The 56,123-nt window shown below is 57.7% G+C and carries 54 protein-coding genes, 1 other RNA gene and 1 riboswitch (1 of these 56 running past the window's edge); of the genes, 33 read left to right on the forward strand and 22 right to left on the reverse strand.

The features are described from left to right. Positions 1 to 216: 216 nt before the first annotated feature. Complete coding sequence (gene pdxR, locus ACR0IY_RS20875; RefSeq protein ID WP_480676780.1) at positions 217 to 1,677, reverse strand: MocR-like pyridoxine biosynthesis transcription factor PdxR; 1,461 nt, start codon at positions 1,675 to 1,677, stop codon at positions 217 to 219. Between the two features lie 136 nt (positions 1,678 to 1,813). On the opposite strand from pdxR, the gene ACR0IY_RS20880 reads away from it, so the two are divergent. Together ACR0IY_RS20880 and ACR0IY_RS20885 are read left to right on the forward strand one after the other, a co-directional pair. Continuing rightward, positions 1,814 to 2,122 (forward strand): ArsR/SmtB family transcription factor, encoded by a 309-nt coding sequence (locus tag ACR0IY_RS20880; protein ID WP_480676782.1) that lies wholly within the window; start codon positions 1,814 to 1,816, stop codon positions 2,120 to 2,122. After that, positions 2,115 to 3,143 (forward strand): permease, encoded by a 1,029-nt coding sequence (locus ACR0IY_RS20885; RefSeq protein WP_480676784.1) that lies wholly within the window; start codon positions 2,115 to 2,117, stop codon positions 3,141 to 3,143. The genes ACR0IY_RS20880 and ACR0IY_RS20885 overlap by 8 nt, the downstream gene beginning before the upstream one ends. Before the next feature lie 41 nt (positions 3,144 to 3,184). Here ACR0IY_RS20885 and ACR0IY_RS20890 read toward each other — a convergent pair whose 3' ends face one another. After that, complete coding sequence (locus ACR0IY_RS20890; protein ID WP_480676786.1) at positions 3,185 to 3,574, reverse strand: hypothetical protein; 390 nt, start codon at positions 3,572 to 3,574, stop codon at positions 3,185 to 3,187. A gap of 51 nt (positions 3,575 to 3,625) precedes the next feature. After that, the gene (locus ACR0IY_RS20895) at positions 3,626 to 4,387 is read right to left on the reverse strand and encodes a DUF1013 domain-containing protein (RefSeq protein ID WP_480676788.1); all 762 of its coding nucleotides are present in this window, start codon (positions 4,385 to 4,387) and stop codon (positions 3,626 to 3,628) included. Between the two features lie 130 nt (positions 4,388 to 4,517). Between ACR0IY_RS20895 and ACR0IY_RS20900 the strand changes: the two genes are divergently transcribed. Then, entirely contained in the window at positions 4,518 to 5,147 is a 630-nt protein-coding gene (locus tag ACR0IY_RS20900) for a ribonuclease T2 family protein (protein ID WP_480676790.1), read from the forward strand. Here the strand turns inward: ACR0IY_RS20900 and ACR0IY_RS20905 are convergent. From ACR0IY_RS20905 to ACR0IY_RS20925, 5 genes are all read right to left on the reverse strand, one after another. Further along, positions 5,144 to 5,632: a hypothetical protein gene (locus tag ACR0IY_RS20905; protein ID WP_480676792.1), complete on the reverse strand. Its 489-nt coding sequence runs from the start codon at positions 5,630 to 5,632 to the stop codon at positions 5,144 to 5,146. The genes ACR0IY_RS20900 and ACR0IY_RS20905 overlap by 4 nt on opposite strands. Before the next feature lie 46 nt (positions 5,633 to 5,678). Then, positions 5,679 to 6,461 carry a hypothetical protein gene (locus ACR0IY_RS20910; protein ID WP_480676794.1) on the reverse strand — a complete coding sequence of 261 codons (783 nt, stop codon included), beginning with the start codon at positions 6,459 to 6,461 and terminating at the stop codon, positions 5,679 to 5,681. 70 nt (positions 6,462 to 6,531) lie between these two features. Further along, positions 6,532 to 7,125, reverse strand: a complete 594-nt coding sequence (gene recR, locus ACR0IY_RS20915) for a recombination mediator RecR (protein WP_480676796.1) — start codon at positions 7,123 to 7,125, stop codon at positions 6,532 to 6,534. A gap of 64 nt (positions 7,126 to 7,189) precedes the next feature. Beyond that, the gene (locus ACR0IY_RS20920; protein WP_170328851.1) at positions 7,190 to 7,534 is read right to left on the reverse strand and encodes a YbaB/EbfC family nucleoid-associated protein; all 345 of its coding nucleotides are present in this window, start codon (positions 7,532 to 7,534) and stop codon (positions 7,190 to 7,192) included. A gap of 151 nt (positions 7,535 to 7,685) precedes the next feature. Continuing rightward, positions 7,686 to 9,437 carry a DNA polymerase III subunit gamma/tau gene (locus ACR0IY_RS20925; RefSeq protein ID WP_480676798.1) on the reverse strand — a complete coding sequence of 584 codons (1,752 nt, stop codon included), beginning with the start codon at positions 9,435 to 9,437 and terminating at the stop codon, positions 7,686 to 7,688. 131 nt (positions 9,438 to 9,568) lie between these two features. On the opposite strand from ACR0IY_RS20925, the gene ACR0IY_RS20930 reads away from it, so the two are divergent. Beyond that, positions 9,569 to 10,063 (forward strand): protein-tyrosine phosphatase family protein, encoded by a 495-nt coding sequence (locus ACR0IY_RS20930; protein ID WP_480676800.1) that lies wholly within the window; start codon positions 9,569 to 9,571, stop codon positions 10,061 to 10,063. A 1-nt stretch (position 10,064) separates the two neighbouring features. On the opposite strand, the gene ACR0IY_RS20935 is transcribed toward ACR0IY_RS20930, so the two are convergent. After that, a complete protein-coding gene (locus tag ACR0IY_RS20935; protein ID WP_480676802.1) occupies positions 10,065 to 10,598 on the reverse strand; it encodes a hypothetical protein in 534 nt (177 codons plus the stop codon). After that, positions 10,556 to 10,776, reverse strand: a riboswitch (cobalamin riboswitch). It overlaps the preceding gene by 43 nt. A 137-nt stretch (positions 10,777 to 10,913) precedes the next feature. Here ACR0IY_RS20935 and ACR0IY_RS20940 point away from each other — a divergent pair. Continuing rightward, complete coding sequence (locus ACR0IY_RS20940) at positions 10,914 to 11,771, forward strand: alpha/beta hydrolase family protein (RefSeq protein ID WP_480676804.1); 858 nt, start codon at positions 10,914 to 10,916, stop codon at positions 11,769 to 11,771. A gap of 10 nt (positions 11,772 to 11,781) precedes the next feature. On the opposite strand, the gene rsgA is transcribed toward ACR0IY_RS20940, so the two are convergent. From rsgA to ACR0IY_RS20955, 3 genes are all read right to left on the reverse strand, one after another. Then, positions 11,782 to 12,810 (reverse strand): ribosome small subunit-dependent GTPase A, encoded by a 1,029-nt coding sequence (gene rsgA / locus ACR0IY_RS20945; RefSeq protein ID WP_480676806.1) that lies wholly within the window; start codon positions 12,808 to 12,810, stop codon positions 11,782 to 11,784. A gap of 160 nt (positions 12,811 to 12,970) precedes the next feature. Continuing rightward, positions 12,971 to 13,069: signal recognition particle sRNA small type (ffs, locus tag ACR0IY_RS20950), an RNA gene on the reverse strand. A gap of 39 nt (positions 13,070 to 13,108) precedes the next feature. Next, the gene (locus ACR0IY_RS20955) at positions 13,109 to 14,989 is read right to left on the reverse strand and encodes a bifunctional 2',3'-cyclic-nucleotide 2'-phosphodiesterase/3'-nucleotidase (RefSeq protein WP_480676808.1); all 1,881 of its coding nucleotides are present in this window, start codon (positions 14,987 to 14,989) and stop codon (positions 13,109 to 13,111) included. 178 nt (positions 14,990 to 15,167) lie between these two features. Here ACR0IY_RS20955 and nudC point away from each other — a divergent pair, with 178 nt between their 5' ends. The 3 genes from nudC to ACR0IY_RS20970 are packed head-to-tail and all read left to right on the forward strand — an operon-like array spanning position 15,168 to position 17,134. After that, entirely contained in the window at positions 15,168 to 16,148 is a 981-nt protein-coding gene (nudC, locus tag ACR0IY_RS20960) for an NAD(+) diphosphatase (protein WP_480676810.1), read from the forward strand. A 39-nt stretch (positions 16,149 to 16,187) separates the two neighbouring features. Beyond that, positions 16,188 to 16,655: an SRPBCC family protein gene (locus tag ACR0IY_RS20965; protein WP_480676812.1), complete on the forward strand. Its 468-nt coding sequence runs from the start codon at positions 16,188 to 16,190 to the stop codon at positions 16,653 to 16,655. Positions 16,656 to 16,666: 11 nt separating this feature from the next. Further along, positions 16,667 to 17,134: an N-acetyltransferase family protein gene (locus ACR0IY_RS20970; RefSeq protein WP_480676814.1), complete on the forward strand. Its 468-nt coding sequence runs from the start codon at positions 16,667 to 16,669 to the stop codon at positions 17,132 to 17,134. Positions 17,135 to 17,143: 9 nt separating this feature from the next. On the opposite strand, the gene ACR0IY_RS20975 is transcribed toward ACR0IY_RS20970, so the two are convergent. Continuing rightward, positions 17,144 to 17,977, reverse strand: a complete 834-nt coding sequence (locus ACR0IY_RS20975; protein WP_480676816.1) for a prephenate dehydratase — start codon at positions 17,975 to 17,977, stop codon at positions 17,144 to 17,146. Between the two features lie 119 nt (positions 17,978 to 18,096). On the opposite strand from ACR0IY_RS20975, the gene ACR0IY_RS20980 reads away from it, so the two are divergent. From ACR0IY_RS20980 to ACR0IY_RS21000, 5 genes are all read left to right on the forward strand, one after another. Beyond that, entirely contained in the window at positions 18,097 to 18,603 is a 507-nt protein-coding gene (locus tag ACR0IY_RS20980; RefSeq protein ID WP_480676880.1) for a c-type cytochrome, read from the forward strand. A gap of 174 nt (positions 18,604 to 18,777) precedes the next feature. Continuing rightward, positions 18,778 to 20,682, forward strand: a complete 1,905-nt coding sequence (locus tag ACR0IY_RS20985) for an extracellular solute-binding protein (RefSeq protein WP_480676818.1) — start codon at positions 18,778 to 18,780, stop codon at positions 20,680 to 20,682. Positions 20,683 to 20,691: 9 nt separating this feature from the next. Continuing rightward, positions 20,692 to 21,777 (forward strand): microcin C ABC transporter permease YejB, encoded by a 1,086-nt coding sequence (locus ACR0IY_RS20990; RefSeq protein WP_480676820.1) that lies wholly within the window; start codon positions 20,692 to 20,694, stop codon positions 21,775 to 21,777. Further along, the gene (locus ACR0IY_RS20995; protein ID WP_480676822.1) at positions 21,778 to 22,884 is read left to right on the forward strand and encodes an ABC transporter permease; all 1,107 of its coding nucleotides are present in this window, start codon (positions 21,778 to 21,780) and stop codon (positions 22,882 to 22,884) included. It abuts the gene before it with no gap. After that, the gene (locus tag ACR0IY_RS21000; protein WP_480676824.1) at positions 22,881 to 24,458 is read left to right on the forward strand and encodes an ABC transporter ATP-binding protein; all 1,578 of its coding nucleotides are present in this window, start codon (positions 22,881 to 22,883) and stop codon (positions 24,456 to 24,458) included. Before ACR0IY_RS20995 ends, ACR0IY_RS21000 begins: the two co-directional genes overlap by 4 nt. Positions 24,459 to 24,478: 20 nt before the next feature. On the opposite strand, the gene ACR0IY_RS21005 is transcribed toward ACR0IY_RS21000, so the two are convergent. Then, on the reverse strand, positions 24,479 to 26,407 hold the full coding sequence (locus ACR0IY_RS21005) for an elongation factor G (protein ID WP_480676826.1): 1,929 nt from the start codon (positions 26,405 to 26,407) through the stop codon (positions 24,479 to 24,481). Between the two features lie 176 nt (positions 26,408 to 26,583). After that, positions 26,584 to 27,939 (reverse strand): oxygen-independent coproporphyrinogen III oxidase, encoded by a 1,356-nt coding sequence (gene hemN / locus ACR0IY_RS21010; protein ID WP_480676828.1) that lies wholly within the window; start codon positions 27,937 to 27,939, stop codon positions 26,584 to 26,586. Positions 27,940 to 28,000: 61 nt separating this feature from the next. Between hemN and fnrL the strand changes: the two genes are divergently transcribed. Both fnrL and ACR0IY_RS21020 read left to right on the forward strand, forming a co-directional pair. Continuing rightward, positions 28,001 to 28,744 carry a transcriptional regulator FnrL gene (fnrL, locus tag ACR0IY_RS21015; RefSeq protein ID WP_480676830.1) on the forward strand — a complete coding sequence of 248 codons (744 nt, stop codon included), beginning with the start codon at positions 28,001 to 28,003 and terminating at the stop codon, positions 28,742 to 28,744. A 73-nt stretch (positions 28,745 to 28,817) separates the two neighbouring features. Beyond that, positions 28,818 to 29,069, forward strand: a complete 252-nt coding sequence (locus ACR0IY_RS21020) for a GlsB/YeaQ/YmgE family stress response membrane protein (RefSeq protein ID WP_480676832.1) — start codon at positions 28,818 to 28,820, stop codon at positions 29,067 to 29,069. A 43-nt stretch (positions 29,070 to 29,112) separates the two neighbouring features. On the opposite strand, the gene ACR0IY_RS21025 is transcribed toward ACR0IY_RS21020, so the two are convergent. Next, complete coding sequence (locus ACR0IY_RS21025) at positions 29,113 to 29,952, reverse strand: universal stress protein (protein ID WP_480676834.1); 840 nt, start codon at positions 29,950 to 29,952, stop codon at positions 29,113 to 29,115. 197 nt (positions 29,953 to 30,149) lie between these two features. Between ACR0IY_RS21025 and ccoN the strand changes: the two genes are divergently transcribed. From ccoN to ccoP, 4 genes are read left to right on the forward strand one after another with little or no spacing between them, the layout of a single operon-like run. Continuing rightward, positions 30,150 to 31,757 carry a cytochrome-c oxidase, cbb3-type subunit I gene (gene ccoN, locus ACR0IY_RS21030; protein ID WP_480676835.1) on the forward strand — a complete coding sequence of 536 codons (1,608 nt, stop codon included), beginning with the start codon at positions 30,150 to 30,152 and terminating at the stop codon, positions 31,755 to 31,757. Between the two features lie 14 nt (positions 31,758 to 31,771). After that, the gene (gene ccoO, locus ACR0IY_RS21035) at positions 31,772 to 32,500 is read left to right on the forward strand and encodes a cytochrome-c oxidase, cbb3-type subunit II (protein WP_480676837.1); all 729 of its coding nucleotides are present in this window, start codon (positions 31,772 to 31,774) and stop codon (positions 32,498 to 32,500) included. 11 nt (positions 32,501 to 32,511) lie between these two features. Further along, a complete protein-coding gene (locus tag ACR0IY_RS21040; protein ID WP_480676838.1) occupies positions 32,512 to 32,718 on the forward strand; it encodes a cbb3-type cytochrome c oxidase subunit 3 in 207 nt (68 codons plus the stop codon). Then, entirely contained in the window at positions 32,715 to 33,578 is an 864-nt protein-coding gene (gene ccoP / locus ACR0IY_RS21045) for a cytochrome-c oxidase, cbb3-type subunit III (RefSeq protein ID WP_480676840.1), read from the forward strand. The genes ACR0IY_RS21040 and ccoP overlap by 4 nt, the downstream gene beginning before the upstream one ends. A gap of 137 nt (positions 33,579 to 33,715) precedes the next feature. Here the strand turns inward: ccoP and ACR0IY_RS21050 are convergent, their stop codons facing one another. Further along, a complete protein-coding gene (locus ACR0IY_RS21050) occupies positions 33,716 to 33,853 on the reverse strand; it encodes a hypothetical protein (protein WP_480676842.1) in 138 nt (45 codons plus the stop codon). Positions 33,854 to 33,953: 100 nt separating this feature from the next. Here ACR0IY_RS21050 and ACR0IY_RS21055 point away from each other — a divergent pair, with 100 nt between their 5' ends. The 7 genes from ACR0IY_RS21055 (at position 33,954) to nusG (ending at position 40,179) form a co-directional block, all read left to right on the forward strand. After that, entirely contained in the window at positions 33,954 to 34,829 is an 876-nt protein-coding gene (locus ACR0IY_RS21055) for a LysR family transcriptional regulator (RefSeq protein ID WP_480676844.1), read from the forward strand. A 101-nt stretch (positions 34,830 to 34,930) separates the two neighbouring features. After that, positions 34,931 to 36,358, forward strand: coding sequence for a cytochrome c oxidase accessory protein CcoG (gene ccoG / locus ACR0IY_RS21060; RefSeq protein ID WP_480676846.1), 1,428 nt, complete (start codon positions 34,931 to 34,933; stop codon positions 36,356 to 36,358). A gap of 1 nt (position 36,359) precedes the next feature. After that, a complete protein-coding gene (locus tag ACR0IY_RS21065) occupies positions 36,360 to 36,818 on the forward strand; it encodes a FixH family protein (RefSeq protein WP_480676848.1) in 459 nt (152 codons plus the stop codon). A gap of 4 nt (positions 36,819 to 36,822) precedes the next feature. Beyond that, a complete protein-coding gene (locus ACR0IY_RS21070) occupies positions 36,823 to 39,000 on the forward strand; it encodes a heavy metal translocating P-type ATPase (protein WP_480676851.1) in 2,178 nt (725 codons plus the stop codon). Positions 39,001 to 39,005: 5 nt separating this feature from the next. Next, on the forward strand, positions 39,006 to 39,164 hold the full coding sequence (gene ccoS, locus ACR0IY_RS21075; protein ID WP_170355309.1) for a cbb3-type cytochrome oxidase assembly protein CcoS: 159 nt from the start codon (positions 39,006 to 39,008) through the stop codon (positions 39,162 to 39,164). Positions 39,165 to 39,246: 82 nt separating this feature from the next. Continuing rightward, positions 39,247 to 39,444, forward strand: coding sequence for a preprotein translocase subunit SecE (gene secE / locus ACR0IY_RS21080; RefSeq protein ID WP_058272489.1), 198 nt, complete (start codon positions 39,247 to 39,249; stop codon positions 39,442 to 39,444). Between the two features lie 201 nt (positions 39,445 to 39,645). Beyond that, a complete protein-coding gene (gene nusG, locus ACR0IY_RS21085; protein ID WP_170415591.1) occupies positions 39,646 to 40,179 on the forward strand; it encodes a transcription termination/antitermination protein NusG in 534 nt (177 codons plus the stop codon). 525 nt (positions 40,180 to 40,704) lie between these two features. On the opposite strand, the gene ACR0IY_RS21090 is transcribed toward nusG, so the two are convergent. The 3 genes from ACR0IY_RS21090 to ACR0IY_RS21100 form a co-directional block, all read right to left on the reverse strand. Then, positions 40,705 to 41,469 carry a hypothetical protein gene (locus tag ACR0IY_RS21090; protein WP_480676854.1) on the reverse strand — a complete coding sequence of 255 codons (765 nt, stop codon included), beginning with the start codon at positions 41,467 to 41,469 and terminating at the stop codon, positions 40,705 to 40,707. Further along, entirely contained in the window at positions 41,466 to 42,326 is an 861-nt protein-coding gene (locus tag ACR0IY_RS21095) for a hypothetical protein (RefSeq protein ID WP_480676857.1), read from the reverse strand. The genes ACR0IY_RS21090 and ACR0IY_RS21095 overlap by 4 nt, the downstream gene beginning before the upstream one ends. Positions 42,327 to 42,682: 356 nt before the next feature. Next, positions 42,683 to 43,924, reverse strand: coding sequence for a peptidoglycan-binding domain-containing protein (locus ACR0IY_RS21100; RefSeq protein WP_480676859.1), 1,242 nt, complete (start codon positions 43,922 to 43,924; stop codon positions 42,683 to 42,685). Between the two features lie 388 nt (positions 43,925 to 44,312). Here ACR0IY_RS21100 and rplK point away from each other — a divergent pair, with 388 nt between their 5' ends. The 3 genes from rplK to ACR0IY_RS21115 all read left to right on the forward strand — a co-directional run bounded on the left by rplK (position 44,313) and on the right by ACR0IY_RS21115 (position 46,389). Beyond that, positions 44,313 to 44,762: a 50S ribosomal protein L11 gene (gene rplK, locus ACR0IY_RS21105; protein ID WP_010440985.1), complete on the forward strand. Its 450-nt coding sequence runs from the start codon at positions 44,313 to 44,315 to the stop codon at positions 44,760 to 44,762. Between the two features lies 1 nt (position 44,763). Continuing rightward, positions 44,764 to 45,462 carry a 50S ribosomal protein L1 gene (gene rplA, locus ACR0IY_RS21110; protein ID WP_170407486.1) on the forward strand — a complete coding sequence of 233 codons (699 nt, stop codon included), beginning with the start codon at positions 44,764 to 44,766 and terminating at the stop codon, positions 45,460 to 45,462. A 141-nt stretch (positions 45,463 to 45,603) separates the two neighbouring features. Beyond that, a complete protein-coding gene (locus tag ACR0IY_RS21115) occupies positions 45,604 to 46,389 on the forward strand; it encodes a hypothetical protein (RefSeq protein WP_480676861.1) in 786 nt (261 codons plus the stop codon). Positions 46,390 to 46,476: 87 nt separating this feature from the next. On the opposite strand, the gene ACR0IY_RS21120 is transcribed toward ACR0IY_RS21115, so the two are convergent. Continuing rightward, on the reverse strand, positions 46,477 to 47,502 hold the full coding sequence (locus ACR0IY_RS21120) for a Hint domain-containing protein (protein WP_480676863.1): 1,026 nt from the start codon (positions 47,500 to 47,502) through the stop codon (positions 46,477 to 46,479). A gap of 156 nt (positions 47,503 to 47,658) precedes the next feature. Further along, the gene (locus tag ACR0IY_RS21125; protein ID WP_480676865.1) at positions 47,659 to 48,624 is read right to left on the reverse strand and encodes an aminoglycoside phosphotransferase family protein; all 966 of its coding nucleotides are present in this window, start codon (positions 48,622 to 48,624) and stop codon (positions 47,659 to 47,661) included. A 397-nt stretch (positions 48,625 to 49,021) separates the two neighbouring features. Between ACR0IY_RS21125 and rplJ the strand changes: the two genes are divergently transcribed. From rplJ to rpoC, 4 genes are all read left to right on the forward strand, one after another. Then, complete coding sequence (gene rplJ, locus ACR0IY_RS21130; protein ID WP_480676867.1) at positions 49,022 to 49,540, forward strand: 50S ribosomal protein L10; 519 nt, start codon at positions 49,022 to 49,024, stop codon at positions 49,538 to 49,540. 80 nt (positions 49,541 to 49,620) lie between these two features. After that, positions 49,621 to 49,995: a 50S ribosomal protein L7/L12 gene (gene rplL / locus ACR0IY_RS21135; RefSeq protein WP_170385945.1), complete on the forward strand. Its 375-nt coding sequence runs from the start codon at positions 49,621 to 49,623 to the stop codon at positions 49,993 to 49,995. 250 nt (positions 49,996 to 50,245) lie between these two features. Next, positions 50,246 to 54,382, forward strand: coding sequence for a DNA-directed RNA polymerase subunit beta (rpoB, locus tag ACR0IY_RS21140; RefSeq protein ID WP_480676870.1), 4,137 nt, complete (start codon positions 50,246 to 50,248; stop codon positions 54,380 to 54,382). Between the two features lie 50 nt (positions 54,383 to 54,432). Beyond that, positions 54,433 to 56,123 carry the beginning of a DNA-directed RNA polymerase subunit beta' gene (rpoC, locus tag ACR0IY_RS21145; RefSeq protein ID WP_480676872.1) on the forward strand. The gene runs 2,551 nt beyond the window's last position, so only the first 1,691 of its 4,242 coding nucleotides appear in the window; its start codon is at positions 54,433 to 54,435; its stop codon lies off the right edge, out of view.

Raw genomic sequence — 56,123 nt, forward strand, 5'->3', positions numbered from 1 at the left:
GCATCATCGCCGAACCAATGATACCAAACGCATGTTCAATACCGTGCATCTGCAGAACCTTAACAAAGGCCTCTTCAGTCGTCATTTTCATCTGAGTAATCTCCGCGCATTTGTGGAAAGGCCGAGCCTGCTGCCCCGCCGTTGTATACGGTTGTGGCCCATGGTGCGGAGTGGCGTTAGGGCCAGAACAGTTCGCGGAATAAGTCCAGTATTGCGTCAGCTGGCCCGGATGGCGTCAGCAATCAGTTTGACGCCCGGCTCGATGCGACTTTGCCGTATCGAGGAATATCCCAGGCGGTAGTAATTCTGGGGCTGATTGGCCCCCGAAAAGAATGACGCCCCGGGTTCGATATGAACGCTCTCGCCTTGGAGTGTTCGTGCCAGTTTTGACGTATCGATGTGATCGGGGGCAGACATCCACAGAGAAGACCCACCCATGATACCACGACCTGCGACGGTCAACCCGTGCTGCTCGATCGCTTTATCCAGTGCCTCGCGCCGTTGCGCCAGCGCTTTGGACATACGTCTAATCTGCGCATCGTAGTGACCTAAAGACAGAAAATACGCAGCCGTGCGCTGGATATGGCCCGGCGGATGCCTCAGCACCAGCGAACGCAGCGCGCGCGCCTCTCGGATAAAGGGTTCCGACCCAACCATGTAGCCAAGCCGCAGGCCGGGGAATAGTGACTTGGAAAAACTGCCCACATAGATCACGCGGCCGTCCCGATCCATCGACTTCAATGCTGGTGAGGGCGCGCCCAGAAAGGCCATCTCGAACTCGTAATCATCTTCGACCACCATCGCGTTCAGGTCGCGCGCGCGCTCCAAAAGCTTTTTGCGGCGTTCGACAGGCATCGTCGAAGTAGTCGGGCATTGGTGGCTGGGCGTGGTGAAAATGACGTCAGTTTCTTCCGGTAGTGCATCCGGTGGCAACCCGTGACGATCGACAGATAGTGGGGTGACGTCGCAGTCCCAATGTTCCAACAAACTGCGCAGGGCGTAATAGCAGGGATCTTCGATCACAGCGGTACGGTTATGTGTCAGCAGTATGCGCGAAGCCAGCCACAGTGCATTCTGCGCACCCATCGTGATCAGAATTTCTTCGGGGCGCGCAGCGATACCCCGGCGGGGCAGGGTGTGGCGGGCGATGAACTCGATCAGCAGGGGGTCATCCTGATCCACATAGTCATCCGTCAGGGATGCAAAATCCTTGTGCCCAAGCGCTCGTACAGCGCACAGGCGCCAGTTGGCGTGATCGAACAGAGTCCGGTCGGCCTGCCCGTAAATGAAAGGATATCGGTAATCGCGCCAGTCGCTGGGTTTGGTTAGGAAATCACCGCCCGAGAATTTGCGCGCGAGGGCCGCGTCCCAGTCTATGATCTCGGTGCCGCGCTGAAGTGGTGTATATTTCGGAGGCACGGGAGCGTTTTGCGAAACGTAGTAACCGGACCGGCCTTTTGCGGTCAGGTAGTCGTTGGCCAGCAATTCGGTATAGGCCAGTGTTACCGTGATCCGGCTAACGCCCAAGTGCGCAGCCAGTTTGCGTGACGAGGGCAGTTTCTCTCCGACATGAAATCTGCCGGACAGGATGCCTTCGGCGATCATTTGCTGGATCTGCGCCTGAAGAGTTCCTTGCCCGTTTAGCTCAAGAAAGAAAGTGTCAACCGATATTGCCATAGGGTCTTATAGGGTGGACTTATGGCGCGGGCAATCTGGACTTACGAGTCGATCAAAAAAATCTGAACAGTTTCGATTGACGTTGGGATCGCATTAAACTAAATAACTAGAAATCTAGTTTAATGGAGTAGACGAAATGTGGGAAACAGCTGCAGCAGGGTTTTCTGCAATGGGGTCGGAAGCCCGGTTGAAAGTCCTGAAAACTCTGGTTCGCGCGGGCGAGGCTGGTTTGACGGTTGGGGAAATCCAGACCCGAACGGGAATTGCACCGTCGACACTGGCGCATCACTTGCGGTTTCTGGCTGCCGGTGGCGTTGTCGAGCAAGAGAAAATCGGGCGCAGCACGATCAACCGCGCACGCTATGACGAACTAAGAAACCTGGCGCATTTCATTCTTTCCGAATGCTGCGCAGACGAATTGGGAAAGGCCGCGAACGATGGCTGAGTTGACGCAAAACCCAAAGGCTCCGGCGAAGGTTGCCTTGGACTTCATAAAAACTCCTTGGGCGTTGATTGTGGCGATCCTTGCGGCGGTTGCAATCCTTGATCCCGGTAACTGGAATGAGGTTGTGACCTTTGCCGGAAAGGCGCTGATACATACCGGCCAGTACATCCTGTTTGCCGTTCTTTTGCTGTCCTACCTTAAGGCAACCGGAGCCGAGGTCATGGTCGCGCGTGCCTTTGAAGGCCGCGAAACCCGGATGATCCTGTTGGCAGCCTTGTTTGGCGGCTTGGCTCCGTTCTGTTCTTGCGAAGTCATTCCGTTCATTGCCGGGTTGCTGGCATTGGGGGCTCCGTTGTCGGCGGTGATGGCGTTCTGGTTGAGTTCTCCGCTAATCGACCCACCAACCCTGCTGATCACGGCGGGCGCGTTGGGCTGGCCCTTTGCGATCGGCAAGGCCATTGCCGCTGTAGCGTTGGGTCTGCTCGGGGGCTTTGTCGTCCGGGGGCTGATGCGCAGCGGTGCCTTTGCGCAGCCCTTGCGGGAATACACGCCGGTCGGATGTGGGTGTGGCCCGAAACTGGACGAAAAACCCGTCTGGCGGTTCTGGCAAGAGCCCGAGCGTCGCGTGCGCTTTCGGTCGGAATTTGTCCATAACGGGTTATTCTTGTTGAAATGGCTGGCGCTGGCCTATGTGCTCGAGGCGCTGTTGGTCAGCTATGTACCGGCCGACCTGATTGCCCGCGTTGTGGGTGGCGAAGGGATCGTGCCTATCGTGATCGCTGCGCTGGTCGGGATGCCTGCTTACCTGAACTCCTATGTCGCGCCGCCGCTGCTGGCAGGGTTGACGGAACAAGGAATGAGTGCGGGTGCCGCGATGTCATTCATGGTAGCAGGTGCGGTCAGCTCCATCCCGGCCATGGCTGCCGTCTGGTCGCTCGTCAAGCCAAGGGTCTTTGCCACCTATCTGGGGCTGGGGATCACAGGCGCCATCATCGCTGGGGTCCTGTTCCAGATGATCTGAAGGAAAAACCGCCCGGTGTTGCCACCTGGCGGTTTTGCTTATCAGCTGGCCCCGCAATAGCGAGGTAGTTTGAAGCGATACCTAGCTTCGCCGCTATTCACGTAAACCCGTTTTTCGACGCAAGCACTGGTGCTGACGGTTTGTGAAATGACGCCATCGGTCGAGGTTATCGAAGTTGCTGAGCCATCGGGCAACTGAACTGAAGCGATGACGCCGTTCTTGAGATCACCGTTCATCGGGGTGGCCGACAGGACTGTGACTGTCAAGAACGCCTCGTGTTCGTGTTCGCCACTATCGTTGAGCAACAACAAGGACGCTGCAACGACGATGACCCCGACGCCGCCCGCAACAGGTAGACCCCAGGTTTTCAAAAACGCGTAGATCGAAACGGCGCGGTGTGGGCCAAAGATTTTGGACAGAACTGTTAGCATTGGGATCCCGTAAAAAAGCCCCGGCCTGTTCGGACCGGGGCCAAGAGCGCTTTAGGGGCGCAGATCTTCGTCGTCTTCGTCCTCGGCCCCGCCTTTGGGCAAGTTGAAGAAGCTGTCCGCGTCGATGACCGGCTCGTCCTCTTTCTCTTCCACAGGTTCGTCAGACAGAGAGAAGGTTTCCAGACCCTCGATAGCCGTCGGGATTTTCGGCGCGGCGTCCATTTCAAGCGACTGCTCGGTCGATACCAGCTTGCGGCGCTCGTCATCGCTCATGACGCCACCTTCGGCGGCTTTCTTGGCTGCAGCCTTCTGAACAATGGCGTCCAGTTCGGACTGTTTGCACAGGCCCAGCGCGACCGGGTCGATCGGCTGCATGTTGGCGATGTTCCAGTGGGTGCGTTCGCGGATCGACTGGATGGTTGGTTTGGTGGTTCCGACCAGCTTGGCGATCTGACCGTCGCTGAGTTCGGGGTGGAACTTGACCAGCCACAGGATCGAGTTCGGACGGTCCTGACGCTTGGACAGCGGCGTATAGCGCGGACCGCGGCGTTTTTCCTCGCCCGAAGCGGCCGGGTTGAACTTGAGCTTCAACTTGTGCAGCGGGTTGTTCTGCGCCGTATCGATCTCTTCCTGAGTCAGCTGGTTGTTGGCGATGGGGTCGAACCCTTTGACACCAGCGGCCACATCGCCGTCGGCGATGCCCTGCACCTCAAGCTCGTGCATGCCCACGAAATCCGCGATCTGCTTGAAGCTGATCGTGGTGTTGTCCACCAGCCATACGGCTGTTGCCTTGGCCATAAGCGGTTTTGCCATCAGCCCGTCTCCTATAAATACATCTGTCCCGTCGCCGGGATTCGGCGGCCCCGTGGTCTTGGGGCAGGTTTCCGTTGTCGGGGAACTTGGGGCCTATATAGTCGCCACACGGCAAGAAGGGAAGAGGCGAATGCGCTGGGTGGTACTGTGGGCGTTCAGCGCGATGGCGGCGCTAGCCGATGGCGAAAAAGCCGGTGAGTTTGATTATTACGTCCTGTCGCTCAGCTGGTCGCCGAACTGGTGCGCGCGTGAAGGCGATGCGCGTGGCTCGGACCAATGTGACGCGCGGCACGATCACGGTTGGATCCTTCACGGGCTCTGGCCACAATACCATCAGGGGTGGCCGTCCTATTGCCGCACGCCCGAGGCCCCACCTTCACGAGCCATGACCCGCGAAATGGAAGATATTCAGGGCAGTTCCGGTCTGGCCTGGCATCAATGGAAGAAGCACGGCACCTGTTCGGGCCTCAGCGCGCCTGACTATTTCGCCCTATCGCGGCTGGCCTATGAGAGTGTTGAGCGCCCCGAGGTGTTTCGCAAACTGGACGCGGCGGTCAAATTACCGGCCTCGGTAGTTGAACAAGCATTCCTGAAAGCAAATCCCGGCCTCAAACGCGACATGATCACGGTCACTTGCCGGGATGGTTATATCGAAGAAGTCCGCCTGTGCCTGTCGCGTGATCTTGAGCCCGTCCCCTGCGGTCGAGATGTGATCCGCGACTGTACGGCTAAAGATGCGGTTTTCGATCCGATTCGCTAAAGCTTTTTGTTCTGGCAGTCGCGCGCATAGTCCAGCGCCTTGGCGGTGCCCTTGAGGTCAATCGCCATGACGGTTTGGCCCTCGGGATTGTAAACCGTCATCGTCTTGTTCTGCGCAATTGCGTTGACGAAATTACGGTCGGTGAAAAACACCGTCGCGCCCGGCACCCGGTCCTGTTTGAAGCCGATTGCGGTGGCGTCAAAGCTCTGGCCGTCCAGTTCAAAGCGGATCGGATAACTCTGGCCCGGCTCGATGTCACCCCAGGCCTTGTTGTAGACGGTGAAGTACCCGCGATTGTCCAGTGCGTCATAACCCAGACGCACCACCGAGAGGTCCTGATAGATCGTCTGGATCAGACACCCATTGCCAAGCGCGGGGTCCATCATGATGTTCCAGCCTTCGACGAAGCCTTTGTCGATGAGTTCTTGGGACCAAGCGGCGGTCGCAGTGAAGGCAGCGAATGTGAGGGCGAGAAGGTGGCGCATGGGGCGTCTCCTAAATGTCAACTTGTAAGTCCAGATAACTGTTATCTTAGCTTCCAGAGTTGGTTTCAAAAACATCTTCGCCGAGTATAGCTTCGGTTCGACCTGATAGCTGCAGTTTCCTACCTTCTTCGACCCACGTAAACGCCATTGAAAATATAGACGCGGTAAGGGCTGTGTTGAAGATTCCTATAAACCCAGCCACCGTATGGTACGCGGCGTTTGAAATTGTGATACCAGTGAAGGTTTCTGGAACAGATGGGTCAAGACCTACCTGGGTAATCGTAAGGGTAACGCCTATGAAAAATAAAGAAAAAACCGTGGGACCAGTGAAAAGCCTCCAAAGAATAAACCAGAAACTTCTGCGCGCTCGCTTCAAAGCGGCGCGAACGCCCGTTGAAGTCTGGATTGCTGCAGCTGGTATCATTGTGCCTATGGCAGCGAGTAGCACGCCAAACAACGGAAGCGAAACGAGCATGGCGTAACCCAGTGCCGCGTCTCCGGGAAGCGCCTCATCTGGCAGCTTAGCTTTGACGATGAAAAAGGCGGTACCCATCGCCAGCAGAAAGCCAAAAATAGGAAGAAGAAACGCGCCCCAGAAGCTCCAACTCGGAGACGGATTTTGAGGAAAAAATCGAAAAACCGAAACAGTGACACCGGTGAGCAACGTTACATGAAATGCGAACGCCAGATACCCGAAAACCATTAATGTTGGCACAAGGGATCGGCCGATTCCTCCTTGCCCCCAAATATCCAATAAAAACAAGATTACAGACGCAAACAATATTGGCAGCCAGTATATTCGAAAAACGTGGAAAGCGAGTTTGTACAAGGAAATAGCCTTAGGTCTTGGTAGTATTGCTCGGATTGGGGTTAATTGAATGAAATGAATGTGTAAACGCTCACAACTCCTTCCGCGCCCTCAACGCAGCCGTAATCGTCCCATCGTCCAGATAATCCAACTCCCCCCCAATCGGCACGCCTTGTGCCAATGAAGTCAGGCGGACCTGACCCTCCAACTGATCGGCGATGTAATGGGCGGTGGTCTGGCCGTCGACGGTGGCGTTCAGGGCGAGGATGATCTCGGTGATCCCCTCAGCCATCACCCGGTCCTTGAGGCGGGGAATGCGCAGCTCGTCCGGGCCGACCCCGTCCAGTGCCGACAAAGTGCCGCCCAGAACGTGATAGCGGCCTTTGAACACGCCCGCGCGTTCCATCGCCCAGAGGTCGGCTACGTCCTCGACCACGCACAACTCTCCGGTCGCGCGGCCCTCGCTGTCGCAGATGTCACAGATGTCGGTGGTGCCCACGTTACCGCAGTTCAGACACTCGCGGGCGGTGGCAGCGACCTGCTGCATAGCATCCGAAAGGGGCGTGAGCAGAAGGGCGCGTTTGCGGATCAGATGCAGCACCGCGCGGCGGGCTGAGCGCGGGCCAAGCCCCGGCAGTTTCGCCATCAGGTCGATCAGATTGTCGATATCGCTGTTCGAACTCACGGCACGTGCTCCTGCAAATGGGCCGGGCAAGGGTGCCCGGCCTTGGGGTCGTCAGGAGTGTCTATCAGAACGGCAGCTTGATGTCTGCGGGCAGGCCCATGCTTTCGGTCAGCTTTGCCATTTCAGCCTGAGAGCGTTCGGCCGCCTTGGTCTGAGCGTCTTTGATTGCAGCCAGGATCAGGTCCTCGACCACCTCCTTGTCATCTCCGTTGAAGATCGACGGATCGATGTCGAGACCTTTTAATTCTCCCTTGGCAGTGGCGGTGGCCTTAACAAGGCCAGCACCGGATTCGCCGACAACCATAAGGTTGTTCAGTTCTTCCTGCATTTCGGTCATCTTGGTCTGCAAATCCTGTGCGGATTTCATCATCTTGGCCATGTCGCCCAGACCGCCGAGTCCTTTGAGCATCGTATTCTCCTATAAACTGGTTTGCCGCCTAAATACGGGCGGTGCCGGTGTGGCACAAGGGGCGCAATCCCTCCCGCCCGTCGTCAAGGTCTTTGCAAGACCTTCACTCCCGTTGGGTCCGGTAGCGATGGGTACTTCACGGATGACCTTATTAGTCTTCCTCGAACGGGTCCCATTCGTCTTCGACTTCGGGCAGGGCTTCGGTTTCCACCTTGGCCGCGCGTTGTTCCGGGGTTTCGATCCGTTTGATGCGCGCCTTGGGAAACTGCATCAGCACAGCCTGCACCAGCGGGTGCTGTTCAGCCTGCGCCTTCAACGCAAGGTCGGCGGCGTCGCGAACTTCGGCAATTGTTGCGGCATCGCCGTCTGCGACGATCGACACTGCCCATCGGTTTCCTGTCCACCGTTGCAGAGCAGAGCCCAACCGTTGCGCCAGATCCGTCGGCGCGTTGCCTGCCGGCGTGAATTCGATCCGCCCCGGTTGGTACGAGACCAGACGCACGCCGTTTTCGACTTCGACCAGCAGTTTGACGTCTCGGTTGGTTCGGATCAGTTCGACCACGTGGTCAAAGGTCGGATAGCGGGCCAGAGCAGCCTGCACATCTTGCGCCAGGACTGCGGTCGGGGCACCGGCCGGCCCGCGCGAGGCTGAAGCATATGCAGGTGGAGCCGTCTGCGCCGGAGCGTGGGTCGGCACAGCAACACCTCCTCCGGGGCCGCCATTCGGGGGCGGCGGCGGTGCGTCCTGCAACCGCTTGATCAACTCCTCCGGGCTTGGCAGATCGGCTACGTGGGTCAGACGGATAACGGCCATTTCTGCGGCCATCATCGCATTTGGTGCGGCGGACACTTCTTCAAGCGCTTTCAGCAGCATCTGCCACATCCGGGTCAGCACCCGCATCGGCAGGGCTTCGGCCATTTGCTGCCCGCGTGCTCGCTCATCAGGTGAAACGGTCGGGTCTTCAGCGGCGTCTGGGGTGATCTTTACGACCGACACCCAATGTGTGATCTCGGCCAGGTCGCGCAATACAGCCAGAGGATCGGCGCCTTCAGCGTATTGGCCGCTTAGCTCGGTTAGGGCACCTGCAGCGTCACCGCGCAGGATCATGTCCATCAGGTCCAGAACCCGTCCGCGGTCGGCCAGGCCCAGCATCGCGCGCACCTGATCGGCACTTGTTTCCCCGGCGCCGTGTGAGATCGCCTGATCCAGCAACGAAGTCGCATCCCGCGCGGACCCTTCGGCTGCACGGGTTATCAGCGCCAACGCATCATCTGCGATCTGGGCGTTTTCTGCGGCAGCAATCTTGTTGAGCAGGCCGATCATGTCCTCGGGCTCGATCCGGCGCAGGTCGAACCGCTGACACCGCGACAGGACCGTCACTGGTACCTTGCGGATTTCCGTTGTGGCGAAGATAAACTTCACATGTTCCGGAGGCTCTTCAAGCGTCTTGAGCAGCGCGTTGAACGCACTGGTCGAGAGCATGTGAACCTCGTCGATGATGTAGATCTTGTACCGCGCGCTGGCGGCGCGATAGCGGACACTGTCGATGATTTCGCGGATATCGTTCACACCGGTCCGGCTGGCGGCGTCCATCTCCATCACATCGACATGGCGGCCTTCCATGATGGCCACGCAGTGTTCGCATTGACCGCAGGGTTCCGTGGTCGGCTTGCCCTCGCCATCCGGGCCGATGCAGTTCATGCCTTTGGCGATGATCCGTGCGGTGGTGGTTTTGCCGGTGCCGCGAATGCCGGTCATGATGAAGGCTTGCGCGATCCGGTCAGCCTCGAACGCGTTTTTCAGCGTGCGCACCATGGCATCCTGGCCGACGAGGTCGGCAAAAGTTTCCGGGCGGTATTTGCGGGCAAGAACCTGATAGGCGGGGCTGGGCGTGTCGTTCATGTCTGCTCTGTCGGATTCGGTTCAGGAATGCAGCGTAGAGGCCCCCGCGGCCCGCGTCCACAGCCGCCTTGGGTGAATTTCGGTTTGCATGGCACGTTGCCCGCCATAAAACCACCTGAGGAGGACCCGAAGTGAGCCAGTTTGCAATTCATGCGGTGCAGGTGGGCAAGGGCACCGTCGCACTGGCGCCAATGCCAGGGCGCGGCGGCGGGTATGCGCAGGACTTGCGTGTTATACAAGACTGGTGGCCGGATCTTGTGGTCTCGATGACCACCGGCTTTGAAATGCTACAAGACGGCGCTGGGGGGCTTGGCGACGATTTGCAGGCAAGCGCTATCGGTTGGTCCCATTTGCCGATTGCAGATTTTGGCGCGCCGACACCCGAGATTGAAGCGGCCTGGGCCGACGTCAGCGTGGCGGCGGCGCACATCCTGTCCCGAGGAGGCAGGGTGCTGGTGCATTGTCGCGGTGGCTGTGGGCGGTCGGGGATGATCGTACTGCGCCTGATGGTCGAACAAGGTGAACCCCCTGAATCGGCGATAGGACGCCTGCGCGCAGTAAGGCCCTGCGCGGTCGAGACGGACGGTCAGTTGGAATGGGCTGCCGGTCACCAGCAGCCCCGCTAGATCACAGCGCCAGATTGTGGTCCGTCTGCCTGGTCGGGGCCTGCGCCAGTGTCGAGACCTCTAGCATCGCGCAGGGCGGGGTCGCCAGCTGACCAGCGGGGCGCGTGGTAAACTCGAGGCCGAACATCATATCGGCGTAGTCGTCCAGTCTTTCAATCGAGTCATCAGCACCTGAGCCGCAAAAGACCCGAATCTGGTCCATTTGCGCCCGAAACCTTGCGGTGCAGCCTTGTGCGCAATGGTTCAACTCACAGCTTCCGTCGATCTCAAAGTCAGGGGTTGTCGCAGACCCCGCGGCGTCCATGGCCTGTACGACCGTGCGCGCCATTTGAGCCAAGGCAGGGCAGGTCTTGCCGGTCCGCTGGCAAACGGTTGCTGAAAATTGATGTGTCTTTGTCTTCCAGTTCATCATGCGCCCTCCGCGCGTGGGGCGGGGGACGTGGAACAGGTGTAACAGCGCGCTGACGACCTGCCCGGACACCCCGCCCGAGTTTCGGTTTTGGTTCGATGGCAGGTCTCCTGACTTGCGGGTCAACGCGCTGCCGACCTTCCCAGCCTTGCGGCCAGTGGTGTTTCGGCATGGCTCACCGCTTACAGTTGCGGGGGCAGTCGCGGCTTTGGTTCGTTCCGGTTATCCGGGCAGAACCGCACCGTGTTCCCTTTTCATCCCGCCCCGAGGACCGGGGACGAGAACCATCACACAATCGCTAGCGGGTGCAGGTGGCCCGAGTCAAGCGCGTCATCGCCTTGACCAAGTGGACGCGTGGTCATCTTGAAACCGGATTGACTTGGGGGCGTGAACCGTGCCGATAAAGAACGAGTGAACTGAACGGTTCAGATTGAGGGTGACATGCTGGACACTGCACAAGCCGTACTGACAGAAGAAATTCTGTTTCCGTCCGGTCCGACCCAATTGTCGGCACGGTTGTACCTGCCGATGGCAGAACCTGAGACCGCTGTTGTCATTCACAGCGCAACCGGGGTGCCGCGGGACTATTACCAGCATTTCGCCCGCTGGCTGGCCGCCGAACGGGGCATGGCCTGCCTGACCTACGACTACCGAGACTTCGGCCATTCATTGAACGGCCCTTTGAAAGACGCGCAGACGACCATGGCCGATTGGGCGTTGGTCGATATGCCCGCCGCCCGCGCCGAGATGCGGCGGCGGTTCCCTGACGCGCAGCACTGGAGCATAGGCCATTCCGTTGGTGGGATGCTGGGACCGGTTCAGCCGGATATTGATCAGATCGACCGGATGATTTGTGTCTGTTCAGGTCCTGTGACGGTGTCGGATCATCCCTGGCCGTACCGGGCGCTGGCGTTGCTGTTCTGGTACGGGCATGCGCCGTTAGCCGTGAAGGCCCTTGGGTATCTGCCGGGCAAGGCGCTGGGGTTTGGATCGGATCTACCCGCACGCGTTTATTGGCAGTGGCGCGGCTGGTGCACCGCGCCTCGTAACTACCTGCCCGAGATCGGCGTGACTCTGCCTGCGGCTCGATGGGCGCAATCCAAAACCCCCGTGGACCTGTTCGCCTTCGAAGACGACGATTTGGTGCCGCCAAAGGCTGTCTGGCGGCTTGCTGATCTGTACGGTCCAAAGGCGCGCCGAAATTTGCTATCTCCGAAAGAGTTCGGATTGCCCGAGATCGGTCACATAGGCGCCTTTTCCCGTCGGAACGCAGCGGTCTGGCCCCGTTTGATCGCCTGACCTACGGCACTTAAGACCGGTTGCGCGACTTCTTCTCGTGCATCACAGTTCGCACCATTTTGCCAAAGGCTTTGTCGCGCGCGCGTGATTGCGCCACGGTTTCCGAGTTTCTCTGATCCTCGCGCCGCAGTTTGCGCCAGCGCTCCAGCCGATCTGCGTCAAGTGCTTCGTTTGCTATCGCCTCCTGCACCGCGCAACCGGGTTCGGACTGGTGCTGACAGTCGGAAAACCGGCAGGCGTGGGCCAGCTTTAGAATGTCCGAAAACACCTCATCCACGCCGTCCTGTGCATCCAGCAGGCGCAAGGCGCGCATTCCGGGCGTGTCGACAAGCCAGCCTCTGTTTCGCATCGGGTGCAGCGCGCGGGCCGTCGTTGTATGTCGCCCCCGGGCATCGTCATCGCGAATACCGGCCGTTGCTTCGGACAGACCGGTCATGGCGTTTGCCAGTGTCGTCTTTCCGACACCGGACGATCCGACCAGAGCTGCGGTTTGTCCGGCAGGGCACCACGACAGAACCTGCTCAACGTCCGCAGGCTCCAACGCATTGATCGTCAGGACGGTCAAAAACGGAGCCAGCGATTCCGCAGATTTGGCATAGTCGCCCGGATCGGCGCAGGTATCAGCCTTGGTCAAAACGACAACCGGATAACAGCCCGCCTGATGCGCCAGTGCCAAATAGCGTTCGAGCCGCGCCAGATTGAAATCTGCGTTGCACGAGCTGACAATAAAAAGCACATCGACATTGGCCGCGATCAACTGAACTTCGGCATTGGTGCCTGCGGCACGGCGCTTTAACAGGCTGCGTCGGTCCAGCAGGTGCTGAACCCGGTTCTGATCGTTCGTCAGCACCCAGTCGCCAACCGCAAAGTCTCCGGTGGGCCGGTCAGGGCTGAACAGGGGCGTTTCGCCAGCTGTATTCAGACCGATCAGGCGATCTCGGTGAACGGCGGTGATGCGATAGGGCGCGCAGGAAGGATTGGCCGCATGTTGTGCGGCAAAGTGAGAGGACCATCCCAGGTCCGAAAGTGTATGAGACATTGTTCTGCCTGTGTTCAGGTACAGCAAACCGGCCGGATGGCAGGCGCGCACCCGTCGGCGATGTGTTCAGGCAGTTGCGAGTATTGGGTTCAGAAACGCTCTGCCCGAAGGGTCATTTCTACAATCATAAAAAGCCCTCCTGCGGCTGATGATCTGAGTTAAGTGAGAGGTTGGACATCGACCCAAGCGGGGCTCGTTGTGGCTGCTTCCTTCCGGACCTGACCAGGTTGGCGAGGCGCTCGCCCGCGCCAACCTCTCAATTGCCGATATAGGCAAGGGGCGCAGGAAAGACAACCCGTCAGAGTGTCAATCGGATTTGAAGAAATCCTTTTTCATCCTCTCCGAACACTTCCGGCTTGTATTCGCTGATCTCTGCGAGGTGAACCAGCGCCTTTGGCCCGGTTCTCAGAACTGTTGTTGCCCCGTTCATGGGGGAGAAACCAAAGGTGCATGGTGCGTGTTCCAGCGGGTCACGGGGCAGAGCGCCAGACACATAGTCCCGCAGGATGCGCTGGACGGGCAGTGCCGGTAACGCAATGGGCTCGGCCTGATCGACAAACGGGAAATTGCCGCCGCCACTGGCGCGGTAATTGTTGAGCGCAACGACAAAACGTTGATCCACGGGAATTGGTTGGTCGTTGAAACGTATGTCCTGAATGCGCCGGTTCTGCGGGTTGATCAGATTGCCCAAGGTGTCAAATCTGGGTGGTTGCGAGAGGTCAATCTGATAGGTGAGTCCTTGTAATATATCGAAATTATGACCAGCACGGCTTGCGTCGACCAGGTCGACCCGACGATCTGGCGTGATCTGATTAAAGATACCTGCGGACATTTCCAGCCAGTCTTTGATCTGCGCACCCGTAACCACTACTGCCTGCAACTCGTTCGGAAATACATACAGATCGGTCACATGGTGCATGCAAAGCGTGCCAGGGGGTACATCGGTAAAAAACCTTGGTCCTGCGCGACCTCCGAATTTAGAGGGTGCAATTGCCGACAGAACCGGAAACTCGGCAAATTGCGTTCTGGCCAGATATGGGCGCAGTGCCGCCGCCTGAGCCGCTGCCGCCAGCCTCAGGCCCCTGTCAGGTGCACAGAAACTGAAATAGCTGTGCAAATGGTGCGTGGTCTGCCCCACCGGTTGCATGGCGTGGCGGCGGGTTTCCGCGTGCCCCTTGGCGAATAGGCGCATCAGGTCAGGGTCTTCCGGAACCGGGGCAAGCATTCCTCCAACGGTCGCAGGGTAAACTGAACGCAGTTCCGTGTGGTGATCAGACACGGTCCATTTACCGTCAGCGACCCGGTCCAGCGCAAGATCAAGCACCCCAAGATACGAGCCCGCCGATCCGGGCATCACCACTGGCTTGCCGTGGACACGCCCCAGATCAGCATCGACATGTTCAATCCCTGCGTGCGATTGCCCAGGCAACGTCAGATGCGAATGGCCGGCAATCAGCGCGTCGATGCCGTCAATGGCTGCCAGAGGGATGATTGCGTTTTCCAGATCGGGCTCTGGGTCCGGCGACCCCAATCCAGTGTGCGCCAGAGCAACGATCAGATCGCAGCCATCAGCCTGTAATTCCCGCACCTTTTTCTGCGCACAGGTCAGGATGTCGTTCACAAAAACCTTTTGCAACAGCCGGTGCGCCTCCCACTTGGCGGTTTGGGGTGGCAGAACCGAGAAGACGCCGATTTTCAACTGGACCTGCAGACCTTGATGGCAGATCGTACGGTTCAGGGTCGCATCGCTTTGCCAGGCAGGCTTGGTATCTCGCCGGTGCACGTTGCTACAGATGACCGGGCAAGGGGCACTGGCCAGAATATCATCCAGAACGCCCAGACCATACCCGAAATCGTGGTTGCCCAATCCGATAGCGTCATAGTTGAGATCGGCAAACGCCTGCATCAGGATATGGGGTGTATTCTCTGGCTCGACGGCCCAATCCCCTATCGGTGTGCCCTGTAGCGCGTCGCCGTTGTCGAACAGCAGCACGAGCGCTCCGTCTTTTTCGGCCTCGCCCCGGGCCGCACGGATCAGGCTGGCTGTACGGGTAAAGCCGATCGATGGCTCGGGAGTGTTGGAGTAATAGTCGAACCCGTTCAGATTCATGTGCAGATCGGATGTTGCAAGTAACCGAATACGCAACGTGCTGCGCGTCAAGGGAGGGGATGGTGTCAAGTCTCTACTTTTGGCAGTTATATCTTAACGTTTTTCGCGAAAAAGTTTAGTAAATGCAACTTGCGAGACATGTCTGCACTATTTTTTGAAGGCATCAGGGTTCGGGGCAAGGCGTAATTCTCATTGCAACACTTGGGCAGTCGTGGCAGCCCTGTGCCCACGAGCCAGAGGGATTTCGATGAAACACGCAGAACTTGTGACGTTTGGCAGCTCGGGCTTGGATCGTGCAGCGCATATCCGGGGTGATGCCGCGCAGATCGCGCTAGTTCGTGCACATCCGAAGGCCCGATGTATGTTGCTTTGGCGTGGCAAACCGCTGGTCCGGGGCGAGGCGTTGGACCAGTTGGGGTTGGTGTCGATGTCGCATGGTTTGGTTGAATACGGACCGGGCGGTAATGTTGAGGAACCCGTATTCCTTGGCCTTTCAAACGGTGATCCCGTTTTTGCGTTCGATGTTTCGGGTTGGTCCCCTGAGGGGCTGGATATGTCGCAACTCGGCGGGTTTGTCGACAGGTCGGAGCAACAGCACCCGGACTTGCCTCATGGCTATGTCTTTGCGGAACTGCGCCGCGTCATGACCCGGTTATCCGCACGCGATGCTGAGCTGGCCGCTGCGGCCAAGGCTGTGATCGGATGGCACGAAACTCACCGATATTGCGCGCGCTGCGGAGCCGCCAGCGAGTTGGCGCAGGCCGGATGGCAGCGCAGTTGTCCATCCTGCGGTGGGCAACATTTCCCGCGTACTGATCCGGTGGTCATCATGTTGATCACCCACGGGGATTCGGTGCTTATGGGTCGATCTCCGGGTTGGCCCGAGGGGATGTATTCCCTGCTGGCTGGATTTGTCGAGCCGGGCGAAACGCTTGAGGCCGCTGTCCGGCGTGAGGTGATGGAAGAGGCGGGCGTGCCGGTTGGCGCTGTTAGCTATCTGTCCAGCCAGCCGTGGCCGTTTCCGGCGTCGCTGATGTTTGGCTGTGCCGGTAAGGCGCTGTCGCGGGACATCACCATTGACCCGGTTGAGATCGAAGATGCCATGTGGGTCAGCAAGGCGGACATGATGCAGGCCTTTGCCGGAGAGCACCCGGTCCTGCTGCCCGCGCGCAAGGGCGCGATTGCACATTTCCTGTTGCAAAATTGGCTTGCGGACACTCTGGACTGACAAAATACTAAGACAACAGGTACGAGACGACGATCCGTTATGCAGTTTACCGCACGCGAAGATATCGATGCCCCCATCAATGCCGTGTTCGAGATGGTCGCCGATTTTGAGCGATTCGAGCGTATGGCGATGCGCCGTGGGATTGAAGTGCGCCGAATGTCAGGGCATTTGGGCGTTGTACCGGGCACAGAATGGCAAACCGAATTCAAGTTACGTGGAAAACCCCGTAATGTCGCGATTCAGATGGCCGCGTGCGATCCGCCGTCCCTCATGCGGTTCGAAGCGGCCAGCAAGGGCATGAACGGGATAACAACCGTTGAGTTTCTGGCCCTGTCCCAGCGCCGCACGCGCCTGAGTGTCGAGATGTCTCTGGCCGCCAAGTCCTTGCCAGCGCGCCTGTTGCTGCAATCGCTTCGTCTGGGTCAGTCTAGGTTTCGCCGACAGTTTCAACTACGCCTGAGCGAGTTTGCCCGTGAAATGGAAGAACGGCATCAGCACGGAGCCTGATGAGATGGTCAATGTGGGATCTTTTTATCAGAAAAGCCTGTTTGGATGATGCTGAGAGCATCTCTGAGGTTCTTCAGGAGATTGCAGCCGCTGGTAAACGACGTAAGTCAAGCGATCCGGCATTTGTGATCGCGCACTATTTAATCGACAGGGATCAAATACAATGCACGGTGGCCTTGTCCGGCACGCATGTGCTGGGGTTTCAATCCTTGAAACGTGCGGTTGAGGGCAATCCTTACGGCGCGCCGGTTGGTTGGGGAGTCATCGGAACTCACATCCGCCCCTTGGCCGCGCGCAAAGGGGTGGGCAGGGCTTTGTTTCAAACCAGCTTGGCAATAGCGAAAGGACAGGCGATACCTGCAATCGACGCCACCATAGCACCGACAAATGCCGAAGGTCTGGCCTATTACAGCGCTATGGGCTTCATCGATTACAGGTCGCAGAACGGGGCTGTGTGCAAATTCTTCTCGGTTGAATGACCCAAGACCTTACCCGCGCGGTTGCGCCGCTGGGTAGACGCCCAGAACTTCTACATTGGTGGTAAAATGCTCCAGTTCATCCATCGCCAGCTGCACGTTGCGGTCGTCAGGGTGGCCCACGATGTCGGCATAGAACTGGGTCGCGGTAAAGGACCCGTCGACCATATAGCTTTCCAACTTGGTCATGTTGATGCCGTTGGTGGCAAAGCCGCCCATCGCCTTGTACAGCGCGGCCGGGATGTTGCGCACCTGAAACACGAAACTGGTGATCATGCCGTGTTCACCCCGCCGCGACAAGTCCGCCTGCCGTGACATGACCAGAAAGCGCGTGGTGTTGTTGTCGCGGTCTTCGATATGGCGCGCCAGCACGTTCAGACCATAAATCTCGCCCGCGAGCTCGCTGGCCAATGCCGCCGAATGCACCTCACCCTGTTCAGAGACCTCGCGCGCGGCGCGGGCGTTGTCGGGGCTGACCCGACCGCGGATGTTGTGTTCTTTCAGAAAGCCCGCGCATTGCGGTAGCAGGACCAGATGCGAGTGGGCCTCGGTGATATCTTCCAGTGTCGCACCGGGTATGGCCAACAAGTTGATATGTACGCGGACAAAGGCTTCGTCGATGATTTGCAGCCCGCTATGGGGCAGCAGACGGTGAATGTCGGCCACCCGGCCATAGGTGGTGTTTTCGACTGGCAGCATCGCCAGATCGGCGTCACCCGCCCGAACCGATTCGATCACGTCTTCGAAAGTGCGGCAGGGCAGGGCCTCCATGTCGGGGCGAGCATTGCGGCAGGCCTCGTGGCTATAAGCGCCGGGTTCCCCCTGAAATGCGATACGATTGGTCATTTGGTCGATTCCGTGCAACAAGTTCTTGAATTGGGCGTTTAGTCGCGGTGTCTATACCTTGCCTCTTGTCAGGGGAAGCCTTAGACACCCCGCAGACAGCTGAAATGGACTCGCGATCAATGTTCGACACGATGACAGTTACCAAGGCCGCCGCAGGCCTGTTTGGCACCTTCCTGGTGCTGCTTCTGGCCAAATGGGGTGCTGAAACGCTTTACCATGCAGATGGGCATGGTGAGACGGCCTCGTATATTATCGAAACCGAAAGCTCTGGTGAAAGCGCTGACGGGGAAGAAGTGGTATTCGAAGATCTGCTGGCCGCAGCCGACCCGGACAAGGGTGCCAAGGTATTCCGTAAGTGTACCGCCTGCCACAAGCTGGAAGACGGCGCGAACGGTACTGGTCCTTACCTTTACGCGATTGTTGACCGTCCTGTGGCATCGGCCAAAGGCTTCACCGGTTACTCGGCCTCGATGCAGGCACATGGCGGCAACTGGACACCCGAAGCACTGGATGCGTTCCTGACGCGCCCCAGCGCTTATATTTCGGGCACGTCGATGAGCTTTGCCGGTTTGAAAAAACCGCAAGAGCGCGCTGATCTGATTGCCTACCTGCAGACAATCAAATAGAATCCGCCCGGTTCCGACAAGTTTCAAAGCCGTTGCCCCGTGCAGCGGCTTTATTTTTTTCCTAAGTAAATCTTCACAAAGCGTTCACGCATTCTAAACTTGCACCTGACAGTGCTGGTCATTTAGCTGGCGCGTATAAGATTAAAGAAGAAGGCGAAGCAGGGGATGAGCAATATGAGATCCGACAGAATTTCCGTACAGGCGCGCGTATTGGATTTCAGGGGCTCGATGCTTGCTTTGCTGATGGGGCTCTTGCTGGTCTTATTGGCAGCAACCCAGCTGTTTGCTGAAGAGAAAATCATCAAAAGCCACGGATTTTCGGAATTCGGTGATCTGAAATACCCTGAAGGCTTTACCCATTTCGACTATGTGAATCCGGATGCCCCACGCGGCGGTGAACTGTCTTATGCCGCGCAAGGCACGTATGACAGTTTCAACCCGTTCACGCGGAAGGGCCGTGCCGGTGCACGGTCGGCGGACCAGTACGAATCTCTGCTGGTTCCCTCCTACGATGAGCCCGCTGCCTATTACGGCCTGCTGGCGGAAAGTCTGGAATACCCGGAGAGTCAGGATTGGGTGATTTTCAACATGCGACCCGAGGCGCGGTTTTCTGATGGTACCCCGGTGACGGCCGAGGATGTGGTGTTTTCCCACAACCTGCTGCTGGATCAGGGGTTGAAATCTTACGCGGACGCCGTGCGCAAGCGGATACCCCGTGCCGAGGCATTGGATGAGCATAGGGTAAAGTTTTACTTTGCACCGGACATTTCCCGCCGGGCTTTGATCTCGCAGGTTGGTGGAACACCGGTATTCTCCAAAGCCTGGTTTGAGGCCGACCCGGAAAACCGGCGACTGGACGAGCCGCGCCTTGTCCCGGGGATCGGGTCAGCACCGTATGTTCTGGACAGCTATGACATCAACCGGCGCATCGTCTACAAGCGCAATCCCGACTATTGGGGTGACGACATTAACGTAAATGTTGGCCGCAATAACTACGACAAGATTCGTATCGAATATTTCAGCGACTCGATTGCGGCAATGGAGGGGTTCAAGGCGGGAACGTTTACCCTCCGACAGGAAAACAACTCGAAAAGCTGGGCAACGGCTTATGATTTTCCGGCGATTGCCAATGGCAGCGTGATCCGTGCCGAGCTGAAGGACGGTGACGTGCCCTCGGCCTCTGGTTTCATCATGAATCTGGATCGCCCGCAGTTTCAAGACCCACGAGTCCGTGAGGCCGTGCAGCTGGGCTATAACTTTGAATGGACCAATGAAAGCCTGCAATACGGCCTGTTTCAACAACGCAGCTCGTTCTGGGAAGGCACGCATCTTGAGGCTACAGGCCTGCCAGAGGGGCGTGAGCTTGAGGTGCTGCAAAGCCTTGGCGATGCAGTTGATCCATCCGTTCTGACCAGCGAACCGGTCAGCGCCCATGAATCCCGCCCGGCGCGTCAGAACGACCGCCGGAACCTGCGCGCTGCGATGAAGCTGCTGGATGAAGCTGGCTGGCTGGTAGGGGATGATGGCATTCGTCGGAACGACAAGGATGAGGTTTTGTCCATCGAATTCCTGTCAGATCAGCCTACTCTGGACCGCATTATTCAACCCTTTGTCGATAACCTGCGTGCTATGGGGATCGACGCGAACTACAACCGTGTCGATAACGCCCAGTTCACTCTGCGTCGCCGAGACCGTGATTTCGACATGATCGTTGGCCGCTATCCTACATCGCTGCAGCCGTCGACGGGTCTGTATCAGCAATTCGGGACCGAGGCAGCGTCATATTCCGTTTTCAACCCGTCGGGTGCGCATGGCCCTGATATTGAGCCTTTGATCGACAACATCGTCGCCGCCACCGAAAGCGAAGAACTTTTTGCCAATGTCCGCGCCTTGGATCGCGTCCTGCGCGCCAAGCGGATTATGGTGCCCACATGGTATCTGGGCAAATATTGGGTCGCGTATTGGGACATGTATGAATATCCCGAGAACCTGCCGCCTTATGCGTTGGGCGTGGAGGATCTGTGGTGGATCGACGCCGAGAAAGAAGCCGAGTTGAAATCGTCAGGCGCGTTGAGGTAATCCGCCCCCATGGGAGCTTATATTCTAAGACGTTTGTTGCTGGTCATCCCAACCCTGCTGGGGATCATGATCGTCAATTTCACACTTGTTCAGTTCGTCCCCGGGGGCCCGATTGAACAGATCATTGCCCAAATGGAAGGCGGTGGTGATGTATTCGAAGGCATCGCCGGTGGCGGCAGCGATATCGAGCAGCAGACTGGTGGTGCCAATGACCGTTATGTCGGCGCCCGGGGATTACCGCCCGAGTTTATCGAAGAGCTGGAAAAGGAGTTTGGCTTCGACAAACCTCCGCTCCAGCGGTTCCTCGACATGATGGGCAATTACCTGACGCTGGATTTTGGTGAGAGTTATTTCCGGTCAATCAGCGTGACCGACCTGGTTCTGGAAAAGATGCCGGTTTCGATTTCGTTGGGCCTTTGGTCGACCCTGATCGCTTATCTTGTGTCGATACCATTGGGCATTCGCAAGGCAGTCAAGGACGGGTCGAAATTCGACACCTGGACCAGTGGCACCATCATTGTAGCCTATGCCATTCCGGGCTTTCTGTTTGCGATCCTGTTGCTGGTTCTGTTCGCCGGTGGCTCGTACTGGCAGATATTCCCGCTCAGGGGGCTGACTTCGGATAACTGGGACAGCCTCAGTCTGTTTGGCAAGATCATCGACTATTTCTGGCACATCACGCTGCCTGTCATCGCCCTGACAATTTCCGCCTTTGCGACATTGACCCTGCTAACCAAAAACTCGTTTCTGGATGAAATCAAAAAGCAATACGTCATGACTGCCCGCGCCAAGGGTTTGAGCGAGGGCAGGGTTCTGTATGGCCATGTCTTCCGCAACGCGATGCTGATAGTGATCGCAGGCTTCCCGGCGGTGTTCATCGGCGTGTTTTTCGGAAGTTCGATCATTATCGAGACGATCTTCTCATTGGATGGTTTGGGCCGTCTGGGATTCGAGGCGGCTGTGGCACGCGACTATCCGGTGATCTTCGGCACGCTGTTCATTTTTGGCCTGATGGGGCTTGTCGTCGGCATCATCAGCGATCTGATGTATGTGTTGGTCGATCCGCGCATCGATTTCGAAAAGCGGGAGGGGTAGATGGCACTTTCCCCTCTCAACCAGCGCCGCTGGCGAAATTTCCGGCGCAACGGTCGCGCATTCTGGTCGCTGATCATTTTTTCGGTGCTGTTCGGCCTGTCGTTGTTTGCTGAATTCATTGCCAATGACAAGCCGATCCTCGTGAAGTACCGGGGCGAGTTTTATGCACCGATTTTCAATTTCTACGCAGAAACCGAATTTGGCGGTGATTTCCAGACCGAAGCGATTTATCGCGACCCCGAGGTGCAATGCCTGATTGACAGTGGCGGGCTAGAGGCGTGCTTCGACGACCCCGAAGGCATCATTGATGAAATCAAAGCTGGCAGCTTCGAGGCCGAAGGATTTGAACGCGGTTGGGCCGTTTGGCCGCTGATCCCGTATTCTTTCAACACCAGCGTCGATCGACCTGGCGCGGCCCCACTGCCACCTAACGGTCAGAACCTGCTGGGCACCGATGATACCAAGCGCGATGTATTGGCACGGGTGATCTATGGGTTCCGCCTATCGATCCTGTTCACGCTGATGGTAACCGGTGTCGCCAGTCTGATTGGCATCTTTGCCGGGGCCATTCAGGGATTTTTCGGTGGGTGGCTGGATCTGGTGTTTCAGCGGGTCATTGAAATCTGGTCCGCAACGCCTTCGTTGTATGTGATTATCATCATGTTCGCGATTCTGGGGCGAAGTTTCTGGTTGCTGGTGGCGCTGATGATTCTGTTCAGTTGGACCGGATTGGTTGGAGTGGTGCGGGCAGAATTCCTGCGGGCGCGGAACCTCGAATATGTCCGAGCTGCACGGGCATTGGGCGTCGGCAACATGACCATCATGTTCCGCCACATGCTGCCCAACGCAATGGTGGCGACGCTGACTTTCATGCCGTTCATCGTGACGGGAACCATCGGTGGGCTGGCCTCGCTGGATTTTCTTGGCTTTGGCCTGCCGTCCTCTGCCCCGTCTCTGGGTGAGCTGACATTGCAGGCGAAACAGAACCTGCAGGCACCGTGGCTGGCCTTTACCGCGTTTTTTACCTTTGCCATCATGCTGTCGCTACTGGTCTTCATTTTCGAAGGTGTGCGCGATGCGTTTGATCCCAGAAAGACATTCTCATGAGCCTGCTGGAAGTGAATAACCTCAAGGTCTCGTTCCGGCAGGACGGGCAGGTCTCGGCGGCGGTCAAGGGTGTGTCGTTCACCGTGGATCGGGGTGAAACGGTTGCTCTGGTAGGCGAGTCCGGGTCAGGCAAATCTGTGACCGCCCTGTCCACCGTGTCGCTGCTGGGAGACAGTGCGTTGGTCGAAGGGTCCGTTAAATACGACGGCGACGAGATGATTGGCGCGTCGCAAGACAAGCTGATGGATGTGCGTGGCAACGACATCAGCTTCATTTTTCAAGAGCCGATGACCTCACTCAACCCGCTGCACACGATCCAAAAGCAAATGGCGGAATCGCTGGCGCTGCATCAGGGGTTGAGCGGAGACGCCGCACGGGAACGCATTGTCGAACTGCTGACCAAGGTCGGCATTCGTGACCCACGTGAGCGGCTGGACAGCTATCCGCACCAATTGTCCGGTGGACAGCGGCAACGAGTGATGATCGCGATGGCGCTGGCCAACAAGCCGGATATCCTGATCGCAGACGAGCCGACCACGGCGCTGGACGTGACCATTCAGGCGCAGATTCTGGAGCTGCTGGCCGAGCTTCAGAAATCCGAAAACATGGGGATGCTGTTCATCACGCATGATCTGGGCATCGTACGCCGAATTGCTGACCGGGTTTGCGTGATGAAAGACGGCGAGATTGTCGAGACAGGAATTACGGCTGAGATTTTTGACAATCCGCAACATCCCTATACGCGCAAGCTGCTGGCGGCTGAACCCTCGGGCCACCCGGACCCGGTGCCTGCAAATGCCGAGGAAGTTGCCAGAACCGATCACCTGAAAGTCTGGTTCCCGATCCAGCGCGGGTTTCTGAAGCGCACCGTGGGCCATGTGAAGGCTGTCAATGATGCGACTCTCAGCGTCCGCGCGGGTGAGACCCTGGGCATCGTCGGTGAAAGCGGATCAGGCAAAACCACGCTGGCACTGGCGGTCATGCGGTTGATCGCATCCGAGGGCAGCATCACCTTCCGCAACAAGGATGTGCGCCGCTGGTCCACCCGGCAGCTGCGGCGGCTACGCAAGGATATGCAGATCGTGTTTCAGGACCCGTTCGGCAGTCTCAGCCCACGGATGACCTGCCAGCAGATCATCGCCGAGGGGTTGGCGATCCACAAGGTTGATCCCCATCGCGCCCCGCGTGAACTGGTGGCAGAAGTGATGACTGAGGTGGGGTTGGATCCCGTCGCGATGGACCGTTACCCACACGAGTTCTCGGGCGGTCAGCGCCAGCGTATCGCCATTGCGCGGGCCATGGTGTTGAGGCCCAAACTGCTGGTTCTGGACGAGCCCACCAGCGCGCTGGACATGACTGTGCAAGTCCAGATCGTTGATCTGCTGCGCGACCTTCAACGCAAATATGGGCTGGCCTACTTGTTCATCAGCCATGACCTGAAGGTGGTGCGCGCGATGTCGCACAAGGTGATCGTCATGCGCAACGGTGATGTCATCGAGATGGGCTCGGCTGATGACCTGTTTGAGAACGCGCAGACAGATTACACCCGCGAATTGATCGCGGCGGCGGGCTGAGTACAGCCCGCCACAGATATTCAGGCGCTGGCCGTTTCCCGCGAAGCGGATTTAGGGACTGGACCGCGCAATTCTTCATAATGGTCGAAACTCAGCTTGACCCAACCCGTGCCACGGGTGGCGCTGGCGAGGGTGCGGTGCAGTTCGTCCTCGGCCACGGCGGGAAGTTGGGCGTTGAAAATCTCCCAGCCCGACGCGTTTGGATTGCCCTCAAAGCCCAGAACTTGCCCTTGCAAGGAGCTGATCGTCGGGACCAGATCGCCGACGAAATCCGATGGCAGGTGGATTTCGGCGCTGAGAATTGGTTGCAACACCACCGGTTTGGCCTGTGGCAGGGCTTCGCGTACCGCGTTCTTGCCTGCGGTGCGGAAGGCATAATCTGAACTGTCCACGTTGTGATGCTTGCCATCGCTCAACGTGACTTTCACATCGACCACAGGAAAGCCTTCGGGTCCCTGAGCCAGCGCATCCTTGGCACCGTGTTCGACCGACGGGATATAGTTCTTGGGCACCGCGCCGCCTTTGACGATTTCCTCGAACTGGAACCCGGACCCGCGCGGCATCGGCGCGACCGAGATTACAACGTCAGCGAATTGTCCCGCCCCACCGGATTGCTTGCGGTGGCGATGGCGGTGCTCGACGGGTGCGCGAATGGTTTCGCGATAGGCAGTTTCCACTTGGTCGGCGGTAATCTCGATCCCGAAATCCTCGGCCAGTTTGGCCGAAACGCGCCGCATGTGCTGCGGTCCCTGAGACCCCAGAATGGCGTGACCGCTGAGCTCGTCCTGTTCCAGATGCAGGCCCGGGTCGATCTCGACCAGGCGAGTCAGCGCGTTGGACAGGCGCACATCATCGCGTTCATGGGAGGGAGAGACGATTTGCCGGTGCGCAACGGGGTGGGACGCGGCCCATTCCGGCAACGGTGTCGCCGTGCTGCTGTCATAGAGGTTGCCGGGGTTCAGGTGGTCGGACTTCACCGCTAGTCCGATCTGCCCTGCAGGCAACTCGGAAATCTGTGTCTTGGCGTCCAGCGTGGTCAAGTTGCCGACGGTTTCGCCCCCCAGGTTCTCATGTGCTTTTACGCCTGACCCCAGCCCGCGTAAAACGACGATCTTGCCGATATGTTTCTTTACGTCGGCGAACCCGGCGATGGCGCGCGCGTTCTCGGCCGCCTCGTCCCGACCAGCGGCAATATCGAATTCCGGGGCCTCGTGCCGCAGGGCCTTCATCAGCCGGGTCAAGCCGTTGCCGTGGCTGGCGGCCCCCAGACAGGCTGGGATCAGCTGATGGTTCTGCAGGACCTGCGCGGCGAGGTCGTAAACCTCGGCGCTGGGTGGCTGTTTGTCCTCGATCAGTTGCTCCAGCAGGTTGTCATCGAAATCCGACAGGGTTTCCAGTAACTCGGTTCGCGCTTCTTGTTCGCGGTCTTCCACCGATTGAGGTAGTTCGATCAGGGCCGAGGGTTGCCCTTCCTGATACTTCCAGGCCCGCTCCGAAATCAGATCGACCGCGCCGACAATCGTTTCCCCATCGCGGATCGGCACTTGGCGCAGCGCGATGTGGTGGGTGCAATAGGTCTGAAGCGCCGCGATGATGTCGCGAATGCGACCATTGGGGTTGTCCATTCGGTTTATGAACAGAAAGCAGGGGATGCCCGCCTCTTCGACCAGTCGCAGATAGGGGGCGCACAGAACGGCGGCATTCGGGTCGGGCGGCACGACGATCACAGCGGCGTCCGAGATTGCCATGGCGGGGCCGACATAGGCCAGATTATCACCGCCGCCATCAACGTCCACGGCGCACCAGGGTTCTCCCAAGTAAGAAAAACCGTGCAAATGCACGGTTCCGGATACGTCGAATGTGGTGGGTCGGTCGTCGAGGCGGCTAATGGCCTCGACCAGAGTTGTTTTGCCCGATTGGCTGGGGCCGAGGACGGTGAAAACGCGCATGGGTGCTGTCCCTCTTTCAAATTGCAGTTCGGTTGCACGAAAGGGGTTGCCCTACGCGGACGCGTCGGCACGGGTTGTCTGTAAATTGCCTGCCTCAGGCGCAGGGCGGGTTATCGCCTGCCCTACAAGTTTGGAAAAAACCGACCCTTCGCGTCAAGCCCTGTCCGCTTGACGAGTCAGATTGCGGAACTGTGGCCCGCCTTGCTGAGGTCATATGCGTCAAAACTGCGGGCGATCATCCGGGTCAGGGGACGGGCCTCGACCGGGATGAACAGACCGTCGTCGGTGATGCGCAATATGCCGTCGAACTCGGCGTTGGCGCGGTGGTACATTTCGTGCAACTCGGAGGCGGTGACGCTGTGATTGCGCAGGATTTCCGCAGTGTTGATCTGGAAATCGCACATCAGAGCCTCAATCAGGCGGGCGCGCAATATGTCCTGCCCCTTGAACAGATGCCCGCGCGATGTCGAGAACCCTCCGTCGCGGATCGCCTTGGTATGGGCCGATGTCGCGGGCGCATTCTGGGCATAGCCCTGTGGGAAGCGCGAGATTGAGCTGGCGCCGACACCAATCAGAACTTCGGCCTGATCGTCGGTGTAGCCCTGAAAGTTCCGCTTTAGCCGTCCGGCCCGTAGCGCATGGGTCAGACCGTCATCCTGCGTTGCAAAATGGTCGATCCCGATCTCGGCGTAGTTGTCCCACATGAAAAGGCGGCGCGCGGTGTCAAACAGGTCAAGCCGCTGCTCGGGCGTGGGCAGGGCATCTGACGGAATCAACTGCTGCCGCTTGGCCATCCACGGTACATGCGCATATCCATAAAGCGCCACGCGATCTGGGCTGAGTGACAGCAGCTTTTGTACGCTTTCCGTCATCCGCGTTTTGGTCTGGTGCGGCAGGCCGTAAAGAATATCCGCGTTCAGGCTGGAAATGCCGCGCTTACGGATCATCTCGACAGCTTTGCGCGTGGTGTCATAGCTTTGAATGCGGCCGATGGTTTTCTGGATTTCATCGTCGAAATCCTGAACACCGATCGAGGCGCGGTTCATCCCGGATTCGGCCAAGGCATCCAGACGGGCCTCGTCAATTTCGTTGGGGTCGATTTCAACCGAGAACTCTGCATCGGGTCCAAGGGGTACAACCTCTAGAATCCGAGCAGCCAGGTCGCGCATCAGGTCGGCATTTAGCAGGGTCGGTGTGCCACCACCCCAATGCAGGCGCGACAGAGTGACGCCAGCAGGCAGGCGCGCGGCCAGCAAATCCAATTCTGCCTTCAAGACGTCCACATAGGCAATCACCGGATTGTCGGTCTGGGTGCCTTGCGTGCGACAGGCGCAGAACCAGCACAGCCTGCGGCAGAACGGAACATGGATATACAATGATACGGCGCTGCCCGGTTTGATCCCGGAAATCCAGTCGCCGTAAAGACTTGCCCCCACGTCATTGTTGAAATGGGGGGCGGTGGGATAGCTTGTGTAACGCGGAACTTTCGCGTCAAATAGTCCAAGCTTGGCCAATTGCGGTTTCACTATCATGTCGATACCGTTAAAGGACGGTTCGCTGGGAAACCTTGACCGAGATCAAGTGGGAACGTGCATGACACCGATATCAAAATTTGACCATACAAACTGCGCAGAATGCCCCATTCGGCACCGTGCCGTGTGCGCCCATTGTGAAGTGGACGAGTTGGAAGAGCTCGAAGGCATAAAATATTACCGCAGTTTCGAAGCTGGTCAGACGATTATCTGGTCAGGAGATCAGATGAATTTCGTAGGTTCTGTAGTGTCGGGCATCGCGTCGCTGACGCAAACGATGGAGGATGGCCGGACTCAGATGGTAGGTCTTTTGTTGCCCAGCGATTTCGTCGGGCGGCCGGGCCGCGATTCTGCGCCCTATGACGTGCAGGCAACGACCGATCTTGTGATGTGCTGTTTCCGCAAAAAACCGTTCGAAGAGCTGATGGGCAAAACCCCGCATATCGCGCACAGGCTGCTGCAGATGACGCTGGATGAACTGGACGCTGCTCGTGAGTGGATGCTGGTTCTGGGGCGTAAAACCGCCCGCGAGAAAATCGCCAGCCTGTTGTCGATCATTGCCCGCCGGGATGCGTCGATCAGTGCGAAAGGAAACTCGGGCCCGATCGTGTTCGACCTGCCGCTAACGCGTGAAGCGATGGCGGATTACCTTGGGCTGACACTGGAAACCGTCAGCCGTCAGATATCGGCGCTGAAGAAAGACGACGTCATCGTATTGGAAGGCAAACGCCACGTTACCATCCCGGATATGGGCCGGTTGATGGAAGAGGCTGGCGACGATGCGGATGGTGGATTTCTGGTCTGAAGATATCGTCGCGTGACGGAAGCGATCTGTCGTGTTTAACTGGCCTGAGCGAAACAAACCTCAGGAGTCACCCATGACATTCAGTAGCATTCTGGCGATGCTGTTCATTGGCGCGATCGCCGGATGGCTGTCGGGCAAGATCATGGAAGGCCGCGGTTTTGGCCTGATCGGCAACATCATCGTTGGTATTGTCGGCGCGTTTTTGGCGGGCCTGATCTTTCCGGCACTGGGTTTTGCGGTGGGCGGTGGCGTCTTCTCATCCATTTTCTTCGCCACGATCGGCGCAGTCATTCTACTGTTCCTGATCGGGTTGGTGAAACGGTAGGGTAAACCGCCCAGAGGAGCGGTTTAAGCGAATTCAGAGTTCCTCAGTGGGCCAGAAAAACAGGCACGGATGCCTGTTCTAGCATATTCCGGGTCGCGCCGCCCAATATGGCTTCGCGAAAGCGTGAATGCCCATAGGCGCCCATGACGATCAAGTCGGCCTCACTGTCCGAGGCGTGGCGGTTCAGGACATCGGACACACGGGACATGGTCTTGCTGAGCACGTCTATTTCACACTTCACCCCGTGCCGGGCCAGCATTTGTGACAGCATGCCCCCGGGGTCTGACCGGTCCGGGCCATGGCGCGGCGGGTCAATCACGACGATGCGGACCAGATCAGCCTGAATCAGGAAGGGCAGGGCGCGGCGGATGGCGCGCATGGCTTCGACGCTTTCATTCCATCCGATCAATATGGTCTCGGGTCGATCGAATGGCGCTGCGTCATCCGGGGTGATCAGCACAGGGGCATGGCCCTCGAACATGGCAGCTTCGACGATGGGTTCTGCTTCTGCATCGCGATCCGGCCCATAGGGTTGAGGCAGAATAACCAGATCCGAGAACCGCGCGCGATGCGCAACATGACGCCCGATGTCCGCGATCTGGGCCACGCCGCTTTCGGCGGACCAGCGCGACCCGGTTTTGCTGAGGTAGTCCTTTGCAAAGCTCAGAGTTTCTTCGGCCTCGGCGTTTGCGCGGTTCAACGTTTCCTGAAGGATCAGCGCGTTCGCGCCCGCATAGTAGTACCCGGTCTGGCTGCGGTCGACGCCCAGACACAGGGCTTCGGCGTGCGCGTCCTGAGCCGCAGCCAGTGCCGCCATCTGCGCCAGCGCCGATGCGCTCAGATTTTTGTCCGTCATCACGGTGAGAAGTGATTTGTAAGCCATCCTGACCTCATGTCTTCAGAGCCCGCACAACTGCGACTAGAAAGCCCAGTTGTTTTCTTTACGATTGTCACAGAAATCAGGGTATTGTCTTGACACAGATCAAAGCAGTTCTGGCCGCCGTCCGACAAAACAGCGGCCAGTCATAAAGGGTCCCGCGACAAAAAAGAATCGCGCGGGGCATGGCAAAGGGACGCAATATGTCAAATTACATCAAGCTGATCGTGCTTGGTCTGGTCGCGCTGTTTGCTGCGATCGGCACCAATTATGCACGCGATTTGGCGTATCAGGTGCACGCAATTCTGGTGATGCTGATCGCCGGTGGGTTGTTCATCTGGACGCTTAGAAACACGGATGAGCCAGATATTCTCGTGGACCGTTCGGCGGAATACATGGATGACGTGATCCGCTATGGCGTGATCGCAACTGCCTTTTGGGGGGTCATCGGGTTTCTGGCCGGAACTTTTATCGCGTTCCAACTGGCCTTTCCGGCGCTGAACTTTGAATGGGCGCAGGGCTATTTGAACTTTGGTCGCTTGCGTCCGCTGCACACCTCGGCGGTGATTTTTGCCTTTGGCGGCAACGCGCTGATTGCGACATCGTTCTACGTGGTGCAGCGTACAAGCGCTGCTCGCCTGTGGGGCGGCAACCTCGCGTGGTTTGTGTTCTGGGGCTATCAGCTTTTCATCGTACTGGCGGCAACTGGATATGTGCTGGGTGGAACCCAGTCCAAGGAATACGCCGAACCTGAATGGTATGTCGATTTGTGGCTGACAATTGTCTGGGTGGCTTATCTGGCTGTGTTCCTCGGTACTGTGGTCAAGCGGAAAGAGCCCCACATCTATGTGGCCAACTGGTTCTATCTGGCGTTCATCGTGACCGTCGCCATGCTGCACCTGGTCAACAACATGACCATCCCTGTCAGCATCTGGGGCTCGAAATCGGTCATCGTCTGGTCGGGCGTTCAGGATGCCATGATCCAGTGGTGGTACGGTCACAACGCTGTGGGTTTCTTCCTGACTGCGGGTTTTCTGGGCATGATGTATTACTTCATCCCGAAACAGGCTGAACGCCCGGTGTTCAGCTATAAGCTGTCGATCATCCACTTCTGGGCACTGATCTTCCTGTATATCTGGGCCGGTCCGCACCACCTGCACTATACCGCGCTCCCTGACTGGGCCTCGACGCTGGGTATGGTGTTCTCGATCATCCTGTGGATGCCTTCGTGGGGTGGCATGATCAACGGCCTGATGACCCTTTCGGGTGCATGGGACAAGCTGCGCACCGACCCGGTGATCCGCATGATGGTGATCTCGGTCGGCTTCTACGGCATGTCCACATTTGAAGGCCCGATGATGTCGATCCGCGCGGTCAACAGCCTGTCGCACTACACCGACTGGACCATTGGTCACGTGCACTCAGGCGCGCTGGGCTGGAATGGCATGATCACCTTTGGCGCGCTGTACTTCCTGGTGCCCGTCCTGTGGAAACGTGAGCGTCTGTATTCGCTGCAGATGGTCAGCTGGCACTTCTGGCTCGCCACGATCGGCATCGTGCTATACGCCGCGTCGATGTGGGTCACCGGTATCATGGAGGGCCTGATGTGGCGCGAAGTGGATGCCAATGGCTTCCTGGTGAACTCGTTCGCCGACACCGTGGCCGCCAAATTCCCGATGTATGTGGTACGTGCTCTGGGTGGCGTCCTGTTCGTCGCCGGTTCGCTCATCATGTGCTACAACCTGTGGATGACCGTTCGGAAAGCGCCGGCCAAAGAGGCCAGCCTGACCGTCGCGGTCCCGGCTGAATAAGGAGGGCCGGAGCAATGGCAATTCTCGACAAACACAAGATCCTCGAGACCAACGCGACCCTCCTGCTGGTGTTCAGCTTTTTGGTCGTGACCATCGGTGGCATCGTGCAGATCACGCCCCTGTTCTATCTTGAGAACACTATCGAGAAGGTGGAGGGTATGCGCCCTTACACCCCTCTCGAACTGGCGGGTCGTGACATCTACATTCGCGAAGGCTGCTATGTCTGTCACAGCCAGATGATCCGCCCGATGCGGGACGAGGTCGAGCGCTACGGCCACTACTCGCTAGCGGCCGAGTCGATGTATGACCACCCGTTCCAATGGGGGTCCAAGCGCACCGGGCCTGATCTGGCGCGTGTCGGTGGCCGTTATTCGGACCAGTGGCAGGTGGACCACCTGCGCGATCCGCAATCGGTGGTGCCTGAATCGGTGATGCCGAAATACGGCTACCTTGAGCACCGCAAAATTGACGGCAGATATATCGGCGACGTGATGGCGGCAAATGCCATGGTCGGCACCCCCTACACTGACGAAATGGTCGAAAATGCGCAGGCTGATTTCCGCGCTCAGGCCGACCCGGACAGTGACTATGACGGGCTGCTCGAGCGGTACGGCGACAAGGTGAATGTGCGCAATTTTGACGGCCAGCCCGAGCTGACCGAGGCCGACGCGTTGGTTGCTTATCTGCAGATGCTGGGCACGCTGGTCGATTTCTCGACCTTTACGCCTGATGCAAACCGCTAAGGAGGGATCAGATGGAAGAATATACTCTCCTAAGACAATTTGCGGATAGCTGGATGTTGCTGCTGTTGTTCACCTTCTTTGTTGGCATCGTCATCTGGGTTTTCCGACCCGGCGCCAGCAAGGGATACAAAGACACTGCCAACATTCCATTCCGGCACGCTGATGCCCCAGCGCCTCAGCAAGACAAACCCGCCACATCCAAGGAGGCGCGGCAATGAGCAAGACACCTGAAAAACAGCCGGGCGATCCAAATACCACGGGCCACAGCTGGGACGGTATCGAAGAGTTCGACAACCCAATGCCGCGTTGGTGGCTGTGGACCTTCTACGCCACGATCTTCTGGGGTGTGATCTATACGATCATGTACCCGGCCTGGCCGTTGGTTCATTCTGCAACTGCGGGTGTTCTGGGCTGGTCCTCGCGCGCAATTGTGCAGGAAGAGATGGTCGCCTTCGAAGAGGCCAACGCTCCCTTGAATGCCAAACTGGTAGAGACCCCGCTGGAGGACATTGCCAAGGATGCCGAGCTGCAGCAATACGCAGTGAACGCGGGGGGTGCTGTCTTCCGTACCTGGTGCGCGCAGTGTCACGGTTCGGGTGCGCAGGGCGCGCCGGGCTTCCCGAACCTGCTGGATGATGCATGGCTGTGGGGCGGTTCGCTCGAAGATATCGAGACCACCGTTGCCCATGGCATCCGCAACGAGGAAAGTGACGATGCGCGTTATTCCGAGATGCCAGCTTTCGGTGAGATCCTTGAGCGTGACGAGATCACGCAGGTCGTTCAGTACGTGATGTCGCTGACCAATGCGCAAACCGACGACGCGGCTGCTCAGGCGGGCAAGGATGTTTTCGAAACCAATTGTGTCTCATGCCACGGTGAAGACGGAACAGGTGATGTCACCCAGGGCGCACCGAACCTGACCGATGCCATTTGGCTTTATGGCGGCAGCGAGGAAGCGTTGACCGAAACTGTCACCAACAGCCGCTTCGGCGTGATGCCGGCGTGGGAAAACCGTCTGACCGAGGCGCAAATCCGCGCTGTCACAGCTTATGTCCACCAACTGGGTGGCGGTCAGTAGCGGCAAAAGAATACCTTCGGACGGTTCACCGCCCGAAGGTTGAGGCACCGGCTGTTCCATCTGTTCGCGCGTTTCCAGAACAGCCGGTGCTACTTTCCAAGACTACCGATCTGTTCTGACACGGTCCAGAGGACGGGTTATTTATAGTCGGAACGCTGCGCGCCTTTGTTTTCTTTCCACCAGTGGCCTTCGGGCAGCCATTGCCGTTTTTTCGTTTCCGGACGGGCATCCGTTTGAGCGGCGACCATGAATGATTTGGCAAGGATTGAGAGCATCTGACCTCTCCTGAAATGGGTTTCGACTGTCCACAGGATTGATCTCCAAGCCGGAAAATGCGACTCAATTGGTTATTCAACATGTAATCAGAGGTTACATATGGATTGGATAAAGATGCCGCCGCTTGCATCACTCAGAGCATTTCACGCTTTTGCTGAGGCGGGGAATGTCGTGCAGGCGGGAATTTCTTTGAATGTCAGCCACGCTGCCATCAGTCAACAATTGAGAGCTTTGGAAAAGCACCTGGGCTCTGCTCTGCTGGATCGCCGGGGGAAATCCATGACCCTGACGCCCGAGGGTGAAAAACTGGCCCGTGCCCTGCATCTGGGGTTTGGGGCCATCGGCGATACCGTCGCGGATCTGCTTCAAACCACCGATGACCGTGCGGTTCATGTCACCCTGACATCTGCGTTTGCCGCGTCTTGGCTGATGCCACGCTTGCCCGCGTTTCAGTCACAGCATCCGGACATCAATCTGGCACTAGACCCGTCACCGCACCATGTCAGCCTGCGCCCGGGTGGAGTGGATGTGGCGATCAGATACGGGGAAGGCGAATGGCCCGGGCTTAAATCGGAACTATTGCTGCAAAGCCCGATTGTCATTGTCGCCGCCCCTTCGTTGCTGGGCGATAAAACAACGTGGTCGCCCGAAGCGCTAAGTCAGTTGCCGTGGCTTGAGGAATTCGGCAGAACAGAGGCGACGACCTGGTTGGCCCGACAGGGTATCGAACACGGGCCGCGCGCAGGGCGAATCTCGATGCCCGGTGATCTTCTGCTGGAAGGTTTGCGCGCGGGTCAGGGTGTGACGGCCACGGCGCGGCATTTTGTCGAGCAGGACATCGCGGCGGGTCGTATTGTCGAATTGTTCCAGGAACCGGGCGAGCGCGGTTATCACCTTGTTACGCGGGATGTTCCCCTGCGCCCCGCAGTTAAAACCTTTGTCCGCTGGCTGCGACGGCAGGCAGGTGACCTGTGACAAAAGGTGTCTGCACGATGCGCTTTTGACCCATGTCAAAGTGAATGCGTGTATGATCTGGAACAAGACGCCGAAAAAATACACATATCTGGAGCCAGCCCGTGAGCGATTCCGACCCCGCCCCCAGCCTTTATGCTGCCAGGGAGCCCATCTTTCCCCGGCGTGTCTCTGGACCGTTTCGCAATCTGAAATGGATCATTCTGGCGGTTACCTTGGGTATTTACTACGTGACACCCTGGATTCGCTGGGATCGCGGGCCCAGCCTGCCGGATCAGGCGGTTCTGCTGGATCTGGCGAACCGCAGATTCTACTTCTTCTGGATCGAAATCTGGCCGCACGAGTTTTATTTTGTTGCTGGCCTGCTGATCATGGCCGGTCTGGGCTTGTTTCTGTTCACCTCGGCACTGGGGCGTGTGTGGTGCGGCTATGCCTGCCCGCAGACGGTATGGACCGACCTTTTCATTCTGGTTGAGCGCTGGATCGAGGGCGACCGCAACGCCCGGTTGCGGCTGCACCGGCAGGAAAAACTTGATTTCCGCAAGGCCCGGCTGCGGCTGACAAAATGGACCGTATGGTTCCTGATCGGCCTAGCCACCGGCGGCGCCTGGATTTTCTATTTCGCTGACGCCCCCACATTGGCACGCGATCTGGTTACCGGGAATGCTCATCCGGTTGCCTATACAACGATGCTGATTTTGACGGGAACGACCTTCCTGTTCGGCGGCTTTGCGCGTGAACAAATCTGCATCTACGCCTGTCCTTGGCCTCGTATTCAGGCCGCGATGATGGACGAGGATACTCTGGTCGTTGGTTATCGCGAATGGCGCGGTGAACCACGTGGCAAAGGCAAGCGTACGGCGGATACCGAACTGGGCGACTGCATCGATTGCATGGCCTGTGTGAATGTCTGTCCCGTGGGTATCGACATCCGCGATGGCCAGCAAATGGAGTGCATCACCTGCGCCCTGTGTATCGACGCCTGCGATGACATGATGGCCAAGATCGGCAAACCCCGCGGTCTGATCGACTATATGGCGCTGAGTGATGAGCCGCGTGAAAGGTCGGGAGAGCCACCCAAGCCGGTTTGGAAACACGTCCTGCGGCCCCGGACGATCATGTACACGGCCATGTGGTCGGCGGTAGGCTTTGCCCTGCTGTTCGCTCTGTTCATCCGGTCCGATATCGATCTGACCGTGGCGCCTGTGCGAAACCCGACCTTTGTGACATTGTCTGACGGTACGATCCGCAACACCTATGACGTGCGCCTGCGCAACAAACATGGTGAAGACCGGCCGTTCAAACTGTCTCTGACTGGTGACCCAGCATTGCAGATCCAGATCGAGGGGGTTGAAGGCGAGACGGTCAATGTTGCAGCGGATACGGCGCAATTGACCCGCGTCTATGTTGTTGCAGCCGGCGGAACCGGCCCTGCGGTCGCGGATGTGACTTCTGTACGCATTTGGGTCGAGGATATGCAAAGTGGTGAGCGTGCCTATAAGGACACCACGTTCAACGGGCAAGGAAACTGAGATGGCCGAACGTCAATTCACCGGCAAGCACGCTTTGGCGGTTTTCGTCGCCGCCTTTGGCGTGATCATCGCTGTGAACCTGCTTTTGGCCTACAAAGCGGTCGAAACCTTTCCGGGGCTCGAGGTTAAAAACTCTTACGTTGCCAGCCAGGAATTCAACGAGCGCCTGCAAGAGCAGCAGGCGCTGGGCTGGACCATTCGGGCCGAGGTTTCCGGTGGGCTGCTGATCCTGCACATCACCGACAAGACCGGCGCTCCGGTTGAGGTGGCGGAACTTCAGGCGGTTGTCGGACGGGCCACACATGTAAAAGACGATTTCTCACCCGATTTCATTTTTGATGGACAATCCTATGCGACCCCTGCGGCGCTGGGTAAGGGCAACTGGAATATCCGTCTGGTGGCCAAGGATCATGATGGCGCGGAATTTGCCCAGCGCGTTCCGCTGTACGTGAAGGGGTGACGGGATGACGGCGCAGCTCTCTCCTGGAACGGCGGCCTGCCCGGGATGCATTGCCACGCCGGCAGAGCCGGTCCGGCCGGTGCCTCAGGATGTTCAGATCGCGCTGTCTCTGCCGGGCATCCATTGCTCGGCCTGTATTGCGACGGTAGAGCGGGAACTGAATGCCCACCCGGGGGTCGAGGGCGCGCGGGTCAACCTGACCCTCAAGCGTGCGATGGTGAAGGCTGCACCCGACCTGCGCGCAGCCGACCTGATCCCGGTATTGGAACGCGCAGGTTTCGAGGCGCATGAGCTGGACCCCGGCGCGCTGTCGGCAACGCAGGCGGACAAGGCTGGGCGCGATCTGCTGATGCGTCTGGCGGTGGCCGGGTTTGCCTCGATGAATGTGATGCTGCTGTCGGTGTCGGTCTGGTCCGGGGCCACAGACGCAACGCGCGATCTGTTCCACTGGATTTCGGCAGCTATCGCGCTGCCTGCGATTGCGTTTTCAGCGCAACCCTTCTTTGCCAACGCCTGGAGCGCCCTGCGTGTACGTCGCCTGAACATGGACGTGCCGATTGTCCTGGCGATCATTCTGGCGTTGATCACATCGCTTTGGGAAACCGCCCTTAGCGGTGAACATGCCTATTTTGATGCAGCCCTAACGCTAACCTTTTTCCTGCTGGCCGGGCGCTATCTGGATTACCGCACCCGCGCCGCCGCCCGATCCGCTGCCGAGGAATTAACAGCGCTTGAGGTGCCTCGAGCCATCAAATTGGTCGATGACGTGGAAAAGGAAGTGGCCGTGTCGTCTCTGGCTGTAGGAGATCTGGTTCTCGTCCGGCCCGGAGGCCGTATGCCCGTGGACGGGCAGATCGTCTCGGGCCAGTCGGAATTGGATCGGTCGCTGCTGACCGGGGAAACACTGCCGGTGTTCGCCGAAGCGGGCCTGACCGTTAGCGCGGGTGAGGTCAACCTGACCGGCCCTCTGACCATCCAGGCGACGGCGGTGGGCGAAGATACCTCGCTGCACCAGATGGCCGATCTGGTAGCCATCGCGGAATCCGGGCGATCGCGGTACACGTCACTGGCGGATAAGGCGGCCAAGCTCTATGCGCCGGGCGTCCACATCCTGTCGGCGCTCAGTTTTCTGGGCTGGTATGTCTACTCGGGTGATATCCGCACCGCGCTGAATATTGCGGCTGCAGTTCTGATCATCACTTGCCCCTGCGCGCTGGGATTGGCAGTGCCTGCGGTGACAACGGCGGCCTCGGGGCGGTTGTTCCGCAAGGGGATGCTGATCAAACACGCCACCGCGTTGGAACGGCTGGCCGAGGTTGATACGGTCGTGTTCGACAAAACCGGAACGCTGACTTCCGGTACACCCGAGCTGACCAATCTGAGCGATCATTCCCGTGCGGACCTTGAGATCGCTCTGGCACTGGCCGAGACGTCGTCACACCCCTTGTCCGTCGCTCTGACCCAATCCGCCCGCGATGCGGGGATCAAGCCCGCGAAGCTAGAGGGTGCTACTGAGGCTCCGGGCTTTGGCACCGAGGGCACCTATCGGGGTCGGCGGGTGCGTTTGGGCCGTGCCGCGTGGACCGGCGGTGACGAAAGTAACCAGACTGCCGCCTGGCTGTCCGTCGAAGGACAGGCGCCTGTTGCGTTCCTGTTCTCGGACGCTTTGCGCCCCGGCGTGGCTGAAGCGGTGCAGGCCCTCCAAGAGGCTGGAAAAGAGGTGATCCTGATTTCAGGTGATACGCAGGGTGCTGTCGAGGCGCTGGCCGGCAAGCTAGGTATCGGGACCTGGATCGCGCAGGCCCTGCCACAGGACAAAGCGGCCCATATTCAGGAACTGCGCGAAAAAAGCCGCCATGTTCTGATGGTCGGCGACGGGCTAAACGACACTGCCGCGCTGGCTGCGGCGCATGTCTCGATTTCACCGGCTTCGGCGCTGGACGCGGCGCGGGTAGCGTCGGATATCGTGCTGTTGGGCAATGATCTGGCCCCGATTGCCGCTGCCTGTGACACAGCCGTCAAAGCAACCAAACGGATTCGCGAGAACTTCCGTATCGCGACGGTCTATAATATCATTGCCGTACCGCTGGCCGTGGCTGGGTTGGCGACACCACTGATTGCGGCGCTGGCGATGTCGACATCGTCTATCACTGTGTCCCTGAACGCCCTGCGCCTGAGGTAGTTGATATGGAAGTTCTGGCCTATTTGATACCGATTTCCCTGTTTCTGGGCGGGGTTGGTCTGGTTGCGTTTGTCTATACGGTGCGCTCGAACCAGTACGACGACCCCGAGGGCGACGCTCGGCGCATCCTGAGCGATGAATGGGATGACAAGCCCAAGCCTTGATGCAGTGAGTCCAAGCGCCCTTGAAATTGCCGCAATGCCCGGTTATGTCCGGCCCATCCGCTAGCAGAGAGAACCAAGCCAAATGGCAACTATGAATCCGATCCAGTTCATTCAGCAAGTCCGTGCCGAAGTTGCAAAGGTCGTCTGGCCGACCCGGCGCGAGGTGCTGCTGACCACGGTCATGGTGTTCATCATGGCGGCGCTGACAGCCGTTTTCTTTGCGTTGGTCGATCTGGGCATTCGCGGCGGCCTACAGCTGATCCTCGGCGCGTTCGGCTAAGGTGGTTCGGGCAGGGCGGAAACGCCACTGCCCCCTTGCACAGCGCGCGATGTCAGAGTAGTTGACACGGTACTATTCGGAATGGGCGTGCGGCGATTCGGGCTGCGCGCCGCTTTTTATTCCGGGTGGCGTGATAGGATTTTAATGACGGCAGTGTCTGGCAGATCGGATACGCCGAAGACAAACAAGGACGACAGGTTCATGGCGAAACGGTGGTACTCGGTCAGCGTTCTTTCGAATTTCGAAAAGAAGATCGCAGAACAGATCCGCACGTCGGTGGCTGAGCAGGGCCTTGAGGACGATATCGACGAAGTGCTGGTGCCCACCGAAGAGGTAATCGAAGTGCGCCGGGGCAAGAAGGTCACGACCGAACGCCGCTTTATGCCGGGCTATGTGCTGGTGCATATGGAGATGTCGGATCAGGGTTATCACCTTGTGAACTCGATCAATCGCGTCACCGGCTTTCTGGGCCCGCAAGGCCGCCCGATGCCAATGCGCGATGCTGAGGTGAACCAGATCCTCAACCGCGTTCAGGAAGGCGAGGAAGCGCCGAAACTGATGATCTCGTTCGAAGTGGGCGAGAAGGTCAAGGTCAACGACGGCCCGTTCGAGGATTTCGACGGTATGGTCGAGGGCGTAGACGACGAGAACCAGAAGCTGAAGGTATCGGTCTCGATCTTTGGTCGGGAAACCCCGGTCGAGCTGGACTTCACGCAGGTTACCAAGCAGAGCTGAACGGCTTTTCAGAGATTACTTTAACGCCACGGTGCTATGAGCAGCGTGGCGTTTTTTGTGCCAGTGTTGCATGTGAATTTGGCGTGGAAAAAGCGCGCGCAACTAATGCAAGCGGCGTCAAAAACAACAGCTGAAGCAATGAATGTGTCAGGTAGCAGACTTTCGATGTGGGGGGTGAAGAAAACCCGTGTTCCGGCCAATAATAGTTTGCCTTGGATATTCGTCGGATGGTTGTGGCTATGCTGGCGCACTGTCAGGGATGGCATCGAAAACTGCCTTACAGAATGCAGTGCCACCCCAGCCGTTCCCATGTGAACGCAGCCTCAATCGTCTTTGAGCCAAAGCTTCTTGAAGGGGGGTGGTTCTCTACTTCGTTCGAAGTTCTGAAGAAGGGGTTTTGCGTGTGGCTGCGGCCCTGGAACCCTAGACCGCAGGCAATCCCAAGGTTTCAGCTTTTACGGACAAGACCGGCCTGTTTCGAATTGTTCGGCAGGCCCCGTCACTGAACATTTGAGCGCCCTCAAGCTAGGGTGGACCAGGTATCAGTTCTTGTTGTTGAAGAACTGTTAGAATGTCGAGAATTGTCGAAGGACTGACATCCACCGATCCGTCAAGGTAAACACCAAGCCCACCGTCTCCGATCTCTTTTGGACCGCCATTTTCATAAACCGGATCAAGTGAAGCGAGTTCTGCCGGTAACTCTGGGCACAAAGGGGTTTCGTTTAACACAAGGTCCACCGCAGCCAGCATCAATTCCTTGACAGAGTCCAAGGTGTCGGCCTCGAGAAGCTGCTCTCGCTGTTCTTCAGGGGCCGTAAGTGTAAGATCGATGAGTTTGAAATAGGCACAATTGTCGCGTAACTCGACAGTCGCTTCGGTGGACATGTTCGCCAGGATAGCCCTTTTTTGATCCCCACGCTGAAAGTCGCGATCGCTGGTTCGGCTACATTCGAAAATCGTGACGGTTACATCCCCATCCAAATCTATAGCATCGCCCTGGGCCTCAAAGCTCAAGTCATCGAGTCTGACTTGCAGGCCGCAATTGTCGACAATTGCGTTGTCAGCAAGCCGCTCAGGCACAATTTTCTGAATTTCGCGTAGATCGAGAAGGGCCCCCACGCCGATCCGGGTAGACGCAACGGCAGAGAGGTTCAGGTCAAGCGTATAGGGCAATTCTGTATCACGCACCGGGAGTGTCGCGTCGATGACAAAGCTCACTTGCTGCGCATTGGGGGCCCGGGCACCTACAGCAACTGCCATCAAGACCGGGAAAAGCAACCAAAGTCTCATTCGGCAAACTCCAAAACGCCAAGCTCCTTCAGACCTCCAAGGACTTTGACTATTGTCTCGGCGCTGACATCAGCCGAACCAACTACTGCGGCGCCCAAACCGCCCGGCGCAATTTCGCGTGTGCCTCCGGACTCGTAGATTGGATCGAGAACAGAGAATTCTTCGGGTAATGGTGGGCAAACCGGGTGGGCAGCCAAAAACTCGCCACCCTTTTCGAGGACCGCTTCGTTTATTCGGTTTGTCAGCCCGAAGAGGTTAGAGACTGTGCCAATGAAGCCACGCGGGCTAAGGTCAACACTATTGATACTGAATGTAAGGCATTGGCCCTTTACTTCCGCTTTAGCGACAGCAATTGCATCCACTGTAGCCCCAAAATACTGAAAGCCAGCTTCTTCTCTTCGGTTACATCTCGTAAACTGTGCGCGGGCGGAACCCTCGACTCTGACGCTATCGCCAATGGCGGTGACGTCTTGGACCTCAAGGTAAATCTGGCGTTTACAGGTTTCTTCCAGTGGGCCAGTTAGTATCTGCGGCGCTTTTTCCTGCAATCCGCGCAAATCCATGAATGCCCTCAATCGCAAACGGGTCGGGCTGGATTCCTCAAGGCCTCCGTAGACAGTGAAGGGAACGGGAATTTCGCGCAGCGGAACTTCCTTGGTTAGTTTGATCTGAAATCGACCAGCATACGTGGCCGGATCAATTCCCGCAGTTGAGGTGAAAGCAGCGCTGTTGAGCCCGTCGGTTTCGGTGGCGGTCCCGGACGCGGCACCTTGATCTTGAGCTTTACTGCCGCATCCTGGCTGCATAGCAAAAAGAACGCAGATCAGTAGTCCCTTGTTCAGCCGAGATGATGCCATCCCTGACCACCTCTTTTGTGTCCAAGTTGTACCAAGATACCTACCTGCGCCTCGTAAGCAACTTATGTATTCAAATAAATTATTCCGTTCCGAGAATATCAACTTTCACTGGCACCCGGCCAGAACGCAAAAGGGTCATTCGGGGCGATGGTGCAACCCCTTGCCAAGCCCTCCGATCCCCCAACGCTAGCCACCGTTTCGACAATGGCCAAGGAGCCCTGTCGAACTCGGTTTCAGGCAGGTAGCGAAGCAGATCTTGGGGAGGGTCTTCGCTCTATTGTAAACGCCGCGATGCAGTACGCATTGCGGCGTTTTCGTTTCAGAATTTCAGCATCGATGACGTCTTAAGTTCCGACTTATTGGGCCTGAATCATAGCCGCGCGCAGGAGTTGCGGGCGGTCAGACTGGGACGGCAAGAACACCGCCTGTGAACCGGCGTCCAGCGCGGACAGGCTCGCATCGTACCACTGCATCGCAAGATCACGGCGTTGCTGCACACCGAAACCTTCGCGCAAGTGGTGCCCGATCAGCTCTCCGTAGGCGGGTTCACCCATCGCAACCAGCATCAGGGCAGAACCAACAGCGGTATCCATGTTGTCCTGACGGTAGCCCATTGCCAGGCAAACCTTGCTGGTCGCGGCAAGATCTGCGGGGCTAAGCCCAGAGTCCAGCGCAAGTTTGCGTATCTGGGTCTCAGCCTCGGTTTTGGAGTTGAGCGACAGCGCATCAACTTGCGGTGCTAACATCTCACCGTACGATGCGCACTGAGCGGCCACCTGATCCGGTGTCAGCCCCTGGATGTCCTGCATCAAATCTTCACCGCGCCCCATGGCGTAGCTGCGGGCGAGGCAGAACTGTTCGCTCAGCGCAAAATCAGGGTCGGACATGTTGGACAAGGTCGTGTAGCCACCATTGGTCGAAGTTTGAAGCATAACGGCGCTACAGCGATTGGCGAGTGATGGGCCTCCGGTCCCTCCTGAAAACAGGCTCGGCAGGCTGGCGGAAGTTGTTTCCGTCGTGTCCGCTGGGGGCTGGGTCTCTTGCGAAGTGAAAACCGGGGCGGTCTGTGTCGCGGGTTGAGGCGCAGCCTGCGCCGGGGGCTGTGGAGCTGCTGCCAGGGCAGAGCCGCTATGAAGCTGTTGACGGTACGCCATCAGCAGCGGTTGGCCTGCGAGTTGGGTGGTGGCCTGACCACCGCTTGTCGCCCAATAGTAGGCCTGCATCAGGAAATCCCGCTGATACGGTTGGAAATCATACCCATTCACGGGATAGCCCATTGAAACCTGATAGCGTTCGATCGCAGCGCGGGTCCCACGGCCGACCTGGCCATCGACCCGTCCGGCATTGTAGCCAAAGTAATTGAGCGCCGTCTGTGTCTGTGCGCCTTGTGAGGTCGATGGGATGCCCGACCGATAGGAACGCGTTGTCGTAGTTGTCCGGGCTTTTTTCTTCTGCTGGTCCTTACCGATTGCATAGCCTACGACGCCACCGACAACCGCACCGCCGAGGAAATCCCCGGCATCGGCCCGTGCCGTCTGAGGGGCAGCCAGGGCAAACGAAAACGCGATGCCAAGCGTTAGTATCAAACGAATGATCATAATTAACCTCCACAAATAATTTCAATTTTCTCGGAGTATAGCACAGTCATGTATGTCAATGTGATACTGAGGGTGATGTCATAACCGCCAAGCGGGCGTTTGCTAAAATTTTGCTGTAGTATTGGGTTCTTACTGGCGTAAAGCCCCGTCAGATGTGGAAAAGTCTGCAAATTTTGGGCAAATGGTAGTTCTATTGGGGGTCGAATCGATCATTCCAAGCAGAGAATGGCAGGCCACTTGCAAACGCCCGCATTCCCCTATAAACGCCGCCTCTATCGTCTTCGGGCGAGATTCTCTCGTGGGAGGTTGCAGGGATCGCGATCCCGGATCGGACCACGCAACATAATCTGGGTGGGACGCGTTCCACCTTAGTTGAAAGGAAAACCAAATGGCTAAGAAGCTTGCTGGTACAATGAAGCTGCAGGTTCCTGCAGGTCAGGCGAACCCGTCGCCGCCAGTTGGTCCGGCGCTGGGTCAGCGCGGCATCAACATCATGGAATTCTGCAAGGCGTTCAACGCCAAGACCGCAGACATGGAGCCCGGCGCTCCGTGCCCGACTGTGATCACCTACTATCAGGACAAGTCCTTTACCATGGACATCAAGACGCCTCCTGCGTCTTACTACCTGAAAAAAGCAGCTGGTCTGAAGCCGGTCGGCAAGCGTAACCGCCCCCGTGGCGCGGAAAACCCCGGTCGTGAGACCGTGGCCACCGTGACCAGCAAGCAGGTTCGCGAAATCGCCGAAGCCAAAATGAAGGATCTGAACGCCAACGACGTCGAAGGCGCAATGCAGATCATCCTGGGCTCGGCCCGCTCTATGGGCATCGAGGTGAAGTAAGATGGCAAAACTTGGTAAACGCACCCGCGCTGCGCGCGAAGCTGTCGCTGGCAAGGAAAACCTGTCGGTCGAAGAAGCTGTTGCCCTGGTCAAAGCCAACGCAACCTCGAAATTCGACGAGACCATCGAAATCGCACTGAACCTGGGCGTTGACACCCGTCACGCAGACCAGATGGTTCGCGGCGTTGTCGGCCTGCCGAACGGCACCGGTAAAGCGATGCGCGTTGCTGTTTTCGCTCGTGGCCCCAAGGCTGACGAAGCAAAAGAAGCGGGCGCAGATATCGTTGGCGCAGAAGACCTGATGGAAACCATTCAGGGCGGCACCATCGAATTCGACCGCTGCATCGCGACCCCGGACATGATGCCGATCGTCGGCCGTCTGGGTAAGGTTCTGGGCCCCCGTAACCTGATGCCGAACCCCAAGGTTGGTACCGTGACCATGGACGTGAAAGCGGCCGTGGAAGCAGCCAAAGGCGGTGAAGTTCAGTTCAAGGCGGAAAAAGGCGGCGTTGTGCACGCAGGTGTTGGCAAAGCGTCGTTCGACGAAGCCAAGCTGGCCGAAAACGTCCGCGCTTTCGTTTCGGCAGTGGCCAAGGCCAAGCCGTCGGGCGCCAAAGGCACCTATATGAAGAAAATCGCGCTGAGCTCGACCATGGGCCCGGGCGTGACTCTGGATGTGGCAGCTGCTGCAGGCGAATAAGTCTTATAGCTGAGTTGCAAAGTTTTGATCCCGGGTGGTGCAAACCTCCCGGGATTTTTTTTATCAACGATCTTGATATGAAAAACCATGTGCTTAAATGTTGTGCGCACAAAGTGCGCACAACATTTGGAGCAAGATACTATGAAATTCGATTACCGGTACCTCGATGCCCAAGCTACACACCGCGATACAGGTGTTGTCATAGGTGTTAAATATGAGGTGCAAGGGCCTGGGGTTTCCTTTGAGATTGCAGAAGGAGGCGAAAAAAATCTTGATGAGCAGCAGATAAACGGAATTTTTCAGGAACTCAGGCAAACGATTGACGATGAAAGTAACCGTTTCCAGATGCAGCGGCTCGTGAATGGTACATTTGCCGGAAACTGTTCGTTTGTAGAACTTGTTCTGGAAGGGGAAACTTCTCGTAAGGTGACGAACAGGACGTTGCAATCGTGGTTGGCAGACCCGCAGCGCCCAAGCAGCAGGAAATGCCCGTCATGGGCTGTCAATGCGTTGAAGGATTACATCGAGAAGGAGGGAGGGCAGGAGGCCGTTCGTTCAATGCAGCAAAATGTAATGGAGCAAATGCGCGAACGCCCGGGGGGGTATCTTCGCGTAATGGCGAGACAGGACGGTAATCGGAGGGCCGAAGAGGAAATAGCTCAAGAGGACTGGGAGCGCAGCAAACTGGTGAATGCATCTTTGAGTGAGCTTCCCGAAATCGTGCACAAGCGTCTTTCTGATGTTGAGCGAGCGAGGCAGCATGATGGTGGGGTTATCGACATTATTTTGAATGCCCTGAGGCAGCTCGATGACGGCAGTACCATTCAGGAATTCAAAGAATATGTTTTTGAACACATGGATGCCAAGTTTGAGTTGGATCAAACAGTAAGAAAAACAGCGGAAGAGTTAAGAAGAGAAGGATCCTAGACCGATAGAGCGGCGCGCCTACAATCCGGTTTCATGGCTCGTAATGTGGGGTAAGATTAGATTTGTTTTGACCTGGCGGCGGCCGGGTCAAATATACGTACGCAATACACCCGCTTCACGAGCGCCAATTGTTGGGGCGGCGGTGTGCCGGAACGCATCGCTGACATCTTCGACTGATGGAAACAGCGCCTGAATTTCTGCGCGTTGGGGCGACGAAAGCGCATTTTCCGCGTTGCCGCCGTAATAGTAGCTTTCGGTCAGTGCGCCGTTTGATCGGACGATATGATGCCGGTCAAACATGAAATGCGTGTAGGTGACACGTTCCATTTCTCTGACAGATACGCCGGGCAGGCCGCAAAGATGCTTGGCTGCGACGAAGACCTCGGACGAGGCGAACAACATTTCGGTTGCTGGTGATTTGATCAGCACCCGGTGCTGTTGAGACACCGTTAGCTCACGAGTGTTGCCAATCACGCCGGGTTTGAAAACAACAGGGGCAAACGGACCAAACCCGTGGACTTCGGTCGTGCCGACCCACAAGATCGGTTGTAATCCGCTGTCGCGGGTCCAGACTAGCTGACCACATTCAAGTTTTTGAGCTTCGGTCTCACCATCTTCGGTTTCAATTAGTGTGCCCGCCGCAAAGCAGGTGATGTAATTCGTATAGGTCGAGCTGCCCGAGTTGGAACCGCTAATTTTGATGTAAGACGTGCCGGGCGTTAACGGGGCCGACGTGCCGTAGCCCCAGACATCCTGCGTGATTCCGTTCTGAGAGAAGACATAGATATCGATCTCGGGTCCGGTCGGGTTTCCGTTGCCGTCCAACGCACGCACCGTGATGATGGATTCGGATTCGACCGGGGTACCGTTGGCAACGATCCCGCCACCGTCTGTAATGATGTGGTTGGCCTCCTGATCGTCATTGAAAACGTTTCTGTTTCCGCCCGTGTCATCCAGCGTCACGGTGGTTCCGGTGCCGCCAGAATAGGCAAATATCGTGCCGTTCGGCGTATCCGAGTTGTTGATGATCCCATCTCCGACAATGCTTGGATCGGAACTGGACGTCACAATCAGACTTGAACTGTCCTGAGCGAAAAAGCTGCGGAGTACCATCTTGGCAATTATACCTTCATTGAACTTGTTACATCTTGCCTTCATCGCCAAAGGCCGGTTGGCAATTTGATGGGATAAAGAAAGGTTCAGGCAGATGTAGTCAACCGGGAACTAAGAATTTGACACACAATTGCGTCATGGGACCGGGTCTCAGTGTTACTTGCGTTGGAACGCTAACAGCAACCGTTCACCCAGGCGCCGTCGCTTGTCTTCCTCGAAGGGGCTGCATTCATGGTCGACTTGCCAGAGAGACAGCCAGTCCTTCACCAGCCGGCCTCGGATGCAAAGGTTCAAAATTTCCATGTTCACGGGATGCCTGTAACGGCGAAAGAACATGTCCTTGTTTGCTTTCAGGATGCCACTTGGGTCGACTTCGGCCGTACCTGCGTCCCGGAAGATATCCGACTTGAGAAAATCCACGATGTCATAGACGGCTAATTTTTCACGGGCTTCGGTAAAATCCAGGCCGATCATCTCACCCTGACCGACGATCAGGTTCTGGCCGTGAAAGTCCCCGTGCGAAAAGACCTGAGTTTCGGGGATGCCCTTTAGGTTCAGTGCGGCCTTTTCCACCTCCTCGACCATTGGGCGGGCGGTTTTTTGGATATGGAGAGGCACAGATAGCAAAAGCTCTTTAATGCTGTCGGTCATCCAGCGCGGACGGAAGCCGTATTCCTTCGCGGTATGAATGTTGTGAAGATCATGCAGCCATAACCCGGCGCGGCGGTAAATTCGGGCGACTTGATCATCGTCCGTGCTGTTATGGATCAGATCTATGGCGGTGGGGCGGTCGATGAACTCGGTTACAAAGAACTTGTTTCCGGCGGATAGGTAGTAGGGTTTTACCACCCGCGATGCATCAAACCTTTCGAAGTGTCGCGACAGGCGATTCAAAAGCTCAAATTCGTTTTGCAACCGACCTGAATCGGGTGAGGCGGTATCGATTTTCAGCGCGTAGTCCTGTTTGGCTCCTTGCACCCTCAACACCATGCGTGAGTTTGGGAAATCATGCGATCGGTAGAAGCAATCGAACGGCAAATTAGACTTTGCCCCGGAATGGCGCGCGAATTCCTTGACAAATTCGGTTGCGCGTTGGTGTTCGTCTGTGGTGAGGGTCAGCATCTTGGCGTGGTTCAGCGACGATTTTCGCAAAAGTTACGGTTGGTTGACAGGACCTTAGTAGGCAGAACAAGTCAATCTTTGGGATGAATGGCAAGGTTCAGCCAAACTGCCGAACATGGCAATTTACCCCTTGGAAACCCAGCGCGTCTGGCCTAAAGAGAACTGCGGAATAAAGCGTGCGATTCGTCGTGCGCTTTATTTTGTTTCGTCCAAGACGGTGGGTGGGTCCATCCGGCCCCTTAATTCCCTGCCCGAGACGGGTAAGACCAAAGAATTCTGAGGGTCCCACCCTCGGGCGCATTTTGGCCAATCCCGTAACAACGGACCTGAACGCCGCAGCGTAAGCTGCGGCAAATATGAGCCGGGGTGAGGTATCGCCCCAAACTTGGAGAGAACTGTGGATAGAGCCCAGAAAGAGAAAGTGGTCGAGGAACTCGGCCAAATCTTCGAAAGCTCTGGCGTCGTAGTGGTTTCGCACTACGCCGGTCTGACAGTTGCCGAGATGCAGGACCTGCGTTCGCGTGCGCGCGAAGCCGGAGGCTCCGTGCGTGTTGCCAAGAACAGGCTCGCCAAAATCGCCCTTGAGGGTAAGCCGTGTGCAAGCATGGCCGACCTGCTGACAGGGATGACCGTTCTGACCTATTCCGAGGACCCCGTGGCAGCAGCCAAGGTGGCCGAGGACTTCGCCAAGGATAACAAGAATTTTGAAATCCTCGGCGGTGCAATGGGTGAGAACGCTCTGGACCGCAAAGGCGTTGAAGCCGTTTCGAAAATGCCGTCTCGTGAAGAGCTTATTGCTTCGATCGTGGGCTGCATTGGCGCACCTGCTTCGAACATCGCCGGCGCGATTGGCGCACCTGCAAGCAACATCGCAAGCATCCTTTCCACCATCGAAGAGAAGGCGGAAGCTGCGTAAGCGGTTGGCACTGAATGATCTGCGTAGGGTAACTACCCTGACGTTGGAACACACACTGTAAAACGGAAAGAGCTAATACAATGGCTGATCTGAAAGCACTCGCAGAAAGCATCGTGGGTCTGACCCTGCTGGAAGCACAAGAACTGAAAACCATCCTCAAAGACGAGTACGGCATTGAGCCCGCAGCTGGCGGCGCCGTCATGGTTGCAGCAGGCGGCGACGCCGGTGGCGCAGCTGAGGAAGAGAAAACCGAATTCGACGTCGTTCTGAAGAACGCCGGCGCTTCGAAAATCAACGTCATCAAAGAAGTTCGCGGCATCACCGGCCTGGGTCTGAAAGAAGCCAAGGAACTGGTCGAAGCCGGCGGCAAGATCAAAGAAGGCGTAGACAAAGCAGAAGCCGAAGAGATCAAAGGCAAGCTGGAAGCAGCTGGCGCCGAGGTCGAACTGGCCTAAGCCTGTTGTCTGGTGCATCGCTGATGCACCGCAGAATTTGGCTGGGCTCGGAGAAATCCGGGTCCAGCCGAACCTGTCTTAGAAAGGGCCTCATGGAATGGGGCGTTTTCTAAGACGCGGTTCGCGGATCGGGAGGCTGCCTTCGGGACGGTGGCCATGAATTGATCCGGGCGTGTCGTCTCGAATGTGCAAGATGCCGGGGCCCGACGGTGTCTTTGCCCGCTGAGAACATCGAAAGGTGACATCTGACATGGCTCAAACGTTCCTTGGCCAGAAACGTCTTCGTAAATATTACGGCAAAATCCGCGAAGTGCTGGAGATGCCGAACCTCATTGAGGTGCAGAAATCTTCTTATGATCTTTTCCTGCGCTCCGGCGATGCAGAGCAGCCCACTGACGGCGAAGGCATCAAAGGCGTATTCCAGTCGGTATTCCCGATCAAGGATTTCAACGAAACCTCCGTTTTGGAATTCGTGAAATACGATCTGGAAAAACCCAAATACGACGTCGAAGAGTGCATGCAGCGCGACATGACCTACAGCGCGCCGCTGAAGGTTACCCTGCGTCTGATCGTGTTCGATGTCGATGAGGACACAGGCGCCAAGTCTGTCAAAGACATCAAAGAACAGGACGTGTTCATGGGCGACATGCCCCTGATGACGCCGAACGGTACGTTCATCGTGAACGGCACCGAGCGCGTGATCGTGTCCCAAATGCACCGCTCGCCCGGTGTGTTCTTTGACCATGACAAGGGCAAGACCCATTCCTCGGGCAAGCTGCTGTTTGCCTGCCGCATCATCCCGTATCGCGGCAGCTGGCTGGACTTTGAGTTCGACGCCAAGGATATCGTGTTCGCCCGGATCGACCGTCGCCGCAAACTGCCTGTGACAACCCTGCTCTATGCGCTGGGTCTGGATCAGGAAGCGATCATGGACGCCTATTATGACACCGTGTCTTACAAGCTGGACAAGAAGAAGGGCTGGGTCACGCCGTTCTTCCCCGAGCGTGTACGCGGTACTCGCCCGACCTATGATCTGATCGATGCGAAATCCGGTGAAGTGATTGCCGAAGCGGGCAAGAAAGTCACCCCGCGCGCGGTCAAGAAGCTGATCGAAGAAGGCGTCGTTACCGACCTGCTGGTTCCGTTCGATCACATCGTTGGCAAGTACGTCGCCAAGGACATCATCAACGAAGAAAACGGCGCGATCTATGTCGAAGCCGGTGATGAGCTGACCCTGGAATACGACAAGGACGGCGACCTGATCGGTGGCACCGTCAAGGAACTGATCGATGCCGGTATCACCGACATTCCGGTTCTGGACATCGACAATGTCAACGTTGGCCCCTACATGCGCAACACCATGGCTCAGGACAAGAACCTGAACCGTGAAAGCGCGCTGATGGACATCTACCGCGTTATGCGTCCGGGTGAGCCCCCCACCGTCGAGGCTGCGTCGGCCCTGTTCGACACCCTGTTCTTTGACAGCGAGCGTTATGACCTGTCCGCCGTTGGCCGCGTGAAGATGAACATGCGTCTGGCTCTGGATGCGCCGGACACCCTGCGCACCCTGCGCCGCGAGGACATCGTGGCCTGCATCAAGGCGTTGGTGGAACTGCGTGACGGCAAAGGCGACGTGGACGATATCGACCACCTCGGCAACCGTCGTGTGCGGTCGGTCGGCGAACTGATGGAAAACCAGTATCGCGTCGGTCTGCTGCGTATGGAGCGCGCGATCAAAGAGCGTATGTCGTCGGTCGAGATCGACACCGTTATGCCGCAGGATCTGATCAACGCGAAACCGGCTGCGGCTGCTGTCCGCGAATTCTTTGGCTCTTCGCAGCTGTCGCAGTTCATGGACCAGACAAACCCGCTGTCCGAGGTGACCCACAAACGCCGTCTCTCGGCGCTTGGCCCCGGCGGTCTGACACGTGAACGTGCGGGCTTTGAGGTGCGCGACGTGCACCCGACCCACTATGGCCGGATGTGCCCGATTGAAACGCCGGAAGGTCCGAACATCGGTCTGATCAACTCGCTGGCCACTTTTGCCCGCGTGAACAAGTATGGCTTCATCGAAACACCGTACCGCGTCGTCAAAGACGCCGAGGTGACCGATGAGGTTCACTACATGTCCGCGACCGAGGAAATGCGTCACACCGTGGCGCAGGCGAACGCGACGCTGGATCAGAACGGCAAGTTCATCAACGATCTGGTTTCGACCCGTCAGGCCGGTGACTACACCCTCGCCCCGCGCGAGAATGTGGACCTGATCGACGTGTCGCCGAAACAGCTGGTTTCGGTTGCTGCATCGCTGATCCCATTCCTTGAAAATGACGACGCCAACCGCGCTCTGATGGGCTCGAACATGCAACGTCAGGCGGTTCCGCTGCTGCGCGCCGAAGCGCCGCTGGTCGGTACCGGGATCGAGGAAAAGGTTGCGATCGACTCGGGCGCTGCGATTCAGGCGAAACGCGCCGGTATCATCGACCAGGTCGATGCCCAGCGTATCGTTATCCGCGCCACCGAGGATCTGGAACTGGGCGACGCTGGCGTTGACATCTATCGTCTGCGCAAATTCCAGCGTTCGAACCAGAACACCTGCATAAACCAGCGTCCGCTGATCAAGGTGGGTGACACCGTCCAGAAGGGCGAGGTCATTGCTGATGGTCCGTCGACCGATATGGGTGAACTGGCCCTGGGTAAGAACGTGGTCGTCGCGTTCATGCCGTGGAACGGTTACAACTACGAAGACTCGATCCTGATCTCGGAACGTATCGCGCGGGATGATGTCTTTACCTCGGTCCATATCGAGGAGTTTGAAGTCGCCGCCCGTGACACCAAGCTGGGTCCGGAAGAGATCACCCGCGACATCCCGAACGTCGGTGAAGAAGCGCTGCGAAACCTCGACGAGGCGGGCATCGTTTACATCGGTGCGGATGTTGAGCCGGGCGATATTCTGGTCGGCAAGATCACTCCGAAGGGCGAAAGCCCGATGACCCCGGAAGAAAAGCTGCTGCGCGCCATCTTCGGTGAAAAAGCATCTGACGTGCGCGATACCTCGCTACGCGTGAAGCCGGGCGATTACGGTACGGTCGTTGAGGTCCGTGTCTTCAACCGTCACGGTGTGGAAAAAGACGAACGTGCGCTGCAGATCGAGCGTGAGGAAGTCGAACGTCTGGCCCGTGACCGGGACGACGAGCTGGCGATCCTTGACCGCAACATCTATGCGCGTCTGCAAGGCCTGATCCTGGGTAAAACCGCTGTCAAAGGCCCGAAAGGCGTCAAAGCAGGGTCGGTGATCACCGAGGACCTGCTGGAAACCCTGACCCGTGGTCAGTGGTGGCAGCTGGCGCTGGAAGGTGAGCAGGACGCACAGATCGTCGAGGCTCTGAACGAGCAGTACGAAGTGCAAAAGCGTGCTCTGGACGCCCGTTTCGAAGACAAGGTCGAAAAAGTCCGTCGTGGCGACGATCTGCCGCCGGGTGTGATGAAGATGGTCAAAGTCTTCATCGCCGTGAAGCGCAAGCTGCAGCCGGGCGACAAGATGGCCGGTCGTCACGGGAACAAAGGTGTGATCTCCAAGGTTGTTCCGATGGAAGACATGCCGTTCCTGGCCGATGGTACGCCGGTTGACTTCTGTCTGAACCCGTTGGGCGTGCCGTCGCGTATGAACGTTGGTCAGATCCTTGAAACCCACATGGGTTGGGCCGCACGCGGTCTGGGTCTGAACATCGACGACGCGCTGGGTGAATACCGCCGGTCCGGCGATCTGACCCCGGTACGCGAAGCGATGAAGCTGGCCTATGGCGAAGATGTCTACGAAGAAGGCATCACCGGTCTGGACGAGGATGGCCTGATCGAGGCTGCGGGCAACGTGACCCGCGGTGTTCCGATCGCTACCCCGGTCTTTGACGGTGCCAAAGAAGCTGACGTCAACGACGCGCTGGTGCGTGCGGGCTTCTCGGAAAGCGGTCAGTCGGTTCTGTTCGACGGTCGTACCGGTGAGCAATTCGCACGTCCGGTGACCGTGGGCATCAAGTACCTGCTGAAACTGCATCACCTGGTGGACGACAAGATCCACGCGCGTTCGACCGGGCCGTACAGCCTGGTTACCCAGCAGCCGCTGGGTGGTAAGGCGCAGTTCGGTGGTCAGCGCTTTGGTGAGATGGAGGTCTGGGCTCTGGAAGCTTACGGCGCCGCCTACACCCTGCAGGAGATGCTCACCGTGAAATCGGATGACGTCGCCGGCCGGACCAAGGTCTATGAGTCGATCGTCAAGGGCGAGGATAACTTTGAAGCGGGCGTACCGGAATCGTTCAACGTTCTGGTTAAAGAAGTCCGTGGCCTCGGCCTGAATATGGAACTCCTGGATGCGGAGGTTGAGGAGTAAGGGCGCTGCCCTTTCTCCCGTCCCCCCTTCCGCAAGATTTGAGGTAACAAATGAACCAGGAAATCACCAACAACCCGTTCAACCCGCTGACGCCCCCGAAGGTCTTTGACGAGATCAAGGTCTCGCTGGCGTCGCCCGAGCGGATCCTGTCTTGGTCCTATGGCGAGATCAAGAAACCCGAAACCATCAACTACCGGACGTTCAAGCCTGAACGTGACGGTCTGTTCTGCGCGCGTATCTTTGGCCCGATCAAAGACTACGAATGTCTGTGCGGCAAATATAAGCGGATGAAGTATCGCGGCGTTGTCTGCGAGAAATGCGGTGTGGAAGTCACCCTGCAGAAAGTCCGTCGTGAGCGTATGGGCCACATCGAACTGGCCGCGCCTGTTGCGCACATCTGGTTCCTGAAATCGCTGCCGTCCCGCATCGGTCTGATGCTGGACATGACGCTGCGCGATCTGGAACGCGTTCTGTACTTTGAAAACTATGTCGTTATCGAGCCCGGTCTGACTGACCTGACTTACGGCCAGATGCTGACCGAAGAAGAGTACATGGATGCGCAGGATGCTTATGGTATGGACGCGTTCACCGCGAATATCGGTGCCGAAGCCATCCGTGAGATGCTGGCCCAGATCGATCTGGAAGCCGAAGCCGAGCAGCTGCGCGCTGATCTGGCCGAAGCCACCGGCGAGTTGAAGCCCAAGAAGATCATCAAGCGTCTGAAGGTCGTTGAATCCTTCCTCGAGTCGGGCAACCGTCCAGAGTGGATGGTGATGACCGTGATCCCGGTCATTCCGCCGGAACTGCGTCCGCTGGTTCCGCTGGATGGTGGCCGTTTCGCGACCTCGGATCTGAACGATCTGTATCGCCGCGTCATCAACAGGAACAACCGTCTGAAGCGTCTGATCGAACTACGCGCGCCTGACATCATCGTTCGTAACGAAAAGCGGATGCTGCAGGAATCCGTGGACGCTCTGTTCGACAACGGCCGTCGTGGCCGCGTGATCACCGGCGCTAACAAGCGTCCGCTGAAATCGCTGTCGGACATGCTGAAAGGTAAGCAGGGCCGCTTCCGTCAAAACCTTCTGGGTAAACGCGTCGACTTCTCTGGCCGTTCGGTCATTGTGACCGGTCCGGAACTCAAGCTGCACCAGTGTGGTCTGCCCAAGAAGATGGCGCTGGAGCTGTTCAAGCCGTTCATCTACTCGCGCCTTGAAGCCAAGGGTCTGTCTTCGACCGTGAAACAGGCGAAGAAACTGGTCGAGAAAGAGCGCCCCGAAGTGTGGGATATCCTCGACGAGGTGATCCGCGAACACCCTGTTATGCTGAACCGTGCGCCCACGCTGCACCGTCTTGGCATTCAGGCGTTCGAGCCGGTTCTGATCGAAGGTAAAGCGATCCAGCTGCACCCGCTGGTCTGTTCGGCCTTTAACGCCGACTTCGACGGTGACCAGATGGCGGTTCACGTGCCCCTCAGCCTTGAGGCCCAGCTGGAAGCGCGTGTTCTGATGATGTCGACGAACAACGTTCTGTCGCCTGCAAACGGCGCGCCGATCATCGTTCCGTCGCAGGATATGATCCTGGGTCTGTACTATGTGACCCTGGAACGCGAAGGCATGCCGGGCGAAGGCAAGGTGTTCGGTTCGATCGACGAAGTTCAGCACGCGCTGGATTCCGGCGAAGTGCATCTGCACTCGAAAATCACCGCGCGGATCACGCAGATTGACGACGAAGGCAACGA

The organism is Ruegeria sp. BC1 (assembly GCF_056539305.1).

Excerpts from the sequence above, each read along its gene's own strand:
- ACR0IY_RS21115 (WP_480676861.1), top strand. The coding sequence starts at position 45,604 with ATGAAATTCGATTACCGGTACCTCGATGCCCAAGCTACACACCGCGAT.
- rpoB (WP_480676870.1), top strand. The coding sequence starts at position 50,246 with ATGGCTCAAACGTTCCTTGGCCAGAAACGTCTTCGTAAATATTACGGC.
- ACR0IY_RS20890 (WP_480676786.1), bottom strand. The coding sequence starts at position 3,574 with ATGCTAACAGTTCTGTCCAAAATCTTTGGCCCACACCGCGCCGTTTCG.
- ccoO (WP_480676837.1), top strand. The coding sequence starts at position 31,772 with ATGGCAATTCTCGACAAACACAAGATCCTCGAGACCAACGCGACCCTC.
- ACR0IY_RS20885 (WP_480676784.1), top strand. The coding sequence starts at position 2,115 with ATGGCTGAGTTGACGCAAAACCCAAAGGCTCCGGCGAAGGTTGCCTTG.
- pdxR (WP_480676780.1), bottom strand. The coding sequence starts at position 1,677 with ATGGCAATATCGGTTGACACTTTCTTTCTTGAGCTAAACGGGCAAGGA.
- ACR0IY_RS20940 (WP_480676804.1), top strand. The coding sequence starts at position 10,914 with ATGCTGGACACTGCACAAGCCGTACTGACAGAAGAAATTCTGTTTCCG.
- ACR0IY_RS21040 (WP_480676838.1), top strand. The coding sequence starts at position 32,512 with ATGGAAGAATATACTCTCCTAAGACAATTTGCGGATAGCTGGATGTTG.
- ACR0IY_RS21120 (WP_480676863.1), bottom strand. The coding sequence starts at position 47,502 with ATGGTACTCCGCAGCTTTTTCGCTCAGGACAGTTCAAGTCTGATTGTG.
- ACR0IY_RS21005 (WP_480676826.1), bottom strand. The coding sequence starts at position 26,407 with ATGCGCGTTTTCACCGTCCTCGGCCCCAGCCAATCGGGCAAAACAACT.
- hemN (WP_480676828.1), bottom strand. The coding sequence starts at position 27,939 with ATGATAGTGAAACCGCAATTGGCCAAGCTTGGACTATTTGACGCGAAA.
- ACR0IY_RS21095 (WP_480676857.1), bottom strand. The coding sequence starts at position 42,326 with ATGGCATCATCTCGGCTGAACAAGGGACTACTGATCTGCGTTCTTTTT.
- ACR0IY_RS21000 (WP_480676824.1), top strand. The coding sequence starts at position 22,881 with ATGAGCCTGCTGGAAGTGAATAACCTCAAGGTCTCGTTCCGGCAGGAC.
- ccoP (WP_480676840.1), top strand. The coding sequence starts at position 32,715 with ATGAGCAAGACACCTGAAAAACAGCCGGGCGATCCAAATACCACGGGC.
- ACR0IY_RS21125 (WP_480676865.1), bottom strand. The coding sequence starts at position 48,624 with ATGCTGACCCTCACCACAGACGAACACCAACGCGCAACCGAATTTGTC.
- ACR0IY_RS21020 (WP_480676832.1), top strand. The coding sequence starts at position 28,818 with ATGACATTCAGTAGCATTCTGGCGATGCTGTTCATTGGCGCGATCGCC.
- ACR0IY_RS20895 (WP_480676788.1), bottom strand. The coding sequence starts at position 4,387 with ATGGCAAAACCGCTTATGGCCAAGGCAACAGCCGTATGGCTGGTGGAC.
- ACR0IY_RS20995 (WP_480676822.1), top strand. The coding sequence starts at position 21,778 with ATGGCACTTTCCCCTCTCAACCAGCGCCGCTGGCGAAATTTCCGGCGC.
- secE (WP_058272489.1), top strand. The coding sequence starts at position 39,247 with ATGGCAACTATGAATCCGATCCAGTTCATTCAGCAAGTCCGTGCCGAA.
- ACR0IY_RS21065 (WP_480676848.1), top strand. The coding sequence starts at position 36,360 with ATGGCCGAACGTCAATTCACCGGCAAGCACGCTTTGGCGGTTTTCGTC.
- rplA (WP_170407486.1), top strand. The coding sequence starts at position 44,764 with ATGGCAAAACTTGGTAAACGCACCCGCGCTGCGCGCGAAGCTGTCGCT.
- ccoS (WP_170355309.1), top strand. The coding sequence starts at position 39,006 with ATGGAAGTTCTGGCCTATTTGATACCGATTTCCCTGTTTCTGGGCGGG.
- ACR0IY_RS20980 (WP_480676880.1), top strand. The coding sequence starts at position 18,097 with ATGTTCGACACGATGACAGTTACCAAGGCCGCCGCAGGCCTGTTTGGC.
- ACR0IY_RS20965 (WP_480676812.1), top strand. The coding sequence starts at position 16,188 with ATGCAGTTTACCGCACGCGAAGATATCGATGCCCCCATCAATGCCGTG.
- ACR0IY_RS21055 (WP_480676844.1), top strand. The coding sequence starts at position 33,954 with ATGGATTGGATAAAGATGCCGCCGCTTGCATCACTCAGAGCATTTCAC.
- ACR0IY_RS20970 (WP_480676814.1), top strand. The coding sequence starts at position 16,667 with ATGTGGGATCTTTTTATCAGAAAAGCCTGTTTGGATGATGCTGAGAGC.
- ACR0IY_RS20975 (WP_480676816.1), bottom strand. The coding sequence starts at position 17,977 with ATGACCAATCGTATCGCATTTCAGGGGGAACCCGGCGCTTATAGCCAC.
- rplK (WP_010440985.1), top strand. The coding sequence starts at position 44,313 with ATGGCTAAGAAGCTTGCTGGTACAATGAAGCTGCAGGTTCCTGCAGGT.
- ccoN (WP_480676835.1), top strand. The coding sequence starts at position 30,150 with ATGTCAAATTACATCAAGCTGATCGTGCTTGGTCTGGTCGCGCTGTTT.
- ACR0IY_RS20920 (WP_170328851.1), bottom strand. The coding sequence starts at position 7,534 with ATGCTCAAAGGACTCGGCGGTCTGGGCGACATGGCCAAGATGATGAAA.
- nudC (WP_480676810.1), top strand. The coding sequence starts at position 15,168 with ATGAAACACGCAGAACTTGTGACGTTTGGCAGCTCGGGCTTGGATCGT.
- rsgA (WP_480676806.1), bottom strand. The coding sequence starts at position 12,810 with ATGTCTCATACACTTTCGGACCTGGGATGGTCCTCTCACTTTGCCGCA.
- ACR0IY_RS21100 (WP_480676859.1), bottom strand. The coding sequence starts at position 43,924 with ATGATCATTCGTTTGATACTAACGCTTGGCATCGCGTTTTCGTTTGCC.
- ACR0IY_RS20900 (WP_480676790.1), top strand. The coding sequence starts at position 4,518 with ATGCGCTGGGTGGTACTGTGGGCGTTCAGCGCGATGGCGGCGCTAGCC.
- nusG (WP_170415591.1), top strand. The coding sequence starts at position 39,646 with ATGGCGAAACGGTGGTACTCGGTCAGCGTTCTTTCGAATTTCGAAAAG.
- fnrL (WP_480676830.1), top strand. The coding sequence starts at position 28,001 with ATGACACCGATATCAAAATTTGACCATACAAACTGCGCAGAATGCCCC.
- ACR0IY_RS21090 (WP_480676854.1), bottom strand. The coding sequence starts at position 41,469 with ATGAGACTTTGGTTGCTTTTCCCGGTCTTGATGGCAGTTGCTGTAGGT.
- ACR0IY_RS21050 (WP_480676842.1), bottom strand. The coding sequence starts at position 33,853 with ATGCTCTCAATCCTTGCCAAATCATTCATGGTCGCCGCTCAAACGGAT.
- rplL (WP_170385945.1), top strand. The coding sequence starts at position 49,621 with ATGGCTGATCTGAAAGCACTCGCAGAAAGCATCGTGGGTCTGACCCTG.
- ACR0IY_RS21070 (WP_480676851.1), top strand. The coding sequence starts at position 36,823 with ATGACGGCGCAGCTCTCTCCTGGAACGGCGGCCTGCCCGGGATGCATT.
- ACR0IY_RS20985 (WP_480676818.1), top strand. The coding sequence starts at position 18,778 with ATGAGATCCGACAGAATTTCCGTACAGGCGCGCGTATTGGATTTCAGG.
- ACR0IY_RS21025 (WP_480676834.1), bottom strand. The coding sequence starts at position 29,952 with ATGGCTTACAAATCACTTCTCACCGTGATGACGGACAAAAATCTGAGC.
- ACR0IY_RS20925 (WP_480676798.1), bottom strand. The coding sequence starts at position 9,437 with ATGAACGACACGCCCAGCCCCGCCTATCAGGTTCTTGCCCGCAAATAC.
- ACR0IY_RS20880 (WP_480676782.1), top strand. The coding sequence starts at position 1,814 with ATGTGGGAAACAGCTGCAGCAGGGTTTTCTGCAATGGGGTCGGAAGCC.
- ACR0IY_RS20990 (WP_480676820.1), top strand. The coding sequence starts at position 20,692 with ATGGGAGCTTATATTCTAAGACGTTTGTTGCTGGTCATCCCAACCCTG.
- ACR0IY_RS20905 (WP_480676792.1), bottom strand. The coding sequence starts at position 5,632 with ATGCGCCACCTTCTCGCCCTCACATTCGCTGCCTTCACTGCGACCGCC.